Source organism: Myxococcales bacterium (assembly GCA_016706225.1).
Lineage (GTDB): Bacteria > Myxococcota_A > Polyangia > Polyangiales > Polyangiaceae > JADJKB01.
On the sequence record JADJKB010000008.1, the window covers coordinates 516,542 to 574,212 of the forward strand.

The 57,671-nt window shown below is 67.9% G+C and carries 47 protein-coding genes and 2 pseudogenes (2 of these 49 running past the window's edge); 29 read left to right on the forward strand and 20 right to left on the reverse strand.

Going from position 1 to position 57,671, the window contains the following annotated elements:
- From IPI67_16330 to IPI67_16340, 3 genes are all read right to left on the reverse strand, one after another.
- Positions 1 to 40, reverse strand: the 5' portion of a protein-coding gene (locus IPI67_16330; GenBank protein ID MBK7581762.1) for a hypothetical protein. It extends 1,403 nt beyond the left edge of the window; only the first 40 of its 1,443 coding nucleotides appear in the window; its start codon is at positions 38 to 40; the stop codon falls past the left edge of the window.
- Positions 41 to 72: 32 nt separating this feature from the next.
- The gene (locus tag IPI67_16335) at positions 73 to 1,500 is read right to left on the reverse strand and encodes a hypothetical protein (GenBank protein MBK7581763.1); all 1,428 of its coding nucleotides are present in this window, start codon (positions 1,498 to 1,500) and stop codon (positions 73 to 75) included.
- A gap of 139 nt (positions 1,501 to 1,639) precedes the next feature.
- Complete coding sequence (locus IPI67_16340) at positions 1,640 to 2,116, reverse strand: hypothetical protein (protein MBK7581764.1); 477 nt, start codon at positions 2,114 to 2,116, stop codon at positions 1,640 to 1,642.
- A gap of 91 nt (positions 2,117 to 2,207) precedes the next feature.
- Here IPI67_16340 and IPI67_16345 point away from each other — a divergent pair, with 91 nt between their 5' ends.
- The 4 genes and pseudogenes from IPI67_16345 to IPI67_16360 all read left to right on the forward strand — a co-directional run bounded on the left by IPI67_16345 (position 2,208) and on the right by IPI67_16360 (position 5,797).
- Complete coding sequence (locus tag IPI67_16345) at positions 2,208 to 3,137, forward strand: CAP domain-containing protein (protein ID MBK7581765.1); 930 nt, start codon at positions 2,208 to 2,210, stop codon at positions 3,135 to 3,137.
- A gap of 118 nt (positions 3,138 to 3,255) precedes the next feature.
- Positions 3,256 to 4,131 carry a serine/threonine protein kinase gene (locus tag IPI67_16350; GenBank protein MBK7581766.1) on the forward strand — a complete coding sequence of 292 codons (876 nt, stop codon included), beginning with the start codon at positions 3,256 to 3,258 and terminating at the stop codon, positions 4,129 to 4,131.
- A 226-nt stretch (positions 4,132 to 4,357) separates the two neighbouring features.
- Positions 4,358 to 4,790 (forward strand): annotated as a pseudogene (locus IPI67_16355) (peroxiredoxin).
- Positions 4,787 to 5,797, forward strand: coding sequence for a glycosyltransferase family 2 protein (locus IPI67_16360; protein MBK7581767.1), 1,011 nt, complete (start codon positions 4,787 to 4,789; stop codon positions 5,795 to 5,797). The pseudogene IPI67_16355 and the gene IPI67_16360 overlap by 4 nt, the downstream one beginning before the upstream one ends.
- Positions 5,798 to 5,801: 4 nt before the next feature.
- On the opposite strand, the gene IPI67_16365 is transcribed toward IPI67_16360, so the two are convergent.
- Positions 5,802 to 6,605, reverse strand: coding sequence for an EAL domain-containing protein (locus IPI67_16365; protein MBK7581768.1), 804 nt, complete (start codon positions 6,603 to 6,605; stop codon positions 5,802 to 5,804).
- Between the two features lie 112 nt (positions 6,606 to 6,717).
- Here IPI67_16365 and IPI67_16370 point away from each other — a divergent pair, with 112 nt between their 5' ends.
- The gene (locus tag IPI67_16370) at positions 6,718 to 7,560 is read left to right on the forward strand and encodes a hypothetical protein (GenBank protein ID MBK7581769.1); all 843 of its coding nucleotides are present in this window, start codon (positions 6,718 to 6,720) and stop codon (positions 7,558 to 7,560) included.
- 1 nt (position 7,561) lies between these two features.
- Here the strand turns inward: IPI67_16370 and IPI67_16375 are convergent, their stop codons facing one another.
- The 3 genes from IPI67_16375 to IPI67_16385 are packed head-to-tail and all read right to left on the reverse strand — an operon-like array spanning position 7,562 to position 11,211.
- Entirely contained in the window at positions 7,562 to 9,763 is a 2,202-nt protein-coding gene (locus IPI67_16375) for a hypothetical protein (GenBank protein ID MBK7581770.1), read from the reverse strand.
- Positions 9,760 to 10,524 carry a DUF4159 domain-containing protein gene (locus IPI67_16380; protein MBK7581771.1) on the reverse strand — a complete coding sequence of 255 codons (765 nt, stop codon included), beginning with the start codon at positions 10,522 to 10,524 and terminating at the stop codon, positions 9,760 to 9,762. The genes IPI67_16375 and IPI67_16380 overlap by 4 nt, the downstream gene beginning before the upstream one ends.
- A gap of 42 nt (positions 10,525 to 10,566) precedes the next feature.
- The gene (locus IPI67_16385; GenBank protein MBK7581772.1) at positions 10,567 to 11,211 is read right to left on the reverse strand and encodes a hypothetical protein; all 645 of its coding nucleotides are present in this window, start codon (positions 11,209 to 11,211) and stop codon (positions 10,567 to 10,569) included.
- Between the two features lie 51 nt (positions 11,212 to 11,262).
- Between IPI67_16385 and IPI67_16390 the strand changes: the two genes are divergently transcribed.
- The gene (locus tag IPI67_16390; GenBank protein MBK7581773.1) at positions 11,263 to 11,799 is read left to right on the forward strand and encodes a hypothetical protein; all 537 of its coding nucleotides are present in this window, start codon (positions 11,263 to 11,265) and stop codon (positions 11,797 to 11,799) included.
- Complete coding sequence (locus tag IPI67_16395; GenBank protein MBK7581774.1) at positions 11,799 to 11,978, forward strand: hypothetical protein; 180 nt, start codon at positions 11,799 to 11,801, stop codon at positions 11,976 to 11,978. Before IPI67_16390 ends, IPI67_16395 begins: the two co-directional genes overlap by 1 nt.
- Positions 11,979 to 11,987: 9 nt before the next feature.
- Here the strand turns inward: IPI67_16395 and IPI67_16400 are convergent, their stop codons facing one another.
- Entirely contained in the window at positions 11,988 to 13,301 is a 1,314-nt protein-coding gene (locus IPI67_16400) for an inositol-3-phosphate synthase (GenBank protein MBK7581775.1), read from the reverse strand.
- A gap of 50 nt (positions 13,302 to 13,351) precedes the next feature.
- On the opposite strand from IPI67_16400, the gene IPI67_16405 reads away from it, so the two are divergent.
- From IPI67_16405 to IPI67_16420, 4 genes are all read left to right on the forward strand, one after another.
- Positions 13,352 to 14,071, forward strand: a complete 720-nt coding sequence (locus tag IPI67_16405; GenBank protein ID MBK7581776.1) for a phosphocholine cytidylyltransferase family protein — start codon at positions 13,352 to 13,354, stop codon at positions 14,069 to 14,071.
- A 571-nt stretch (positions 14,072 to 14,642) separates the two neighbouring features.
- Positions 14,643 to 16,556 (forward strand): histidinol-phosphate transaminase, encoded by a 1,914-nt coding sequence (hisC, locus tag IPI67_16410; protein MBK7581777.1) that lies wholly within the window; start codon positions 14,643 to 14,645, stop codon positions 16,554 to 16,556.
- A gap of 5 nt (positions 16,557 to 16,561) precedes the next feature.
- The gene (locus IPI67_16415; GenBank protein ID MBK7581778.1) at positions 16,562 to 17,587 is read left to right on the forward strand and encodes a CDP-alcohol phosphatidyltransferase family protein; all 1,026 of its coding nucleotides are present in this window, start codon (positions 16,562 to 16,564) and stop codon (positions 17,585 to 17,587) included.
- A gap of 620 nt (positions 17,588 to 18,207) precedes the next feature.
- Positions 18,208 to 20,673 (forward strand): HEAT repeat domain-containing protein, encoded by a 2,466-nt coding sequence (locus IPI67_16420; protein ID MBK7581779.1) that lies wholly within the window; start codon positions 18,208 to 18,210, stop codon positions 20,671 to 20,673.
- Between the two features lie 60 nt (positions 20,674 to 20,733).
- Here IPI67_16420 and IPI67_16425 read toward each other — a convergent pair whose 3' ends face one another.
- From IPI67_16425 to IPI67_16450, 6 genes are all read right to left on the reverse strand, one after another.
- Positions 20,734 to 22,146, reverse strand: coding sequence for a zinc-ribbon domain-containing protein (locus IPI67_16425; protein MBK7581780.1), 1,413 nt, complete (start codon positions 22,144 to 22,146; stop codon positions 20,734 to 20,736).
- A gap of 343 nt (positions 22,147 to 22,489) precedes the next feature.
- A complete protein-coding gene (gene yfcF / locus IPI67_16430) occupies positions 22,490 to 23,122 on the reverse strand; it encodes a glutathione transferase (protein MBK7581781.1) in 633 nt (210 codons plus the stop codon).
- Between the two features lie 82 nt (positions 23,123 to 23,204).
- Entirely contained in the window at positions 23,205 to 23,756 is a 552-nt protein-coding gene (locus tag IPI67_16435) for a J domain-containing protein (GenBank protein MBK7581782.1), read from the reverse strand.
- Positions 23,753 to 26,596, reverse strand: coding sequence for an Hsp70 family protein (locus IPI67_16440; GenBank protein ID MBK7581783.1), 2,844 nt, complete (start codon positions 26,594 to 26,596; stop codon positions 23,753 to 23,755). Before IPI67_16440 ends, IPI67_16435 begins: the two co-directional genes overlap by 4 nt.
- Positions 26,593 to 27,195 (reverse strand): hypothetical protein, encoded by a 603-nt coding sequence (locus tag IPI67_16445; protein ID MBK7581784.1) that lies wholly within the window; start codon positions 27,193 to 27,195, stop codon positions 26,593 to 26,595. The genes IPI67_16440 and IPI67_16445 overlap by 4 nt, the downstream gene beginning before the upstream one ends.
- Positions 27,196 to 27,287: 92 nt before the next feature.
- Positions 27,288 to 28,214 (reverse strand): methionyl-tRNA formyltransferase, encoded by a 927-nt coding sequence (locus IPI67_16450; protein MBK7581785.1) that lies wholly within the window; start codon positions 28,212 to 28,214, stop codon positions 27,288 to 27,290.
- Between the two features lie 135 nt (positions 28,215 to 28,349).
- On the opposite strand from IPI67_16450, the gene lon reads away from it, so the two are divergent.
- The 3 genes from lon (at position 28,350) to IPI67_16465 (ending at position 33,797) form a co-directional block, all read left to right on the forward strand.
- Complete coding sequence (gene lon / locus IPI67_16455) at positions 28,350 to 30,785, forward strand: endopeptidase La (GenBank protein ID MBK7581786.1); 2,436 nt, start codon at positions 28,350 to 28,352, stop codon at positions 30,783 to 30,785.
- A 149-nt stretch (positions 30,786 to 30,934) separates the two neighbouring features.
- Positions 30,935 to 32,899, forward strand: coding sequence for a putative metal-binding motif-containing protein (locus tag IPI67_16460; GenBank protein MBK7581787.1), 1,965 nt, complete (start codon positions 30,935 to 30,937; stop codon positions 32,897 to 32,899).
- A 55-nt stretch (positions 32,900 to 32,954) separates the two neighbouring features.
- Positions 32,955 to 33,797, forward strand: a complete 843-nt coding sequence (locus IPI67_16465) for an EamA family transporter (protein MBK7581788.1) — start codon at positions 32,955 to 32,957, stop codon at positions 33,795 to 33,797.
- 7 nt (positions 33,798 to 33,804) lie between these two features.
- On the opposite strand, the gene IPI67_16470 is transcribed toward IPI67_16465, so the two are convergent.
- On the reverse strand, positions 33,805 to 34,956 hold the full coding sequence (locus IPI67_16470) for a hypothetical protein (protein ID MBK7581789.1): 1,152 nt from the start codon (positions 34,954 to 34,956) through the stop codon (positions 33,805 to 33,807).
- Positions 34,941 to 35,646: pseudogene (locus IPI67_16475) on the reverse strand (ROK family protein). Before IPI67_16475 ends, IPI67_16470 begins: the two are co-directional and overlap by 16 nt.
- Positions 35,647 to 35,789: 143 nt before the next feature.
- On the opposite strand from IPI67_16475, the gene IPI67_16480 reads away from it, so the two are divergent.
- The 6 genes from IPI67_16480 (at position 35,790) to IPI67_16505 (ending at position 46,610) form a co-directional block, all read left to right on the forward strand.
- Positions 35,790 to 37,433 (forward strand): hypothetical protein, encoded by a 1,644-nt coding sequence (locus IPI67_16480; GenBank protein MBK7581790.1) that lies wholly within the window; start codon positions 35,790 to 35,792, stop codon positions 37,431 to 37,433.
- Between the two features lie 3 nt (positions 37,434 to 37,436).
- Positions 37,437 to 40,154 (forward strand): M1 family metallopeptidase, encoded by a 2,718-nt coding sequence (locus tag IPI67_16485; protein MBK7581791.1) that lies wholly within the window; start codon positions 37,437 to 37,439, stop codon positions 40,152 to 40,154.
- The gene (locus IPI67_16490) at positions 40,091 to 41,464 is read left to right on the forward strand and encodes a homoserine dehydrogenase (GenBank protein MBK7581792.1); all 1,374 of its coding nucleotides are present in this window, start codon (positions 40,091 to 40,093) and stop codon (positions 41,462 to 41,464) included. Before IPI67_16485 ends, IPI67_16490 begins: the two co-directional genes overlap by 64 nt.
- Positions 41,391 to 42,308 (forward strand): glutamate racemase, encoded by a 918-nt coding sequence (locus IPI67_16495; protein ID MBK7581793.1) that lies wholly within the window; start codon positions 41,391 to 41,393, stop codon positions 42,306 to 42,308. Before IPI67_16490 ends, IPI67_16495 begins: the two co-directional genes overlap by 74 nt.
- Positions 42,309 to 42,464: 156 nt before the next feature.
- Positions 42,465 to 43,526, forward strand: coding sequence for an efflux RND transporter periplasmic adaptor subunit (locus IPI67_16500; GenBank protein ID MBK7581794.1), 1,062 nt, complete (start codon positions 42,465 to 42,467; stop codon positions 43,524 to 43,526).
- Positions 43,527 to 43,532: 6 nt separating this feature from the next.
- Positions 43,533 to 46,610 carry an efflux RND transporter permease subunit gene (locus IPI67_16505; GenBank protein ID MBK7581795.1) on the forward strand — a complete coding sequence of 1,026 codons (3,078 nt, stop codon included), beginning with the start codon at positions 43,533 to 43,535 and terminating at the stop codon, positions 46,608 to 46,610.
- A 12-nt stretch (positions 46,611 to 46,622) separates the two neighbouring features.
- Here the strand turns inward: IPI67_16505 and IPI67_16510 are convergent, their stop codons facing one another.
- Complete coding sequence (locus IPI67_16510) at positions 46,623 to 47,567, reverse strand: aspartate carbamoyltransferase catalytic subunit (GenBank protein ID MBK7581796.1); 945 nt, start codon at positions 47,565 to 47,567, stop codon at positions 46,623 to 46,625.
- Positions 47,564 to 48,112 carry a bifunctional pyr operon transcriptional regulator/uracil phosphoribosyltransferase PyrR gene (pyrR, locus tag IPI67_16515; protein ID MBK7581797.1) on the reverse strand — a complete coding sequence of 183 codons (549 nt, stop codon included), beginning with the start codon at positions 48,110 to 48,112 and terminating at the stop codon, positions 47,564 to 47,566. The genes IPI67_16510 and pyrR overlap by 4 nt, the downstream gene beginning before the upstream one ends.
- A 153-nt stretch (positions 48,113 to 48,265) precedes the next feature.
- Between pyrR and IPI67_16520 the strand changes: the two genes are divergently transcribed.
- From IPI67_16520 to IPI67_16535, 4 genes are all read left to right on the forward strand, one after another.
- Positions 48,266 to 49,894 (forward strand): OmpA family protein, encoded by a 1,629-nt coding sequence (locus IPI67_16520; GenBank protein MBK7581798.1) that lies wholly within the window; start codon positions 48,266 to 48,268, stop codon positions 49,892 to 49,894.
- Positions 49,891 to 51,123: a hypothetical protein gene (locus tag IPI67_16525; GenBank protein MBK7581799.1), complete on the forward strand. Its 1,233-nt coding sequence runs from the start codon at positions 49,891 to 49,893 to the stop codon at positions 51,121 to 51,123. The genes IPI67_16520 and IPI67_16525 overlap by 4 nt, the downstream gene beginning before the upstream one ends.
- A 122-nt stretch (positions 51,124 to 51,245) precedes the next feature.
- The gene (locus tag IPI67_16530; GenBank protein MBK7581800.1) at positions 51,246 to 51,620 is read left to right on the forward strand and encodes a hypothetical protein; all 375 of its coding nucleotides are present in this window, start codon (positions 51,246 to 51,248) and stop codon (positions 51,618 to 51,620) included.
- Positions 51,592 to 52,110 (forward strand): hypothetical protein, encoded by a 519-nt coding sequence (locus IPI67_16535; protein MBK7581801.1) that lies wholly within the window; start codon positions 51,592 to 51,594, stop codon positions 52,108 to 52,110. Before IPI67_16530 ends, IPI67_16535 begins: the two co-directional genes overlap by 29 nt.
- Positions 52,111 to 52,343: 233 nt before the next feature.
- On the opposite strand, the gene IPI67_16540 is transcribed toward IPI67_16535, so the two are convergent.
- Both IPI67_16540 and IPI67_16545 read right to left on the reverse strand, forming a co-directional pair.
- Positions 52,344 to 53,453, reverse strand: coding sequence for a VWA domain-containing protein (locus IPI67_16540; GenBank protein ID MBK7581802.1), 1,110 nt, complete (start codon positions 53,451 to 53,453; stop codon positions 52,344 to 52,346).
- Positions 53,454 to 53,586: 133 nt separating this feature from the next.
- A complete protein-coding gene (locus IPI67_16545) occupies positions 53,587 to 54,060 on the reverse strand; it encodes an efflux RND transporter permease subunit (protein MBK7581803.1) in 474 nt (157 codons plus the stop codon).
- On the opposite strand from IPI67_16545, the gene IPI67_16550 reads away from it, so the two are divergent.
- The 5 genes from IPI67_16550 to IPI67_16570 form a co-directional block, all read left to right on the forward strand.
- Complete coding sequence (locus IPI67_16550; protein MBK7581804.1) at positions 54,010 to 54,525, forward strand: hypothetical protein; 516 nt, start codon at positions 54,010 to 54,012, stop codon at positions 54,523 to 54,525. The genes IPI67_16545 and IPI67_16550 overlap by 51 nt on opposite strands.
- A 160-nt stretch (positions 54,526 to 54,685) precedes the next feature.
- Complete coding sequence (locus IPI67_16555) at positions 54,686 to 55,450, forward strand: hypothetical protein (GenBank protein MBK7581805.1); 765 nt, start codon at positions 54,686 to 54,688, stop codon at positions 55,448 to 55,450.
- 165 nt (positions 55,451 to 55,615) lie between these two features.
- Positions 55,616 to 56,503, forward strand: a complete 888-nt coding sequence (locus IPI67_16560; GenBank protein ID MBK7581806.1) for a hypothetical protein — start codon at positions 55,616 to 55,618, stop codon at positions 56,501 to 56,503.
- Between the two features lie 519 nt (positions 56,504 to 57,022).
- Positions 57,023 to 57,295, forward strand: coding sequence for a hypothetical protein (locus tag IPI67_16565; protein MBK7581807.1), 273 nt, complete (start codon positions 57,023 to 57,025; stop codon positions 57,293 to 57,295).
- Between the two features lie 154 nt (positions 57,296 to 57,449).
- Positions 57,450 to 57,671, forward strand: the 5' portion of a protein-coding gene (locus tag IPI67_16570; protein ID MBK7581808.1) for a hypothetical protein. 966 nt of this gene lie beyond the right edge of the window; the window shows 222 of its 1,188 coding nt (coding positions 1-222); the start codon lies at positions 57,450 to 57,452; its stop codon lies beyond the right edge, outside the window.

The following is a 57,671-nucleotide window of genomic DNA, read 5'->3' on the forward strand; positions in this document are numbered from 1 at the left end:
CCGCGGCGCCGTGGCCCATGTAACGAAGCGTTCGGTTCATGTGTAGTTTCTCCGTGTTCGCACTCAGCAAAATCAGTTCGGGCCGCCGCTCTTGCAGAGCGCGACGATCTCGATGTTGGCTTGGTTGTCGCCTTGGACCTTGGTGCAGGTATCCGCGCATAACACCAGCGAGCCGCCGCCAGCGTCTCCGCCTGCGTCTCCGCCGGGGATGATGTAGAACGCGCCCGGTTTGCAGGCGGTGGCGTCAGCGACCTGACTGAATTTCTCGGAAGAGCCGCCCGCCGACGGCGTGTACTCGATCTGAATTGTCTTCGGATCGAGCTCCTTGCCCGCTGGCGGATCCGGCATCGGGAAGTCACACTGGATCTTGGCGCCCTTGATCACGCCCTCGGCGATCTTCTTGAACAGCACGTCGAAGCCCAAGCCTTCACACACCGGGTAGCGCAGGCCGCCGGTCAGGATGCTGAGCGCCTGGTAGCCCGTGCCGGCCTGGACTGCGGTGCTGCACTCGGTCAGCGTGATGGGATCGGTGGGTTCGTAGAGCCCCGTGGTGTTGTTGGGGTTCTTGGCGATGCCAACGACGCTGTGCCAGACGTAGTTGCGCGCCTGGGCCGTGCCGAACTGCACCGGATCGAGCGCCAGCAGTTCCTTGTCGAACTGCTGCGCGGCGCTCTGCCCGGTGGACGCCGAGTTGCCGTCGCTGTAACAGAGCGGGGAGCCGGGGCTCGAGCACGAGGGGTAATACGTGCTCGAGCTGGTCGGCAGCGTGCAGTTGGCCTGGTCGTCCGTGACCTCGACGAAGGTTTTGAACGCTTCCTTGCGCAGCCACTCGGTCCAGCCGTTCGGCGCCAGGTTGTAGCGATCGGGCTTGTTGTACCAATCCATCATCTTGCACCACGAGTCCCAGCTCTCCACGTCGTCGTGATCGTACTGGTAGAAGACGGGCGGATTGTTGCCGGGCGCGGTGTTGGCGGTGACGCCGGTGCAGGGTTTGCCGCCAAGGGGCGGCCCGATGCAGAGGGACTGATCCCCGACCGCAGGTCCGTGCTCGCCGATCACGATGACTCGGAAGTCGATGCCACTCTGGGCGATGATCTGGGCGAAGTTGGTGTTGATGTTGTTCTGGACCCCGACCATCTCGTTGGACATCGAGCACGAGTTGTCGACGACGAAGATGATGTCCATCGGCTGTTTGGTGACCGTCGCCTGGTACTTCTGCAGATCACAGGCCGCGTCCGGATCGATCTTCCCGTCGTTGAGGCCGCCGTCGAGGTTGAGTCCACCGCCGGTGCCGCCGCCGTCCGTCGCGGCTCCGCCGCCGGTGCCCGCGGCGCCGCCAGCGCCAGTACCACCGGTCGCGCCAGTCCCATTGGTGCCACCTACGCCCGCGCCGCCTCCCGGCCCGCTGCCAGAATCACTCGCGCTGCAAGCGCTGGCGAGAGCGGCCCCAAGGATCAGCCCTGCGCTGGCGTATCCCGCGTAACGAAGCGGCGACTTCATCGAGTGAATCCTTCTGGTAAGCGAAGTGGTGGGCGAACCACTCCGCTCCCGCAGGGCGGATTGGGGTCGCTCAGCCGCGCAAGAATAGCACAGCCGCCCTGGGGCGACCCCGGCTCAGCTGCCCTGGGGCGACCCCGGCTCAGCTGCCGCTGGCTTCGGCGCGGATCGGAAGGATAGGCGCCCAGACCAGGCGTCCTAGCATCGAGTCGTCGACCACGATGCCGCGGTCGCTGAAATACAGCGCGTTTTCTGTGGCGTCTTCCCGCTGCTCGGCGACGAAGATGATGCCCTGTCCACTCTCGTTGTAGCCGAGCTGGACGATGGCGTTCTCGAGCCAGCGGCCGCCGCCGTCGAGCTCCACCGCTTCCGGCAGGGTGTAGTACCCCTCCGACGGCAGCGCCTTGAGGGTCTTGGCCCAGCTCGGCGAGCGCAGCGGAGTGGTGGGGTCACCCCAGAACCAGCGGTTGTTGCGGTTCTGGCCCGGGCGCACCACGAATTTCACGCCGCCGTTCTGCGGCTGTCCGAGGTAAACGAGGACACCCGCGGGGAACGCGTCTTCGTGGCCGGGGAAGGGCTGGGTCGTTCGGTAAAGTCCGGGATCGGGGAGGTCGAGCATGGGAGGGCCGCGAATCTAACCCATTGTCGCCGATGCACAAGATCCTCCGCGACCCTTCGCCACTCCGGCGTGGTGGTGGCAGACTGCCGGCGTGAGACTCGCATCGTTTTCCACGCTCCTCGTCGCAGTCTTGTTGGGTTGTACGCCGCGTGCCGCTGGCCCGAGCGCGGGCGGCGCCGGCGAGCCGCTCTCCCGTCCGGTCGGCCCGGTCGGGCTCGAAGAAGGGCGAAGCTACGTGCTCCAGCTGGTCAATCGGGACCGAGCCGAGGCTGGCCTCGAACCCGTGGGCCGCGACGAGACCGCGGAGCGCGCCGGGCAGCGCCACGTCGAGGACATGGTCAAAAACGGGTTCACCGCCCACTGGGGCAGTGACGGGTCCGTGCCCGAGCAGCGTTACACCGAGTCCGGCGGGGTTCATTTTGCGCAGGAGAACGCCGCTTGTTTCTTCGACGGACAGATCCGAGAGCTCGACCCGAGCCCGACGTTCACCGCCGATCAGCTCGAGCAGATAGAGAGTGCCTTCATCCACGAGCAGCCGCCGAACGACGGGCATCGCAAGAACATCCTGAAGAAGTGGCACAACAAGCTGGGTGTTGGCCTGGGCAAACCCGTGGGTGTCGACCAACCCTGCATGGCCCAGGAGTTCGTGGACGAGTACGGGGAGTACGATGGTCTGCCGGAGCGCGCGAAGCTCGGCCAGAAGATCACCATCGCCGGCGAGGTGAAGGCGCCCGCGGAGTTCGGGGGTGTGGGCCTGGGTCGCATCGACTCCGCGGCCCCGCTCAGCGCGGCGCACCTGAACGGCACGAGCTCGTACGCGGTCCCGAACCCGAAGGACCTGTATTTCCCGGCCGGCTTCCAGACTCCGAAACCGGTCAAGCTGGACGGCAAGCGCTTCAGCATCGATCTGGACTTGAAACAGGCCGGCGGTGCGGGTCGCTACGAGGTCAGCGTGTGGGGCCGGTATCCGGGCGACAAACCCTTCGTGATGATCAGCCTGCGCACGATCGACGTGCGCTGACGGGACGGGTCCGCCGCCCGCGCCCGCCCGCGCAGAGCAGGAAGCGGCGGTTTCAATCCCTGCTCCGAGGAGCTACCGTGTGCGGTCTCTTTGCATGCCGCGTCGCATTGGACAAGTCGTGTCGGACCGCTACGTGCTCGCCGAGCTGATCGGTAAGGGCGGGCACTCCGTGGTCTACCGCGCCCTCGATCGCCAGGGCGGGCCGAACGTGGCCGTGAAGGTCTTGCAGGACGAGTTTGCCGCCAGCGAGGAGTACTCCGTGCGCATCGTGCGCGAGCACCGGGTGATGACCCTGCTCGCGGGCACCGCGGCGGTGCCGGTGCGCGGGTTGGCTACGAGCCCCGATGGCGCGGTGTGCCTGGTGATGGAGCTGCTCGTGGGCAAGGACCTGGACGACCTCTTGAGCGAAATGGCGACCGAAGGTCGGCGCATGGGTGCGACCCAGCTGGCAGAGCTCCTCGGGCCCATCGTCGACACCCTGGAGCGCGCGCACGCGATCGGCGTCATTCATCGCGACATCAAGCCCGGCAACATCTACGTGCTCGACACCGCTCCAACGCAGAAGGTCCGCCTGATCGACTTCGGCTTGGCCAAGATCGCCCGCGCGCGCTCCATCACTCGGGATGGCATGGTCATGGGCTCACCCAGCTACATCGCGCCGGAGGTCTGGAAAGGGGATGCGAGCATCCTCGACGCACGCATGGACATCTACTCGTTCGGCGCCATCGTCTACCGGGCGCTCGCCGGGCGCGTGCCCTTCGATTCACCCCACATTCGTGACAAAGTGAAGCTCATCACGACCGCGCCGCGACCGAAGCTTCACCCGCTCCGAGAAGATCTCCCCGAAGGCATCGACGCCTGGGTCGAACAGGTGCTGGCCATCGATCCGGATCAGCGCTTCAGAAGGATCCGTGCCGCGTGGAACGCACTGCTCGCGACGCTGGATTTTGCGGTCCAGAGCGACGACGATGGAGGCTCGGCGTTGTCGGGCTGAACCCCCAAGAAAGAAAGGTGTGAGGGTGGCGAAGAAGAAGGTCTCGAAGAAGTTGCCGCGAACCAAGACTCAGCGCGCGCCCAAGGCCAGGGCGGTCGCGCGGGCCAAACGCCCGGCCCCGGCCACAAAAAAGCCCGGGCCCGCGCCCGGAAAGACAGCTACGAAGAAGGCTCCGCTCTCGGCGCTGGACCCGCTCGTCGGCAAGCGCGCACCGAAGCTCGCCCTGATGGACCACGGCGGCGCGTTGGTCTCGTCCGACTCGCTGCGGGGCAAGCCCTACGTGCTCTACTTCTATCCGAAGGACGACACCCGGTTGCACCCGTGAGGCGTGTGAGTTCCGCGACGCCGCGCCGGACTTTCGCCGCGCCGGCGTGCGAGTGCTGGGTGTGAGCCCAGATCTCGCCCCGAGCCACGTCCGCTTCCGGGAGAAGTACTCACTGCCGTTTCCGCTGCTCTCGGACGCGGACAAAACCCTCGCGCGGGCCTACTCGGTCTGGGTGAAAAAGAAGAACTACGGGCGGGAGTACCTCGGCATCTTGCGCAGTACCTTCCTGGTCGATGCGGAGGGAGTCGTGCGGCGTGCGTGGCGGGGGGTCAAGGTCGATGGGCACGCCGAGAAGGTGATGACCGCGGTGCGCGAGCTCCGCTCCGCCGGATGAGCTCCGCGCCGCGGGTGAGTGTGCTCGTGCCGGTGTACGACGCCGCCGCGACGCTCCGGCCCGCCCTCGAGAGCATTCGTCGCCAGACGTTCTCGGATTTCGAGTGTGTCGTGGTCGACGACGGTTCGAGGGACCAGAGCGCAGAGATCGTGGCCAGTTTTGCGCGGGACGATCGACGTTTTGTGCTCCTCCGTCAGGAACACACCGGTATCGTTGGAGCGCTGAGGCTCGGGCTCGCAGCCTGCAGCGGTCGTTACGTCGCCCGCATGGACGCCGACGACCTCTCCCATCGGAGCCGACTCGAGACTCAGGTGCGGTTTCTGGAGAGCCGCCCGGAGCTGGCTGCGGTCGGCGCACACGTCTGGCTCTTTCCGCGTTTCTCCCTCAGCGAAGGGCTGCTGGCCTACGAGCACTGGCTGTGTTCGCTGAGTGACGCAGAGAGTGTGGCTCGCGACGCCTTCATCGAGTCGCCGATCGTTCACCCGACTCTGTGCATTCGCCGGCCGGTGCTCGAGGCGCACGGCTATCGTGAGCAGGGCTGGCCGCAGGACTACGACCTGGTGCTTCGCCTCTTGGCGGCCGGCGAAGCGCTCGCGGTCGTGCCGGCGCGGCTGCTGGGCTGGCGTGACGGTCCCGCGCGCCTGACCCGCACCGCCGAGTACACACGACAGGCGCGCATCGTCGCCTGCAAGGCGCACTTTCTCGCGAGCGGATTCTTGGCGGGCTCCGAGCTCTATACACTCTGGGGATACGGCGACACCGGGCGCGCGCTGGCTCAGGCGCTCGAAGCGGAAGGCAAGCGCGTTCAGGCCATCGTCGAGCTGCACCCGCGGCGTGTGGGGCAGCAGATCCGCGGTGCGCCGGTGTTTTTCCCGAAGGACCTCCCGAGTGCGTTCTGCAACCGCGTCATCGCGTGCGTGGCGGGCGCAGCGCCCCGCGCCGAGGCTCGCGCGCGGGCCCAGGCCTTGGGTCTGGTGGAAGGTCGGGACTTCGTGGTCGCGGCGTGACGCCTCAGGGGCCGGCCGGCCACGTCACCGACGGCAGCGGAAAGCCCGGACGCGCGAACAGGTACCCCTGGGCCAACGTCACGCCAGAGTCCGCGAGGGCTCGCTGCTCTCCGGTCGTTTCAACGCCTTCGGCCACGATGTCGGCGCCGAGCTCGGCGCACAGTTTCACCAATCGAGTGACCAGCTGGCGTTGCCGCCGATGTGCGTCGAGATCCGCGATCAGCGCTCGGTCGAGCTTCACGATGGTGGGCTCGAGATCGACGATGCGCTTCAGGTTCGAGTAGGCGGCGCCGAGGTCGTCGATGGCGAGTCGAACTCCGCCGCGCGCGCGCACTTCGTCGAGCACACCCCGGCACAGATCGAAGTGGGTCATCGGCACCGACTCGCTGAGCTCGATGCAAATCTCGTCGTCGTGGCCGAAGATCGGATCGTCCGGTCGCACGAGCCAGCCCTCGTGCAGCTCGTGCGGATGTACGTTCACGAACAACGGCCTGCCCGAGCCGAGGGGCACGGCGATCTCGCGCACCAGTCGACCGAGGCGACCCGCGCAGCCGGTATCGACGGCGTGCTGGAAGAGCACGGTGGGGTCCGAATACTCGGCGACGCTGCAGCGGACGAGCGCCTCGTAGGCGTGGATCTCGTTGCGGTCCAGCCGCACGATGGGCTGGAAGACCACGCTGAGCTGGTCTGCTCGCACCATACGACGCAGGCAAGACAGCGAGTCTTGCGGCAGATCCCAGCTGTCGTCCGCGGGGGCGTTGGGCGAGTCGGAGAGGCGATTGGAAGGCGGAGGGCGGTTGCTCTGCACCGAAAACCCCAGTCGCTCGGGCGTATCACCCGGCCTGACGCTCGGCAAGGAAGGGGACCCGGGGTGGGGAACTCGTGCGGCGTTCGGCTGTCTGGGGTATGCGATGCCCGTGATGCGCCTGCTTCGAGCCTCAATCCCCGCGCTCCTCTGGGTATCGGTCACGGGCTGTGACGGGGCCAAACAAATCAGCAAGTCCAAGGCTGCCGAGCACGTCGCCGCGCTGGCCGAGACCACGGCCACGGACGTGCAAGAGATCCGTACCGGACTTCCGGAGGGGGCGAAACAACTGGGCAAGCTGTTCGAGGGCGCGACGCCGCCCAAAGACGATCTGCCCGCCGTGCGCGAGGCGCTCGATCGGGCGCGCAACAAGGTTCAGGACCTGCGGGTCGCGAAGAGCACGTTCTTCGCGGTGCTCGACGCTCAGGGCTTGGTGCTCCGCAACGATCAAGATCAGGACTTGATGGCGGGCAAGAACGCGTTCGAGAGCTTTCCAGTCCTGAAGGCGGCGCTCGATGGCAAATACGTGGAGGGCCGCGGTGCGATGGAAGCGGCCGCTCGGGTCAAGGACGTCGACGGCCAATGGGTTGCGGCAGCGCCCATCCGCGCAGGCGACGCGGTCAAGGGTGTGTACGCGACGGGCTGGTCTTGGTCCGCGTACGCGTATCGGCTCGAGAACTCGCTGCGCGGGAACGTGAAGAGTGGTTTGTCCGGCAATCAGAAGGAGCCGTTGCTGTACGTCTACGTCGTGGTCGAGGGCCGGGCGTACGGTGCGCCGGTCTCCCCGACGGTGAACGGCGAGGCGATCTTGGCGGCCAAACCGCTGACGAATGCCCAGGGTGACGCGGTCTACTCCACTCTCATCGAGATCACCGGCCGGGATTTCGGTCTCGGGGTCAAGCGCGCTCCGGCCCTCGGGAGCGAGGTTGCCTTGGCCGTGCTCCGCTCCGAGACCTGAGCTACGACAAACCGCCGCGTCGGCGCGCGAGCCAGTGGCTGCCGAGCAGGCCCGCGGCGAACAACGTCCAGACCCAGGGCGGCAAGAGCGGCGTCACGTGGCGCTCCGCCGCGATGCGCGTTGCTGCGGGGAGCGGCAGCTCTTCCACGCGATCGGCCCGCACCGAGCGGCCTCCGGTGACCGCGCTGATGCGCTCGAGACGTGGCGCGTCCGGTCGCGAATCGGCGAAGGCCTCGCCGCCCTTTTCACACGCAAAGTCGAGGCGCGCGGGCGGCGACTGCCCGACCTTCACTCGCGCCACGTAGCCGCCCGGCTCGAGTTTGCCGAGCGGCACGTCGACCGGCCCGGGGGGGGGATTCGGGAGCTTCTTTTTCAGTGCAGGCGCGCCGCCCTTGCCGAGGCGCTCCACACTGACCTCCACATCGCCCGTTGCACTCGGCAGCCGAGTGAGGCGCAGCGTGGTGTCCTCCCCACTGATGCACTGCCCGACGATCTCGGCGCGCGCCACCTCGAAGCGAGGGTCGCGCATCAACCAGCCCAGCAGCCCGTCCCATAGCGCACCAAAGGCACGCCCCGAGACCGTAGCGGCCAGCTCGCTCCATGCCAGTCGATGACTCCCGTCCACACCCAATGCGATGCTGCGGCCATCGCCGGCTTCGCCCAGCGCGAGCACCGGCATCGGCGCGCCCGCGGTCTTTCGGGTCGGGTGTTCCATCAACACCAGCGAGTTGCCGTGGGGTTTGCCCAGCGTATTCGAGCCGGTCATCGTGGGCAGATCCTCGCCCAAGAGCTGAAACAACCCGGACAAGACCGGCGCTGCGCGGCCCGCTTCGGTGTAACGCGGCGCGAACTCCGCGGCGTCCGCCGGCTCGGTCTTCTCGCTGATCTCCACCGGCAGGACCCGCTCGAGATCCGTGCCGGCGTAGTTGCCGCCGGCGAACGAAGACGGTCCGCCCACCATGATCAACCCGCCGCCACTCTCGACGTAGCGCGCGAGCGCGGGCAGGTGTCGGTCCAGTTTGTACACCACCGCATCGATGTCCTGCAGCACGATGGCGTCGAAGCTCGGCAGGTGCTCGGTGAAGAGCTCCTCGACGGGGAACGGGATCAGTGCCAGCTCCGAATCGTCGTCCGTCATGGTGTCGTCGGTCGTGCCCCGCAGAATGAAGAACGCCACGAGGTCGACGGACTCGTCGCTCTTCAGCCACTGCCGGAGAGTGCGCACGTCGTAGGTGGGACGACCTGCGACGTGCAACAGGCGCACGCGTTCGCGCGCCACACTGAACGTGATGAAGCGGCGATCGTTCTCCGGCACCTGGTCGCCGTCCGGCGCGTCGAGGCTGATCTCCACCACGCGGGCTCCCGCACGCTCGAGCGTGATGCGCAGCTCCAGCGTCGCGCTGCCCTCGTCCAGCTTGGCCGTGCCGCTGGCGAGCACGGCGGGCTCGACTCCCTGTCGCAGCTCCCGCACGGCCACCGGGATGTCCCCGCAGGTCAGCCCGCCCGAACACCCGACCTCGATGGTCAGGCTCAACGGCTGATGGGCGACCGCCGCACCCGCCACGCGGATCGCGCGGATGCTCGCGTCTTTGGGTCCGGTCTCCGCCAGCCGGACGCTGTGGACCGGCACGCCGATCGCGCCGACCGCGCGCTTCATTGCGTCGTCGTCGCTGCCGGGCGCGGGTCGGCTCAAGCGGCCGTCGCTGACCACGACCACGGCACGGGGGCGCTCGCCGGGTGACTCCGCGAGTGAGCCGAGGGCGCTCGCCAGATCACTCTCGGTGGTTCGCCGCGCCCCGGTGCCGTCGTCCAAGATGGGCTCCGGTGCTCCCTCGCCAAACCCCAGGAAGGTGAGTCGGGCGTCGCCGAAACGCTCCCGCACCTTGGCCAGGCTCGCCCTCGCGTGCTCGGAGCGCGGGCGGCCGTCTTCTGCGGGGAGCTCCAGGCGGCGGGATTGATCCACGAGCACGACGACTCGCGGACCCACCAGGCTACCGCGCTCGCTCACTCGCACCGGGCGGAGCACGGCGGCACCGAGCGCGAGGGTCGCGGCGATCCCCGTGGCCACGATCACCGAGCCCAGGCGCTCGCGACGAGAGAGCTCGAACAGGAGCAGCCCGACCGAGAACAGAATGATCAACAGCGTCAGCGCGCGCAGGGTCGGCGAGAGGTCGTCGCTGAACGCCCACGAGAGCGTGTTCATGGGCGACGGAGCGCGCGGCGGCGCATGAGCCAGGGGGCGTGCACCTGGTCGTCCTTGTAGTCCGAGCACAGCACGTACATGGCGATGTTCACCGCCAGTCGCACGGCCTGCTCGCGTTGTTGCACGCCGCCCGGTTCGACCTGCAGCGCCCAACCGCCGGCACGCGACCGCGAAAGGGCGCCGAGCAGATCGTGGTTGGAGAAGATGACCTGCGCGTAACGCCCCCGCACGATTGCTTCGAGCTCGGCGGGACCGCGCACACGCCCGAGGGGGCGATCGACGATGTAATAACTCTTGAAGACGACGTGAGAGGCGTCGAGCTTGATCGGCGCAGACTCCGGCAGCGCACGACGAAGCTCGCGGCGCGCGCTCTTACCGAACGCTCCGCTGGTCGGGTCGAGGTCGTCCACCACCAGCACCCCGCCCATCTTGACGAAGCGGGTCAGGCCGCGGAGCTCCGGACCCGAGAGGGCGGCGACCGCGGTCTGGCCCGCCCAGATCGCGAAGGGTTCGGCGAAGAAGGTCGGCTGATCGAAAGCAACGGTCGTGCTCGAGAGCCGTGCCGGAGCGCTGGTCCGACGCACGAGCTCGTAGCCCCAGCGGGCTGGCGCGGTCGCGCGTTCGGCGCCCAGCGACGCGCCGCCGCTCGTGACGACGCGCGGGTGGAACGAGCCAGCGTCGCCGAAGGCGCCCGCGGCCGTGGGCGCCGAGGCCGCGAGGGCCGCGAACGACTGCATTGCGTGGCGGCGCGTCAGTTTCACGCGGCGACTCCCTGAGGTGGCGAAGGCTGAAACATCGCCGGACTAATCGAAGTCTTCGACGCGCCAGAAGCCGGCTTCGCGCTTGAGCTTCACCACGTGCCCGCCAGGGAGCTGCACCTCGGCGCGGTCGCCGGAGATCTTCACATCGAGCGTCTCCGGTTGTTCGAGGCCCTCGACGAGCGACCTCATGTCATTCTCAATGGCGCTCTGCGACTCGCTCGAGAGCACTCGCATGACACCTGCATAACTGCGACGCGCCAGCGCCTGCCGGAGTCCCGCGAGCGCCTGGGCGGGTGTGCGTGCACCAAGGGGCAACGCCCCGGCGCTGCTCACTCGAAAGTTGCCGTCCTCTACCTCGAGCGCAGACTGTTCGCCGTCCGCAAAACGCACGGTCGCCTGCATCTCCACCTTTGACCCGGCCGACGCCACGGAGCGTGCGGTGCGCGAGAGCTCCGCCTGTGATTCCTTGACCAGGTTCTTCACGCCCGTGCGGCCGTGGGCGCGCTGGGCGTCGCGGGTCAACATGGCGTAGATGGCGTCCGCATCACCCTGCTCGACGTGGGCCGCGTACTCGGCGGCGGCCAGCTTCGGATCGGGGAGGCCCTGCCCGCCGCAGCCGGTGCCGACACCTAGGGCCGGCAGGGCGAGCGCCAAGATCGCGGGGATGCGGGCGGAATGGGGCGACATCCAGGGACGAGAGCTAGCGAATCACGCGCCGGTTGGCTACCTTTTGCTCCGATGCAAGACCCGAAGCGTTCCAATGGTTCGGCAAAGCCCTGGGCGGGCAAGCTGGCGGCCCCCCTGTTTGCCCTCGCGTTCGCGCTGGGTTGCGGTGGCGGCCCGGCCAAGTCCGCCAACCCCACGCGCGCCCTGGATGAGCGCCGAGCGGTACAGGTCATCGCGCAGGCGTTCCACGACGAGCACGACGCGCCGGTGCCCGGGCGCCCGGTCCAGATCGCGGAGGGCAAGCTGCTCGAGGTCGACGTGATGAGTGACGGCCGTAAATACGGGGTCGCGTACATTGCGCCGAACGAGCGGCAGGCTCTCGGCGCGGCGTTACCCAAGAAGGCGCCGGAGATGGGTGACGCGCTGCAGCTCGTTCACGGCATCGGATCGGACTCCGACACGCGCGTGTTGATCCTGCAGGACACCGACTATCGCTACGACGATCAAGTGGGCACCGCGCACGAGGAGACCACGATCACCGCCGAACGCCGCTTGGCCCGAGACGTCCGCGACTTCCTGGTGCGGGCGCACTCGGAGCGCTGGCCCTGATGGGCAATCCGCGCTCGCTGCTCGGCATCGGTGTCACCACCGTGCTCGTCGGCATCGCCATCGCGGCCACGGGTGACCCGCTCTCGGGCGGGGTCGTCACGGTGACGAGCCTCGTGCTCCTGATCTACGCGCTGCACCGCCTGGGCCGCAGCGGGCCGGACGCGCCGCTGGACGCATAGGGCGCGAGCTCAGTCGTAGTACTCGTGGCCGATGTGGGTGAGGGGGCCCTCGTTCATCATCCAGCGCAGGGTGTTCTTCAGCTTCATGGCTTGAATGAACAGATCGTGCTCGGGGTAGAGCGTCGGGGCCGTCATCGGGCTCTTCCAGTAGAAGCTCAGCCACTCCTGTACTCCGTGGAACCCGGCGCGCTTCGCCAGATCCATGAACAGCGCCAGGTCGAGCACGATCGGCGCCGCCAGGATCGAGTCGCGGCACAGGAAGTCCACCTTGATCTGCATCGGGTAGCCGAGCCACCCGAAGATGTCGAGGTTGTCCCAGCCCTCCTTCGAGTCGCCGCGCGGCGGGTAGTAGTTGATGCGCACGACGTGGTGCACCTCGCCGTACAGGTTGGGGTAGACCTCCGGTTGCAAGATCGAGTCGAGCACGCCGAGCTTGCTGACCTCCTTGGTCTTGAAGTTCTCCGGATCGTCCAGCACCTCGCCGTCGCGATTGCCCAGGATGTTGGTGGAAAACCAGCCGTTCAGCCCGAGCATGCGCGCCTTGAGCCCCGGCGCGAGGATGGTCTTCATCAGCGTCTGACCGGTCTTGAAGTCCTTGCCGGCCAGCGGGGTTCCGGTCTCCTTGGCCAGCTCGTGTGCGGCCGGGAAGTCGACCGTGAGGTTCGGCGCGCCGTTGGCGAACGGGATGCCCTCCTTCAGACAGGCCCAGGCATACATCTGCGAGTTCGAGATCGACTTGTCGCTCTCGGTGAGCCCTTTTTCAAACGCGGCGATGGACTGGTGCACGGCCGTCTGTTCGATGAAGATTTCGGTCGATCCGCACCACACCGTGACTGCACGACTACAGCCACTGTGCTGCATGAACTCGCGTATGTCGCTACGCAGCGCCTCGACCATCTCGGCCTTGTTGCGTCCCGTCTTCACGTGGGTACCCGACAGACGCTTGACGTATTCCGGGTAGAACACGCCGCTCATCGGCCGGATGTTCGACAGCTCGTCCTTGATCGGATCCAGGTGGCGTTGTTCGAGCACCGCCGCGTGAGTCGCCGACTCGTAGGCGTTGTCCGGAAAGATGTCCCAGCCGGCAAACACCAGCTGATCGAGCGTGGCCAGCGGGACGAACTCGCTGATCTTCGGCACCCGGTTGTCGGTGCGTTTGCCGAGGCGAATGGTCCCGAGCTGCGTGAGCGAGCCCACCGGCGCGCCGAGCCCCTTCCTCGCCAGCAGGCAGCCGGCGATGAAGGTCGTGGCAACGGCTCCCATCCCCGGTAGGAGCACGGCGAGCTTACCTTCGGGGCTTGCGATCTTCTGCGGCTGCTTCATGGCGAGCGTGACTAGCAAGGCGTGTGCCCGTATGCAATCTTGCCGGCTCGATGCAGAACACTCACACGGCGGTGGTGTTGGTCGCAGGCATTGGTACCCGTCTGCGACCGCTCACCGACGACCGCCCCAAGGCACTGGTCGACATCGGTAACGAGACGATCTTGGGCCGCGCCCTCAGATTGCTCGGAGATCACGGGGTGACGCACGTGGTGCTGGCTACGGGCTATCGTGAGGAGGCGGTCCGGAGCGCGCTCACCGGCTCACGACTCCAGGTCAGCTTCTGTCGGAACGAACGCTTCGATAGCACGCAGAACTCGCTCTCCCTCGCGCTGTGTGCCGACGCCGTCGCCGGGCGTGCGTTCTTCAAGCTCGACGGCGATGTGGTGTTTCGCCCGGAGGTTCTCCAGCGTTTGGACGCTTCGGATGCGGAGCTTGCCGTCGCCGTCGACCGCACCCGGCGCACCGACGCCGAGGCCATGAAGTTCTGCCTGGGTGCCGGCGCTGAAATTACTCAGTTCGGTAAGGCGCTCTCGCTCGATGCGGCCGCGGGGGAGAGCATTGGTATCGAGCGCGTCGGTGCCTCTGCTTCGGCGCGCCTGTTTGCGGAGCTCGCCAAGCCCGAATACGCCGATCTCTACTATGAGGACGTCTACTCTCGGCTGATCGCGGCGGGGCGCATGCGCGCTGACGCGGTCGACGTGGGCGACTTGCCCTGGACCGAGGTCGACGATCCACGCGACCTCGAGCGCGCGCGGCAGCTGTTCGCGTGAGCTGTAACGCGATGTGATCACCGCGAGACTGTCCGAGTCGAGCCGGTGCTTCCGTCCGTTCGCCCGTGCCGGGTGGCAGGGCCCCGAAGTCACGGGTGTCGTCTGAGCGCTGCACTGACGACCGAGAACGGCCGCACTGCTGCGCCCCCTTCGCGCCATCACATTGATTCGCAGTCACGCAGAGTTGGGGACGGAATTGAAGGCCGCGTGTGCGTCCAGCGCGTAAGCCTCGACGCACCGCGGCGCCTGGCACCCCGCTTGCTCAATGTCCAGCTGACCGAGCGGACCGCCCGGAAGACGAACCGAACCCAGACGTAAATCGGCGGAGTCAAAGCGGCTTGCCGGACGCGTGACTGCCAACGAGCCCCATGGGCCCGCGGGCCGAGAGCGTGGACGGAGTGTTGCGAAATCACCACAGTGTGCTCCTGGAACGACAACCGGCATCTCCGTAACTCATGAGAACAGAAAAGGATTTGCCCGATTTGCGCGGTGCGTGCTACTCCCCGCCCGCTGAATTACTTATCCGCGCTCTCGAGCGCGGGGTGACCGAGTCCGAAAGCGAGACGAGCGAATGACCGAACGACGAGTTACCCGAGCCGTGGTTCTTGCAGCGGGCACGGGCTCACGCCTGGGTGAGGGGGGTGATTCGACGCCGAAGCCGCTGCGCCCCGCCGCATCGGTCCCGCTCTTGGTTCGGGTGCTGCGTAGCCTGGAGGTTGCCGGGATCCGGGAGGCCGTCGTGGTCGTCGGGCATCAAGCCGATGCGATCCGCCGCGCCCTCGTCGCGGAGCCGAGCCTCGGCCTCGAGCTGACCTTCGTGAACAACGAGCGCTACCTGGCGAAGAACGGCGTGTCGCTGCTCGCCGCGGCGGATCTGGTCGACCGGGAGTGTTTGCTCACGATGTCCGATCATCTGTACTCGCCCGAGCTCGTGCGGCGCCTGCTCGCTGCCGAGCTCCCGGCCGGAGCCTGCGCCCTCGGCGTGGACTACGACATCGAGCGCTGTTTCGACCTGGACGATGCCACCAAGGTCGGCGTAAAGGCCGGCAAGATCGCCGACATCAGCAAGGAGCTCGAGCGCTACGACGCCATCGATACTGGCGTGTTTCGCATTGGCCCTGCGCTGATCGAGGAGCTCGCGCGGCTCGACGACCAGCACGGTGACTGCTCGCTCTCCGACGGCGTCCGGGCGCTGGCGGCCCGCGGGGCCTTCCACGCGGTGGACGTGGGCGACGTGCGTTGGATCGACGTGGACACACCCGCGGCCCTCGAGCGCGCCGAGGCCATGCTGCGAGTATTCGGCGATCACCTGGGCGACGAGCCCGGCGCCGGCGCGCCGCAGGTGATCGACGCGGACGGAATGGAGCTGTTTTCACCCACCTGGGTGCGCGCGGCGAAACCGTACAACGAGGACCACTTCGCCGTAGCCGAGAAGACCGGCGTGGCGCGCATGATGAGCAACGAGAGCGCGGTGGCGCCGAGCCCGAGGGTCATCGAAGCCATCGTGCAGGCCGCGACCCGAGGGCACCTCTACCCGAGCGGCGGCGCCGAGCTCCGGGCGAAGCTCGGCTCCCGCGAGAAGCTGGGGGGCGACAACGTCCTGCTCGGCGCGGGCTCGACCGAGATCATCGACGTCATCATCCGCACCTTCGTGGCGGCGGGCGAAGAAGTGCTGTTGAGCGTGCCCACGTTCAGCATGTACGAAGCGCGCACGCGTGTGTGCGGCGGCATCCCGGTGCTCGTGACCATGACCGAGGACCACCAGCACGACATGCTGGGGCTGCTGCGGGCGGTCACCGAGCGCACCAAGGTCATCTTCCTCTGCACGCCGAACAACCCGACCGGCAACCGCATCCCCGAGGTGGACATGCGGCGACTGCTGCGGCTCGGCCTGCCGACCGTGATCGACGAGGCGTACTACGAGCTCGGCGACGGGCCGAGCCTGTCGCACCTGATCTCGGAGTACCCCAACGCCATCGTCATTCGCACGTTCTCCAAGGCCTTTGGTCTGGCGGGGCTGCGTGTCGGTTACGCCCTCGGGCACGCCAGTGTGATCAAGCTCCTGGCGCGGGTGAAGGTGCCCTGGAACCTGCCGGCGGTCTCGATTGCCGCGGCCAGCGCGGCCCTGGACGACGTCGCGGAGTTCGAATCGCGGGTAGCGGAGCTGAAGACCGCTCGCGAGGAGCTCGGCCGATCACTGTCGCGCATTCCCGGCGTCGTCGCGATCCCGAGCGAAGGCAACTTCATCTTGGTCGACATCTCGCACACGCGAGTGGGCGCGGACGGCATGGTCGCGGCGCTGCTCGGCGAAGGGGTGTTGATTCGCTCACTGGGCTCACACCACGCCGAGCGCAGCTACGTGCGGGTCACCGTGGGCACGCGCGAGCAGAACGCGCGTTGTGTTGCAGCTTTCGAGCGCGTGGTTGGTCGGCGTGTACCCCGGGATGCGGGAGTGCCGGCCTTCATTGGTGGTGATGCGGAGTAGACGCCATGACGATGGGATCGATAGAAGTCGGCGCGGATGAACAGCCATTGAGTGGCGCGGGCGTAGGCGTTGCGTCGCCCGTGGAGCCGGGGTTCTGGGCCGGGTACTGGAAGACACTCAAGCCGCTCGCGGTGGAGGAGCCGGTGGACGTATGGATCCACCGCCCGCTCGCCTACGTGCTGTCGAAGCTGCTCTATCCGACGCCGATCTCGCCGAACCTGGTCACGATGATCTCCATCGCGTTCGGGCTCACCGGCGCCTACTGCTTCTTCGCCAGCTTCGCCCATCACATGCTGCTCGGCGGTCTCGCCATCTTCATCTCGGCGATCTTCGACTGCGCCGACGGCCAGCTCGCGCGCATGCGTGGCACATCCAGCCTCTTCGGACGCATGTTGGATGGGGTCGCCGATCTGGTGGTCAGCATCGCGGCGGTCGGCGGCGGTATCTTCGTGATCTGGTCGAAGTTCAACTCACCGTTGCCGCTCACGCTGGTCGTGCTCGCGCTGTGTGTGGTCACGGCGGTCACGGGTTCGTTTCACACCGGCATGTACGACCAGTACAAAAACGTCTACCTACGCTTCACCAGCCCGACCTTCAAAGAGGGCGAGGACTACGAGACGGCGCTCGAGCGCTTTCAAACCAAGCCGGCGGATTCGTTCTTGGTCGACAAGGTCGCGTGGCCCATCTACCTGTTCTACGTGCGGAGCCAGACCAACTACGTGCACCGCTTCGATCCGTTCACGAGCGCACGGCTTGGCCTGTTCGGACCCTTCTCGCGCGTGAACGCCGAGATCTACGAGCGGCACGCGGGCGGGTTGATGCGCATGTGGCGGACCTGGTTCGGGTTCGGCTCCCTCGTTTTTGGCATCGCGCTGTTCTCGGCCCTCGACCTGCTCGAGTACTACATGGTGTTCCGCCTGGTAGTGTTGAACATCCTGTTCTACGGCTACATGCAGCCGCGCCAGCGCAGGGCGTCCCGGGCCGCGTTCGCGGAGATGGGGCTCAGCCTGCCGGATCAAGCTCGCGTCTGAGCCCCTAGAACACCGATCAGCTTGCGCTGCTCGTGTTCTGCGGTAGGCGGGTGTGGCGACGGTGAACGGGGGGGGGGCGGGGCGTCCGGGCAGAGGGGCGGCGGCAGGAGCTGCAAAACCTCCCGGCGGGCCGCGGTCCCGGGACGGGACGCCGCCCCACGGACACCACGGGGCCCGTTTCGGCCCCGCTGGGCTCGCGGGCAAAGCGGTAAGACCCAGGAACCCCGATGTTGGTTGTCTTGCAACCCGTCATCGTCGATGGTTCCCAACTTTTCAATCCATCCCACGACGTTTTCCCCCTGGGCGTTGGCGAGCAGGGGGCAACTTCAACTCCTAACAGCCGTCCGCGATCGACAATCGCGACCGGTCATTTAGGACACTTACGATGGGGCTGCTGCCCCAAACCCCCGGCCTTCGGCCGTGCGCGCTCCGCGCGCGAGCGCCGAACCCGTTGCAAGTTGCTGAAAAAAACGACGTTCAACCGGTTCGGCGCTCTACGGCTGCCCGACACGGCCGAACGAGCGCTCGCGGGGCAGGCGATTCGTAGGACTTTCGCCCGCGCCCTCGGCGCTCGTCGGAGCTACACCCCCGACCGAAGTGGCAGTGCTAGCATGCCGCTAGTGCGACGCCTTGCTCGGCCCTTGTGCGCAGTAGCCTTGCTCTTCGCCGCTCTGCCGGCGGCGGCCTTCACCTGGCCGAACGCCGCCGAGACGATCGAAAAGCAGCTGGACAAGACCGACGTCAGCGCGCGGCGCCGCGCTGCTCGGCGCCTGAGTGAGCTCAGTCCGACGGCGCAGAAGCGCTTGGTGCAGAAAGCCCTGGTGGACGCCGACGCCGACGTTCGCCTGGCCGCGGCGGATCTCGTGCTGGAGCGCAGGCTGCGCGGCACCGGTGAGCTGGTCGTGGGCTGGCTGAACGATCCGGAGCGCCGCATTCGCCTGTCGGGCGCCGAGATCTTGCGCATGGACCCGGTGACTCGCGCCGTGGCACCGCTCGGCCGAGTGCTCGGGGATCCGGACCCAGCCGTGCGCTCGGCGGCGGCGGGCGCGCTGGGTGCGTCCGGCACCAAGGACGCGGTGCTGCCGCTGCTCGGGCACCTGGACGACTCCGTGCCGGCGGTGCGGAGCGCCGTCGCGCGCGCGCTGGCCAAACTCGGCGATCCCCGGGCGGTGGTTCCGCTGATCGGCAAGGTGCAAGACTCGCGACCCGCGGTGCGGCGCAGCGTGGCGCGTGCCCTGGGTGAGCTGGGCGACGTGCGCGCCTCGAGCGCACTGATTCTCTCGCTGAGGGATGGCGACGAGGCCGTGCGAGTTGCCGCAGTCGAGGCCCTCGGTGCGCTCGGTGATCCGCAGGCGACGCTGGCCATTGGCTCGCTCGCCAGCGCGGATGCGTCGCCCGCGGTGCGGGCTGCGGTGGTGAACGCACTCTCGCACATCGGCACGGGGGAGGCGCTCGACACCTTGCTGTCCCTGATGGCGAGTGAGCAGTCGCCGGACACGCTCTTGCTCTTGCGCAAGGCGCTGGCGCGCGCGGGTGCCAAGGCGAGTGAGCGGCTCGACCGATGTTTGGCCGGGCAACCCGAGGCCAGGGTGGCCGACAACTGCGCCTTGGCGCTGGCGGAGATGGGCAAGAAGGACAGCGCGAAGCTGATCGTGAGCGCACTCCGGCGCGGTGCGCTGGGCGCACCGGCAGCGTTGTCCGCCCTCGAGACCCTGGGCGACAAGGCTGCGCTACCGACGGTGCTCGAGCACCTCGGAGATCCCGACCCCGGCGTGCGGCGTGCGGCCATCGATGCGGCGGTGGCGCTGCTCGATCCAAAACACCCCGACGGGCGTGCGGTCGATCCCATCGCGCAGGCGCTGGAAAAGGCGCGCTCCAGCAAGGCCGAGCGCGCAGCTCTGGCGCGACTGCTAGGGCGGACCGGCTCGCCGCGCGCCGTCAAAGCGCTGGCGCCGCTCGCGGGTGCCGCTGACAACGTCGAGCTCCGCGTGGCCGCCATCGACGCCCTCGGAATGCTGCCGCCATCGGGTCAAGATCGGGTGTTGCTCGAGGCGTTGGACGCGGACGAGGCGAGCGTGCGACTGGCCGCTGCGGTGGCGCTGCGGCGCGCTGCTTCGGGCGCTGCGGCGCGGACGTTGCTCGATCGGCTGGAGCGCTCTGCGGAGCAGGACCGCGCGGCGCTGGCCGTGGCGCTCGGGGGTGCGCTCGGCCGGGGCAAGGCACCGGGTCTCGTCGAACGCACCCACAGACTCATGCTGGAGAGCCGGGGAGGGCAGCGCGACGCGCTGCTGGAAGCGATGGGACGCCTGCCCTCGAAGGAGGCGCTGCGCACCCTCGCGGAGCACGCTCGGGAAACCGGCGATCTGGCCGATCGCGCCAAGATCGCCGAAGCGCTTGCTGCCCGCAGCGATGGCGTCGCGCTGCTCGGGCGCTTGGCGGCGGACGTCGATGGGTCGGTGCGGGCGAATGCCGTGTGGAGCCTGGGCAGTGTGGGTCGGAGCGGAGAGCGCGCTACGATCGTTCGGGCGCTGGACGATGAAGACGTCGCAGTAGCAGGCAATGCGGCCGCCGCCCTCGGGCGGGTCGGCGCCCGGACGCGGTCGCGGGTCGACAAAGAGTTGTGTGCCCGATTGGCGGACAGTCGAGCCTACGTGCGGGCTAACGCCCTCGCGGGTTTGCGCGTCGCGGGCGCACGCTGCAGCAGCCACGAAGAGATCGCGCTGCTCACCGACGACCGCGCGGAGGTCGTGCGGCGCGCGGCGGCGTTGCTCGTCGCCAACGTCAAGTCAGCCGACGCCGCGCGCGATCAGCGCCTGCTCGAGACCTGCGCCTTGGAAGACCCGGACAGCTCGGTTGCGGCGGCCTGTGCGCAAGCTCCCGTCAAGCTGCCCGCGACGACGGATCCCGTGCTGGTGTACATCGTGCCGATGGGGGAGAGCGCCCCGGTGCCGCGCACTCCGTTCGCGCTGGTTCGCGCCGACGGGTTGATGCGGCTCGGGCTCGCAGATCGACGCGGGCAGGTGTTCGAGCACGACGCACCGACCGGCGAGGTTTCGCTGGCCGTTCCGGCGCCCCTCGCACGCTGAGCGAGTCCGGCTATCATGCGCGGCGCGCCGATGCGCGCCGCGACAAGCAGTGAAGCCGCGTCAGCCGCCGCCGGCCGCGCACTTCATGGCGCACTGCAGATCGCCTGATGCGCAGCCACAACCGCCACTGGGCTTGGGTTTGGGTTTCGGATCACCGCCAGCCGCGGGTTTCGGATCACCGCCGGCGGCCGGCTTGGGTTTGGCCGCGGTGCCACCGCCCGTGTACTTTTTGGCTGCCGCAACCGGCTTTTTGTCTTCGTCTGCCGTGCCAGTTGCCGGAGGTTTTGCTGTCGAGTCTTCGGTTGGCGTCGGTGTTGGTGTCGGCGTGGGGGCTGTCGCGGGCTGGGTTGCGACAACGGTGGGCGCCGGGGGCGGGGGCTGGCCCTTGCCCACGACGACGATGGCGGCCGCGATGGCGATTGCGGCGACTGCGATGCCAGCGCCGATGAAGATCCCGGCCTTGCTCTTCTGCGGCTGGTGCATGGGCGCGGAGATCTGCGCCTCGACACCGCCGCCGAGGGGCGGAGCAAGACCGAGAGGCGGTGCCATGCCGAGCGGTGATGGATTGAAGTGCGCGATCTGCTGAGCGGGCGCGTCGGACGCTGCGGTCAGCGCCTTCAGATCGATGAGCCCCGAGTCCTCCTTGGTCTGCGCTGCCGTCTGCGCTGCCCTCGGCGCTGCGCTCGGACTCACAGAGCCACCGCCTCCGCCGACGGGCGCCGTCGCGGTCAACGCACTCAGCGAGAATAGCACGCTCGACTCGTTGCGGGCGCCGGTGCCACCTGACGACGCGCTCGACGACGCCGAGCCGAGGGCAGGACCTGGCTCACGCGCGCTCGTGGTGACGTCCTGTTCACTGCCGGCCTCGAAGGGTGCGCCGAACAGATCTGCGGTGGAGCCGCGTCCGCCTCCGGACCGGACCGCCGCGCGCGCCGCGCTGGCGGCGTCCGCCTGCTTCTGCTCCCAAGGGGGTGCAGCTGCCGGGCTCGCGATGTCGCTCGAGTTGATCATGTTGCTTGGCGGCGGCTCCGCGGTGGGTGCGCTCGCGGTGTGCAGCGCATCGACCAGCGCGGAGACCTGCCCCAGGGGCTGCCAGTCGGCCATGCCGTCGGCCCACACGAAGGTGTCGGCGGTCATCTGACCGGCGTTGTACGCGGCGACGATCTCGGCCACCGACATGGTGCGCTGATCGTTGTCGCCAAAATCGACGGAGTACTCCCCAGCGCCGACCGAGGCGGAGGGATCCGAAACCTGTGGTGATTCGACGTGCGAAGCGTTGGCGTCGCCTGCGGAGACACTTGGCGGGTCGACCTTGCCGTCAATGACGATGGTCGTGCCGCACTTTCTGCAGCGAATCTTGGCGAGCTTGTCTTGGACCTTTTCGTCGGCGATCGAGTATTTGGCCGCACAAGCGGGACACGAGATCTTCACGGTGCACCTGTCTCGGTTGCCCACCACGTCTCGGTGGAACAATCGCTTTTCCCATATATTATCAGGAGATACGTCTGCGTTCACATTTCGGTCTAAAAACCCGAGCGGAGTCCCCGTTCTAACACGGCCTGGCCCCCCGGTCCCATCGCTGAAAACGCCTTTTTCGGCTGCCATCTTGGCCTCGTCCTTCGGGGGGCCGCCGGTCCGCTGCCGCGGGGGCGTGCCCCAAGCTTCTCCGACGTTGGGACGCCTTGCTGGCTTGGGAGGGATTCTGGACCCACAGCGAACGGCAAGGGGGGCAGCTCGACGGAGCGTGGTGCCCGAGGGTTGCTTCGCCTCCGGCTCCGGATGGGTGTTTGGCGCCTCGGGGCCTGGCGTCGAGCCCTCAGTGCATCTTCGGGCGTTCCTGGGCCAGGAACGCCCGCACGCTCGGCCGGGTCCAGATTTCCCGGGCGTAGCGCTGCAAGCGCTCGGGTGTCTGATCGCCGTTGGCGAGCAGACGCTCGAGCGCCAGCGTGAGGTCGAAATCAGGCAAGGTCACGCTGCCGAAGATCGGGCCGCTGTCCCCGGGAACCAAGCGTTCGGCCACAGCAATGAGCTTTTCCGCTGCGACCTGGGCTCGCTCGGATAGCGGAGCCTCGAGCGGGGCGAAGAAGATCGAGCTGGTGGGGCGTGCTTCGCGTAGCGGGAGCAGATCACTGCGCAGCCAACCCATGATCTGACGGGCGCGCGCGCGCTCCTGGATCCCTTGGGGAAGCAGTCGCGCAAACTCGGGAGCGGGAAAGGCCTCTTCCAGGTACTCGATGATGGCCGCCGACTCCGACAGCATGAAGCCGTCGTGATCGATGCACGGGACTCGCGCGGTGAGCGAGGCCTGTGGAAATGGCGGAGTGTGCTGAGCTCCCGCGGAGAGGTCGAGCGCGCGCAGCTCGAACTCGAGGCCTTTTTCTCTGAGCCCTACGAATGCCGAGAACACCCAAGGACTGTCCCAGAGGGACTCACCGTACAGCGTGAGCATGCAGGGAGCCTAGAGAAGCCAGGCTCGCGTTCCAAGGGGCGCGTCGAGGTCCCGCAACCCGGATCGCTCGCCCGAGCTCCGCTCAGCTGCCGCCACCGGCGTAGAGCACGAGCGTGATGGCTTCGATGCGCGCGCCGAGAGCAGGGTTCGCGTTGCCGTCGAAGGCGAGCGCCTTCTCGAGCTCGCGTTTGGCGCCCTCGAGATCCCCCTTGGCCATCAGCTTCTTCGCCTTCTGGGCGCTGAGCTTGGCGCCGCCGGAACGGCACAGCTCGTCCCACGGCGGTCCGCCCTCGAGACTGACCGGCGGGGGCGCCTCGCTCTTCGGGCCGAACGAGTCCTCCATCCGGCGTTTGCCCCGACTGATGCCCGTGTCGTAGCGGATGCGGAGCTCGCGATCGGAGAGCACTCGGTAGGCCTCGGTGCCGCGCTGAAAGATGCGCCGGACCGCCGCCTGCACCTGCTCCGGTGTGTCGCGAAACATGTCGGGGTGGAACGACAGCGCAAACTCTCGGAACGCGTCCCGGAGGGCGGTGTCGTCGCAGATCTCGAGCACACCCAAGATCTCGTAGTAGGTCGAGTCGTCGAGGACCTGTGCCCACTCCTCGACACGATCGAGCATGCCGGGATCGTTCATGACATCATCGGCATCGCGGCGTTACGCGCGGCCATCTCCGCGACGTTACCCATGTCCGGGACTGCGACGAGACGCACGGTGACGCGCGCTTCGTGCCCCGTCGCGACGTCGACGGCTCGCACGTTGAGGATGCCGTCCGTGTCGAGGCCGAAGACCACGTCGATCTTCACCTGCCCGCGTGCAGCTCCGCGAAGCCCGGAGAGCTCCACCTCGCCGAGCAGCGTGTTCTCTCGGAATAGCTTGGACTCGCCCTGGGCAACTCGCACACGCACGGTTGTCTGGTTGTCGGCGGCGGTCACGAACGTGCGGCTTCGTTCGCATGGGACGGGTGAGTTTCGACCGATCACCGGATCGCAGTAGCCGTGCACGGTCTCCACCGTGAGCGTGAGCGGCGTGACGTCGACCAGGAGCGGTGTCCCGGCGCCGCCTGGCATCTGTTGAATGACGGGGTTCGCGGCGGCGCCAATACCCGCGATCCCGGCTGCCACGCCCAGCGGCGGAGCCCACTGTTCGGCCGGCGGTGCCTGTGGTTCGGGAGAACCGAACGGCGAGGTGTGGGCGTGCGGAGGCGGTGGAAACGCATGCTGGAAGGCGGGAGGCGCGCTGCCGCCGAAGGGTGACGGAGCACCCGGGGCCGGCATGCCGCCGGGCCCGCTCGTGGCAGGGGACACCAGCGTGTTGGGCTGGCCGAAGGGGCCGGGCGTTGGCCCGGGCATTCCAGCCAGTGCGGGGTTCGGTGACGTGGGCGTTGCGAGCGAGCCGGGCAAGCCGCGCGCGGGCGGGGGAGGGGGCTGCTGGGGCATGCGCATCGTGCCCCCGAACGGAGCCTGCGCCTGGGGCGAGGTCGCCGTATCCATCGTCATGTCTTCGTCGTCCGGGATGCTCGGCAGCGGCAACGCTTGTTCGTCGATGGAGACACGGGAGCCGGTGCGGCGTTTGTGAACCTCGGTGACCTCGTCCGTGGACTGAGGCCCCGCCATGCGCCGCAGCTGTGCCGTGTTGGGTGCCTGGAGCGCGCTCGGATCTTCGTACTGGATGTCGTCCTCACTCAACCGATACGAGACACTCTCCTCTTTGGGCGTGACGATCGGGCCCTGGGGTTGGGTCGTGCGCGGCTTCTGGGGCGTGCTGGCGTACCGCGCGAGGAAGCTCGCGATGTGGCCGGCTTCCGCGGTTGGATCGTCGAGTCCGGGGAGATTGATCGGTCCCTTCGTCGGCGGAACAATCTGACTCGGGCCGTCCGAGCCAATGCCCGGATCCGTCATGCGGCGCGCCTTTTCGGCCGCGCTTTCGGCGCTCGACAACGTGTTGGTCTGCACGCGTGCCCGCGCGGCCGCGGCCTCGGGCCCCAGGCCTGGGCCGGTCGGGGTGCGCCCGCGTGCGCCGAGCCCAGCCACTGTGCCCGGCGGCTCGGTGCCCGGCGGCGGTGCGACTCCCGCGCCGGTCGGGACCCGCGGGCGACCTTCGCCCGGCACGACGACCCGTTGCGCTGCGCCCGCCGGCAGCTGTCGCGCGCCGGAGTCGGCCTGAACGCCGGGGCTCGTCGGGCTGCGGCTCCTGCCGCCGTAGGGCTCGGTGCCCGGCTCCGCGGACATCGGCGGTGACTGCGCGTTATTCGGCGGCCATGTGTTGCCGCGGCGCGCGATGGGGCCGCGAGCGGCGGGGGCTGGCGCCGGCGGTAGGTCACGACGACGCTCGGTCGCGCCGGTCAGCGCTGCCGCTTGAATCGCAGCGCCGATCGCCACGACCTCGTCGGGGCTGATGTGGCCGAGCACCGGTCGTTTGAAGAACGCCTCGACGCTCTGGCGAACCAGCGGGATGCGCGTCGAGCCTCCCACCAGGAGCACCTGATCGAAGTCGCCGGATGAGAGGCGCGCGATGTTCATCGCCTCGCGGCAGACCTCGAACGTGCGCTCGACGATGGGGCCGACCATGCCCTCGAAGTCGCCGCGGGTCATGCGAAACTCGAGATCGAGGGACTTGCCGCCTGGCCCGTGAGCGATCTCCGCGAGGTGCAGCGTGACCTCGTTCTCGCGCGACAGCCGGATCTTGAGCTCCTCCGCTGCGGCGCGCAGGCGCTCGAACGCCTGGGGATCTCCCCGGGGGTCAATCCGGTGTTTCTGCAGAAACGCCGTTGCCATGCGCTCGGCCAGCTCGAGATCGATGTCGTCGCCGCCCAGGAAGGTATTGCCGGCGGTCGCGAGCACCTCGAACACGTTCTCGCTGAGATCGAGCAGCGTCACGTCGAAGGTGCCACCGCCGAAGTCGTAGACGGCGATGCGTTCGTTGGTCGATTTGCCGTAGCCGTAGGCGAGGGCCGCTGCCGTCGGCTCGTTGAGAATGCGCAGCACCTCCAGACCCGCGACCCGTCCGGCGACCTTGGTCGCGGCCCGCTGCAGATCGTTGAAGTTCGCGGGTACCGTGATCACGGCCTTCTCGACGTGGCCGCCGAGCGCGGTCTCGGCGATGGCCTTGGCCCGGCGCAGCACGAACGCGCTGATCTCCGGCAGGGTGTAGGACTGGCCGCGAGCGACGACGAGCGCCGCCTGACCCGGCCCTTCGCGCATCTCGAACGGGAACCGCTCGCGGGCTTTGCGCACCTCTTCGCTGTCCCAGCTCCGACCGATCAGTCGCTTGATCGAGTAGACGGTGTTCGTGGCGTCGACGAGGCGTCGCTCCTTGGCTGGCTTGCCAACGAGCACGTTGCCGCTGGGATGAAACGAGACCACGGACGGGATCAGCCGGTCGCCCGCCTCGTCGGCGAGCGCGGCGGCATGGCCGTCCTTGACCACTCCGACCACCGTGTTTGTCGTGCCCAGATCGATTCCAACAACCGTCATGCTGCGCGTTCTCCGTGCTTCAACGCCGTCTGCGAGCTGGGCTCGAGTTTTCGCGGTGGCTCCTGGCTGCTCTCGAGAGCACCCAGAGCCGCATCGTACCAGCCTTGGACCTGGCGCTCGAATGGCCACATCCAGGCGTAATCTGGGCCGGTGAATCGGCGCACGATCCGCGCTCGCAGCTCGGGTGAACGCGCTGCCGCGCTGCCGGCGAGCTCCGCCGTCGCCCGCAGGGTCTCGGTGTACGCCTCCCACTCGAGTCGCGCCCGGCCGTAAGCCAACCCGAGCGGAAAAAACGGGACGAAGTACAGGAACGCCATCACCGGGAGCCCCAGCCGCCGGCGCTGCCGCAGGTGGACCCGCTCGTGCCGGAGCACGATGGCCTGGTCCACGTCGGAGGTCGTGTCCCAGGCGCTCGGGACGTACAGGGTGTCGCCGATGACGGTGTGATAGCTCGTCAAGTAGCCGCTCTGGCGGCCAAAAGTCACGAATCTGAGTGCGCGGTCGATGGCCCGGCTGAGTCGGTCCTCCCCTTTCGGTACGATGCGAAAGCCGGGAAACTCCTCCCGAATCTCTTCGATCAGGCGAGCGGCGAGCTGCACCCGTTCATCCTAGCACTACCGCCCGCAGTGGGCGGCATGCCCGATCGGGCGGCGCGGAGGCGGCTTTGCCGGAGCAAACGAGATTTTCCGGCTCACGTTCCCAGGTGATCGCCCGCCACCAGGGTCCGCCCATTCAGCAAGTCCGACGCCGCGAGCTCCCGTTTCCCCTCGAGCTGCGCGCGCACGATTTCGACGCCCCCGACGCCGGTGGCAACCAGGAGCTCCCGCCCGATCCCGAGCAGCACGCTCCCGGGAGGCGCCTCGACCGGCTCCCGCGCCGGACGCGAGGCGGTGATCCGCAGGTGTTTCTGCTTGATCTGGGTGTGCGCTCCGGGCCGGGGTGCCATGCCCCGAATCAGGTTCACCACTTCGGCGGCGCTCGCGTTCCAGTCGATGCGCGTATTTTCCTTGGTGATGAGGGGCGCGTGAGTGGCTTGGGCTTCGTCCTGGCGCTCTGCCGACAGCTCACCGGACACGGCTCGCGGCAGATCGACCCGGACCATCACGGCGCACAGCTCGGCGATGCGGGCGGCCAGCTCACCGGCGTTTTCGTCCGCTGCGATGGGCAGACTCCGGCGACTGAAGACCGGGCCCGTGTCCAGCCCCACGTCCATCTGCATGAGGCTGACACCGGTCTCGGTCTCGCCGCGCACGATGGCCCAGTTGATCGGCGCGGCACCGCGGAGCTTGGGCAGGAGGGATGCGTGCAGGTTCATGGCGCCCCGGCGTGGCGCCTGGAGCACGGACTCGGGGAGGATGCGCCCGTAGGCTAGGACGACGGCGACATCGACCTCTCGCTCCCGCAACCACTGGTCGAGCTCGGTCTTCACACGCAGGGGTTGGTGGACCTCGACGCCCAGCTCCCGGGCGGCAATTTTCACGGCGGGCTCGCTCTGGGCTAGGCCCCGACCGCTCGGGCGATCGGGCTGACAGACCACCGCGACCAGCTCCGAGGTCTGGTGGAGCGCTCGAAGGGCCGGGATCGCGATGGCCGGAGTGCCGAAGAAAACGCTGCGGATGGGCTTCACGGGTCTGCTCGGTCCAAGAACTGCGGACAGCATAGACCGGTTATTGGATGGTGCTTAGCTTGACCTCACGTCCCTGATCGTCACAAAAGCCGAAGGGACCCCCCGGCTCGGGTCGAAAGGTAATCCATGAGTGATAAGAAGAAGCCAACGTCCGTCGCTCCGGCTGCCGATGAAGAGGTCCGGTTCGGTGACGAGTTGGCGGTGCTGCCCATCCGCAATGCAGTGCTGTTCCCCGGCGCGGTTGCCCCGTTCGATGTGGGTCGCGAGAAGAGCGTGGCGTTGGTGGAGGACGTCCACAACCTCACCTCCCCGGTCATTGCCATCTTCGCTCAGCGAGACCCTTCGACCGACGACCCCGGTGCCGACGATCTCTACCCCGTCGGTTGCGCCGCGCGCGTGCTCAAGGCGCTCAAACACTCGAGCGGAAACTACTCGCTGATCTTGCAAGGCTTGACCCGGATCCGCCTGGACAGCCTGACGCAGACCACGCCGTACCTGAAGGCCCGCATCGCCAAGGTCGAGGCTCCGCCGATCGAGGACGTCGAGGCCGAAGCCCTCGCAATGAGCCTGCGCGACGTGGCAAAACAAGTGATCCAGCTGATGCCGGAGCTGCCGCGGGAGGCCGGCTCGCTGATCGATTCGATCCAGGCGCCGGGGGCGCTCGCGGATCTGGTCGCTGCGAACCTCGACGCGCCGGTCGAAGAGAAGGCGCAGCTGATCGAGACCGTCGACATCAAGGAGCGCATCCGTAAGGTGCTCCGGCTGCTGACGCGTCAGCTGGAGATCCTGAAGATGCGCGAGCGCATCAACTCCCAGATCAAGGAGGAGATGGGCAAGAACCAGCGCGAGTACGTGCTCCGCCAGCAGCTCAAGGCGATCAAGGAGGAGCTCGGCGAGGACGACGGCGATCAGGGCGATCTCGACGGACTCGAGGAGCGCATCGCCAAGGCGAACCTGCCGAGCGAGGCGGACAGCGTCGCCAAGAAGCAGCTGAAGCGGCTGCGCTCGATGCAGGTCGGAAGCGCCGAGTACACCGTCGTGCGGACCTATCTGGATTGGATCCTGGATCTGCCGTGGACCAACTCGACCGAGGACAACATGGAGATCATCGAGGTCCGGAAGGTCCTCGACGAGGACCACTACGGTCTCGAGAAGGTCAAAAAACGCATCGTCGAGTACCTGGCCGTGCGCAAGCTGAAGAAGGACAAGAAGGGACCGATCTTGTGCCTGCTCGGCCCGCCCGGCGTGGGCAAGACGAGCCTCGGCCGCAGCATTGCGCGCTCGCTCGGACGCAAATTCGTGCGTGTCTCGCTGGGTGGTGTGCACGACGAGGCGGCGATCCGCGGGCACCGGCGCACCTACGTGGGCGCGCTCCCGGGCCAGATCATCCAGGGCATGAAGAAGGCGTCGACCATCAACCCCGTCTTCATGATGGATGAGGTCGACAAGATCGGACACGACTTCCGCGGTGACCCGAGCGCCGCGCTGCTCGAGGTGCTCGACCCCGAGCAGAACAACAGTTTTGCCGACCACTACCTGGAGATCCAATACGATCTGTCGAACGTGATGTTCGTGGCGACGGCCAACGTGGCCGATCCGATCCCGCCGCCGCTCCGCGACCGCATGGAGATCCTGGAAATTCCCGGCTACACCCGGCGCGAGAAGCTCGCCATCGCGCGCCAGCACCTGATCCCGAAACAGCTCGAGGAGCACGGGCTCAAGTCGGAGCAGTTGCAGATCCTCGACGAAGCCGTGGAAGAGATCATCGAGCATTACACACGAGAGGCGGGCGTACGCTCCCTCGAGCGTCAGGTGGCGAGTGTGATCCGTGGAGTCGCCGTCAAGGTCGCCGAGGGTGACCTCACTCCTCGGGTGATCAAGTCCGAGGACGATCTGCGCGAGTATCTCGGCGCCATCAAGTACACGAGCGAGGTGGCCGAGCGCACGGAGGAGACCGGTGTTGCCACGGGCCTGGCCTGGACCAGCGTGGGCGGCGAGATCCTGTTCATCGAGGCGACGCGGATGTTCGGCTCCGGCAAGCTGCAGCTCACCGGTCAGCTGGGCGACGTGATGAAGGAGAGTGCCCACGCGGCGTTGTCCTACGTGCGCACCAACGCCGAGAAATACGGAATTCCTCGGGACTTCCTGGAGAAGAGCGACATCCACATCCACATTCCGGCGGGCGCCATGCCCAAGGATGGGCCCTCGGCGGGCATCACCATGTTCACCGCCCTCGTCAGCCTGTTGACGGGGATCCGCGTGCGACACGACGTCGCGATGACCGGCGAGATTTCCCTTCGCGGGCGGGTGCTGCCCATCGGCGGACTGAAGGAAAAGATCCTCGCGGCCCACCGCGCTGGCATCAAACGGGTGCTCATGCCCGAACGGAACAAGGCGGATCTCGACGAGATCCCGAAAGAGGTCCGGGACGAGCTCGAGTTCGTGATCGTGGTCAAGCTCGACGAGGTCCTGGCGGCCGCGCTCGAGAGCATGCCGCAGCCGAGTCAGGCGTATCTCGACGCTGTCGCGGCCGGCAAAGAAGCCCAGCCGACCTCCAACTGAGCGGCGAGCGAAGCGGACAGCGCCGCGGCGGGCCCCATCCGGCCTGACCGCGGCGTTTTCCGCTGTCATCGACACGCTGGACCGGAGATCGCGCTATCCTCCCGAGCGGCGGCGGTCGTGGGACCCCAGGGCTACAAGGGACGCGGGCAATGAAGATGCACAAGACTTGGTCACTCGGGCTCGGGCTCGCGCTGTTTTCGCTGAGCCTCGGCGCTCGGGCGGCGACCGGAACCTGCGACAGCAATCCGCCGACGACTTCCCAGGCTTGCATCACTGCCATCCAGAACGCCGGCGGTGTCGTCAACGACATCTTCAAGGACAAGAACGGCCTGACCGGTCCTCAGCTGCCGCTGTTCGCCAAGTTCTTCAACAACTGGCCCGGCTGCGACACCACGAGCTGGGCCGGATGCGCCGGCGAGTCGACGTCGCCCTACGATTGCCCCGAGAAGTACACCTGCAACGCCGCGGTGACGAACACCGTTGCGAACGCCACGAAGTACCTGGAGAAGCTCGACCACCTGTGGTGGCACCCGTGTCGCCTGGTCGACCACACCCTGGTCAACGGCTGTCCGAACCGCGCGACCACGAACTGCGTCGCTGATGGAATCACCAGCGGCTACTTCCCCTGGGAAGGTCTGGTCTTCGATCTCGGCGGCCCCTCGAACAAGGTGGCCATCTTCGCCCAGAACGATCACGGGCCCCAGCCTTGCGAGTCCGTCGAGTACACGATCTACCTGACCGACAACCCGCTCGCCAAAGACGCGATCGAGGATCCGGCGACCACCGGCACCGATCCCCAGAAGTGGAATCGGGCCGTCTTGCAGCAGATCTTCACCCACGGCTGGTTCACGACTCGGCCTCCGTCACCCGGCAACGCCACCTGGGCCGCCTGCGGCGACACGGCGAACTACGCCGTCGAGGACGACTCGTTCGTGCAGGTCCACGGGCTGCCGTGTGGCATCACTTTCCGTTACGCCTCCATCGTTGCGGGCTATGACGGCAAAGAGTTTCCGGCCTGTTCTTACCACTCGAGTGAGGGCGAGGTGGACGCGGTCGCCGGCTTGACCGAGCAAGGCTCCGGAGTGTGTCCCGACGCGGACAAGGACGGCTTCGTCGACTGCAAATGTCCTGGGGCGACCCAGCCCTGCGACTGTGATGACAGCGATGGCAAGGTGTATCCGGGTGCGCCCGAGGCATGTGACTCGGCCACCGATCTGAACTGTGACGGCAAGCCCGGGGCCTGCCCCGCGGGCCTGGTCTGCAACGCCAGCATCTGTGTGCCGCTGTGCAAGGCCGGCGAGATCGGCAGTTGCCCCATCGGCTCGACCTGCAAACCGTCCAGCGAGGGCTCGATCTGTGTGCCGGATGACTGCACCACGGGCGGTTGTCCGCCGGGCGCGGTGTGTGATCCGACCAGCAAGACCTGCAAGCCGGCCTGCGACGGCGTGGTCTGCCCGTATGGACAGTCGTGCAAGGACGGTAAATGCGTCGATCTTTGCGCGGGAGTTCAATGTCCACCGCCGAAGCAGTGCTCGCTTGGTGAGTGCAAGGCTCCGTGCAACTGCTACGCGGCCGACATCGGCTGCAACACCGGTGAGGTGTGTGACAAGGCCGGCAGCAACGCCTGTGTGCCGCCTGCTTGTCAGGGGAAGACCTGCCAGGCCGGCGAGCACTGTGATGCCAGCGGCAACTGCGTTGGCCTGTGCGCCGGCGTCACCTGTCCGCAGGCGCAGAAGTGCGACGCGACCAAGGGTTGTGTCGAGCTGTGTGACGGGGTCAGCTGTGGGGCCGGCGAGGAGTGTGATCCGAAGACCGGCAGCTGCGGTCCCGCCGAGTGCAATCCGATCTGCATCCCGCCCAAGACCTGCGTGGCCGGTCAGTGTGTGGTGCCCGAGGCCGGAACCGGTGGTGGCTCCGGCACCGGCGGGGCAGCGAACGATGCGGGGAGTGACGCCGCCGCGGGCACCGGGGGAACATCCAAAGGTGGCACCACGGAGTCCGGCGACGATGGCGGCTGCGGCTGTCGCGCGCCGGCGTCCGCGCCCGGGTGGCCCGCGCTGATCTTGGCCGCGCTCGGCGCACTCGGTCTCTGGTTCCGGCGCAGGGCCGAGTGACGCGCGTGTCTCTGGCGGCGCGCCGCTGCTGCGCGTCGCGCGGGTGAGCTCGAACATGAGCGGAGCGGCCGTGCTCGGCTTGGTGATCTTCGCCGGCCTGCTGCACGCCAGCTGGAACGCCCTGCTCAAGGCCAGTGGCGACCGCTTGCTGACCTTCGCGGTCGTGCTCGCGACGGGCGCGGTTTGTTATGCCCCCGTCGCCTGGGTGACCGGAGCGCCGGGCCACGCGGCCTGGCCGTACCTGGCCGGCTCGGGGGTGGTTCACGTCTTCTACTTCGCGTTCTTGTTGTTCGCCTACGAATACGGCGACCTGTCACTGGTCTACCCGATCGCACGCGGCGTGGGGCCGCTGATCGTCGCGGGTGTCTCCGCGCTGGTGATCGGTGAGCCGGTCCGCGGCGTCGCCGCTGCTGGTGTGGTCTTGGTCTCCCTCGGGGTCATTGGCATCGGCGGCGCCGGTGCGCGAGCGGCGCCGAAGCGGGCGCTCGGGTTCGCCGCGCTGACCGGGGTCTTCATCGCGGCCTACACGCTGTGTGATGGGCTCGGCGTGCGCGCAGGCGGCAGCAAGCTCGCGTACGTTGCGTGGCTGCACCTGATCATCGGCGCTCCGTTTAGCAGCGTCGTGTTCTGGCGACGCCGCGCCGTGCTCGGCGCATTCCTGTCCAGACATGGTGCGCGAGCCATCGGTGGGGGTCTGTGCTCGGCGCTGGCGTATTCCCTGGTCATCTACGCGATGAGTGTGGGGCGGATCGCGTCCGTTGCGTCGGCTCGCGAGGTGAGTGTGGTGTTCGCTGCGCTGATCGGCGCCCGGCTGCTCGGTGAAGGCTTGGGCGGTCGCCGCCTGATCTTCGCGTCCGCAGTGGCGCTCGGCATCGTCTGCCTGGCCCTCGGTCGCTGAGCCGCCGTCAACCGCTGCGAGCGAGCTCGGCTCCGCGGCACTCGTAGCGCCGGAGTACGATCGCCGCCCGCACCCAGCTCGCGACGAGCAGCGACGACCCGGTCCAGACGGCGCGGGAATTGGCTGCGGCGACCGACTCCGGCAAGAGCGGGCCGAGGCCGCTCGTGCTCGCGGCGAGATCGAGCGTCAGAGGCGGCTCCCCAGGTAAGGTCAACCGTGGCCGCCCGAGCCGGCAGTCGAGGGTCGTGTTGGTGATCACCAGGCTCTGCTCAGGGCTGTCCATGCCGCCGATGCGCAGAGCCCTGCGGATGTCACCGCACTGGACCGCGAACAACGCCTCGCTGCCGATCCGAGTGACACCGAGCGGCGCACAGCCGGGTGGCGAATGGGTTACACCGACGTAGAACGGCGAGAGCTGGCGCATGAACGCCGTGGTCCGCGGCTGGCCGGAGGCCTGAGAGCAGAAGCCGTAATGCCAGCGCTCGCCCACGATGGTAAAACCCGCGATGGTCGCCGGGCAGGGTGTCGGCACACTCATGGGGAGCCCGCGCAGCTCGGGCCCGGTGGAGAGCAACTCGCGGAATCGATACGCGGCGCACGACCGCTCTTTGTCATCGCCGCAGGGCTCATCGAGCCCCCGCACGACCGCCGCCATTTCGTTCTTGTCGCTCGCAGCAAAGGCCACGTGCCCCCGCCGGGTGAGGTCGCCGAGCGTCGTGGGGGTGAGGGCGCTCGGCGCCGCGAACGAGCGTGTGCTGGCGTCGCCCAGCACGCCGTAGCTCGCAGCCGCGGCGTCGTGCCGGGTCACATACGCGAGGCCCACGCGGTTACCGAGCGCAGCGCCGGCGATCTCGACCACGCGCTCGACCTCGCTGCCGAGGGTGAGCGCGGCGCCGACCTCCTGGCCCGTGGCGTCGAGAAAGAGCAGCGACAAACCGCCCGTTTTTGCCCCGACCGCGAGCAGCGCACCGTCGTCGGTCGCCACGAGCTCGAAGGCGACCTCGCCGGCGACCGCGTGCTCCGGCAGCGGGATGGGAGTAGGGCTCGGGGCCGTGGACGGCACGGGCGCAGGCGGCGCCGGTTGGTGTTTGTCCTTGCAGCCTACCGCGCCGAGCACGAGCGCGAGCAGGATTGGGACCGAGCTCAGCGGTCGGCCCACAGTCGGATCCCTCCGCCAAGCCCCTGCACGTTGTCGAACAACACGACGTTCGACGGCAGCTCGACCTCGCGCTTGCGCGTTGCCTCCGCCCAGGAAGAGCACGTCGTGGTTGAAGATCACCGCGAGCTGGTCGAGCATCTCCCGCACCCGACGGCTCCAGCGCTTGCTTCCGATGCGCTCGAGCTTGGTCTCCCGCACCCGCTCCTCGCAAGTGTCTCCCTTCTTGAACGGGTGGTGGCCGAGCTCCAGGTTGGGTACCAGCTGTCCCTCGACGAACAACGCCGAGCCGACGCCGGTGCCCAGTGTCAGCACCATCTCGACTCCGCTGCCCCGCACCACGCCGTAGCCTTGCAGATCGGCGTCGTTGATCACACGCGTCGGACAGCCGAGCACGGCGGCGACGTCGGCCTCGACTGCGCGGCCTGCCCAGAGGGAGGTGTCCAGATTCGGTGCGGTCACGACGACGCCGTGGCGTACGACACCCGGGAAGCCCACACTCGCTCGGTCGAAGGGGCGCTGGGCCCGCGATAGCTCCGCGAGCACCCGCAGCACGGCCTCGGGTGTTGCCGGGTTTGGTGTGAGGGCACGGGTCCGTTCGGTCGCTGCGCACCCGTCTGCATCGAGCACGAGCAGCTTGATGCCGGTCCCACCGATGTCCACCGAGCGGGTCTTGAGGGCGACGGGGTTCATGGCAAAGGGGGCGGGAATCGATCCGAGGCCGCCAAGCGTAGACGACCGTGGAGGTCCTGCCCAATCGGACCCCGTGCTGGCGACAGGCTCGATCCCCGGCGCGGGTTGCGGCTCTCACCCGAGGCCGGTAGCGTTTGCCGCCCGTGGATCGCGCGTTGTTTTGGCTCGCCGGCTTCGCCTTCGGGGCGTGCGCTCAGGCGCCTGCGCCGTCCGAGCAGGCGCCGCCCGCGGGGTCCGCGCAGCTCGCGGCCGCGCCGGCGCCCGCAGCCGGCCCGGGGCCGCGCGACGTGGACTGCAGAGAGCGCATCCGCGCCGCCGAGGCCGAGCCCGCCGAGCCGGGTGCGCTGGAGTTCGAGGCGCGTCGCGCGGAGATCCTCGGACGTGCCAAGGCCGAGCCCGTGCTGTTTCGCCGTGCGCCGCGTCCAAGCGAAGCGGTGTCGAGCGAGGTCAAAGCTCTCAGAGCGCAGCTGGCGCTGAGCCCGTCACCGGGTTGGGCTCTGCGTGGGGTGTTCAAGACCGTGCAGCGCAGGCCCGACGTCGCCCGCGCGCTGCTGCTCTCGGAGGGGTACCTGTACTCGGACGTTCCAGATCTGGCTGCTGGCTTCGTCGATGTGCTGGAGTTGCACCATCTGTTCTCCGATCGCGAGCTGACGATCCAGCGTGGGAGTCAGCTGCTGCATGCCAAGAAGGCGGCAGGATTCTGGTACGAGTATCTGGATGGTCCCGAGGCGGGGCAACGGGCACGCCTGCTGTTGCTCGATCGGGTCTGGGCGAGTGGCACCGATCCCGGGCCGCCGTTGCACCTCGATCTGCGAAGTGTCGTCGCGGCGATCGGTGCGGAGCGGCTGCGCGTGCGGCGCATCACGAAGAAACATCTGGTGGTCGACGTTCGCCACGGGGCGTACCTGGTTCCGACCCTGCTTTCGCTGGGCGATGGCGCAAAGCCCGAGCTCGAGTGCCAGCTGATCTCCGCCGCCGAGCGACCTGCGGTGGAACAAGCCCGGTCGCTGAGTTTGCGCCGCGAGCGGGTCGTGTCGGCGCTCCGCAGCACCGTGGTCACGATGGTGGCCGAGGCGCTGCCGTTCGACGAGCCGAAGACCGAGGAGGGGCAGCAGGACGGCAATCTGCGGCCCGCCTGGCGCTGGGCGTACAATCACGGCTGGGACTCGTACAGCTTCAACGATGACAGCTACATGGTGTTCGACCAGAAGGGTCGGCCCAAGGTCCCGCAGGTCTGCATCGACTTCGTCACCGACACCATCGAGCGAGCGAGCGGGACGTGGTGGACGGCTCGAGACACCGAGCGCAAGCGCATCATCGGCAAGGTCGACTTCGACGAGATCGGCATCGAGAATCGGCGCAGTGTCGACGTGTTCATCCGTTTCGCCGAACAGCACCCGGAGTGGTTCGACGTCTATTCTTTGCCGGACGTGGAACGGCTGCGATTCCTGGAGCGTGCCGCGTTCTTCGCGCACCTGGTCGAGCACGCGGATCGTTACCAACCCGGGGACGTGGTGGCCATCCACGGGCCGCGGAGCGACGGGGAGAACCACTGGCACTCGTTCTTCGTGTACGAGACCGATCCGGTCACCGGTCTGCCCACGCTGCTGGCCAGCAACGCGGGCAAGCCGCGCATCCGCACCTGGGAGGGAGAGATGCGCGCGGCACCGCGCCGCAGCATTCGAACCCGCGTGCGGCCGCGAATCGAGTGGCTCGAGTCGGTGATCGCCACGGATCCGGCGCTGACCACCCGCGAGCCGGCTCCGCTGATCTCAGCGCCGATTTGAGCCATGGCCCGCGTCGTTCTCCCTGCCGCGTTGGCGCTCTCGTCGGCTCTGCTCGCGCTCGGGAGCTGCGCGCGGACGCCGCCTCGGGCTCTGGCCCATCCAGCCGCGACGTCGAGCGCCGAGACTGCGCCGGCCGTAGCGCCGGCGCGAGACGATGGGCGGCTGCCCTCGGGCATTCGCCCGACGCGGCAGAGTGTGGAGCTCACCATCGACCCGCGGGACAAGAGCTTCTTCGGGCGGGTGCGCATCGGCGTGGAAATCGACGCCCCAACGCGCGTCATCGTGCTGCACGCCAAGGGACCGAAGATCCTCACCGCCGCCGTCAGCACGCGGCAGGCCAAACTCTGGGCGAAGGTGAGCACGCGACTCGCGGCGCACAGCAAGGCCGAAGCGGAGGAGCTCGTGCTCCAGCTGGCTTCCGAGGTTGGCCCGGGTCCGGCCGAGATCGATCTGCAATACGAGGCAGCTTTCGGCTCGAGTCTCGGGGGGCTGTACCGCGCCGAGGCGGGGGGGCGAGCCTTTGCGTTCACGCAGTTCGAGCCGAACGACGCGCGGCGCGCGTTCCCTTGCTTCGACGAGCCGGGCTTCAAGCTGCCGTTTCGTCTGGCGCTGACCGTGCCCGAGGGCAACCTCGCGGTCGCCAACACGGTCGAGTTGCGCCGGCGTGACAACCCAACCACGCAGCTGACGACGTACGAGTTCGCGGAGACCGAACCGCTGCCCTCTTACCTGGTCGCCTTTGCGGTGGGGCCCTTCGAGGTGCGCGAGGGAGCCCGGAGCCCGGTGCCCATTCGTTTGATCACGCTGCCCGGCAAGAGCAAGCTCGGTGGTCTGGCGCTCGCGACTGCGGAGGAGAGCTTGGGCCTGCTCACCGACTACTTCGGTGTGAAGTACCCGTACTCGAAGCTCGACCTGGTTGCGGTGCCGGAGTTCGCGGCCGGTGCGATGGAGAACGCGGGGCTCGTGACCTTCCGCGAAGAGCTCATCTTGCTCGACGAGGAGCGGGCATCCCTCGACGCCCGCCGCGGGCTCTCCGGCATCATCGCGCACGAGCTCGCCCACCAGTGGTTCGGCAACCTGGTGACCATGAAGTGGTGGGACGACCTGTGGTTGAACGAGGCGTTCGCCAGCTGGATGGGCGCCAAGATCGTCGAGCGAGCTCGGCCGAGCTACGGCGCGGAGCTGGAGCGCGTGAGCGACAAACAGTGGGTGATGGGCGTCGACATGCTGACCAGCGCGCGCCGCATCCGGCAGCCGGTCCGCGGCTCGAGCGAGGCCCTCGAGGCCTTCGACGGCATCACCTACGTCAAGGGTGCGAGTGTGCTGAGCATGCTCGAGAGTTACCTTGGTGAGCGCGAATTTCAGCGCGGCGTTCAGGACTACCTGGCCAAACATCGGTTTGGCAACGCCAGCGCCGACGACCTGTTCGCCGCGCTCGGGCGCGCGAGCTCGAAGGACGTCGCGGCGCTGACGTCGACCTTCGTCGAACAGACCGGGGTCCCGCTGGTCGAAGCGTCGTTCAGCTGCGAAAGGCAGCGGCTGAGCGTGACGCTCGGTCAGCGCGAGTATCGCCCGCTTGGTGCGAGCCCCGGTCCCAAGAAGCAGTGGCGGATCCCGGTGTGTGTGCGCTTCGGAGTGCGCGGCACGATCGAGCGCGCCTGTACTCTGCTCGATCAGCCGACCGGCAAGCTCGAGGTGCCCGTCGCTAGCTGCCCGAAGACGGTCCACCCGAACGCGGACGAGCGCGGTTATTATCGGTATTTGCTGCCGAGCGCGGCGCTCCTGGAGCTGGCAAAAGACCCAGCGCTCGGGCTGCGGGAGAAGGTCGGGCTTCTGGGCAACGTCTGGGCCCTGGTCCGGAGCGGCGATCTGTCCCTCGAGAGTTATTTCTCCATCATACCCTTCGCGGTCGCCGGGCAGAGTCACGTGCTCTGGGAGCAGCTCGGTGATTCGCTCCGCGAGCTCGACCGCGCCCTCGTCACCGACGCGCTGCGCCCGGCCTTCGAGGCCCGCGTCCTCGGGCTCGCTGGCGCCAAAGGAAAGAAGCTCGGCTTTCGCAGCTCCAAGACCGAGTCGGAGGCGATCCGGCTCCAGCGTAAGCTCGTGCTCACGCTGCTCGGCGATCTGGCGAGGGAGCCTTGGGTGCTCGCCGAGGCCCGCAAGCTGACTCTGGCCTGGCTCGCGGAGCCGAGCTCGGTCGACGCCGATCTTGCTCGGATCGCCCTGCCGCTCGGCTGTCGCAGCGGGGACGCGCCGTTGTTCGATCGCCTGCTCGCGCGGCTGAAGAGCGCCGAGACCCCCGAACAGCGCTTGCTCGCGCTTGCCGGACTCTCGGGCTTCGACCACCCGGTGCTGGTCGAGCGTTTGCTCGGGCTCACGCTGGACGGCAGCATCAAGGTGGGTGATCTGCGCTACGTGTATCCGCCGTTGTTCGAGCGGCGGGCCACGGCCAGGCCGACGTACCAGTGGTTGACGAAACACTTCGACGCTCTGAAGCAGAGACTGCCCGGGTTTGCCGTGGGCAGGTTCCCCTGGGTGGTCGCGGCGCTGTGTGACGAAAAAGCCGTGGCGGAGGCGCACGACTTCTTCGCCCCGCGGCTCTTGCGCATCGAGGGGGCTGACAAGCACCTTTCCCAGGCCACGGAGGCGGGTAAGCTCTGCGCCGCGCTCAGGACCGGTCAGGCGGAGTCGGCGCAGAAGCTGTTCGGAGGAAAACCGTGACCAAGGAGCGTATCAAGTTTCCCGTTCGCATCGGCCTCCTCGGCTGCGGGACCGTCGGCGGCGGAGTGATCCGGCTGATCCAGGACAACCAGGAGTATCTCGCGTCGCGGGTGGGAGCGCCCTTGGAGATCCGCCACGTGCTGGTGCGGGACGCGGTGAAAGATCGCGTGCCGGAGTGTCGCCGCGAGTGGATCACGACCGATCCCGAGCAGGTGCTCGGCGAGGACATCGACGTCTTGGTCGAGGTCATGGGCGGAGCCGAGCCGGCGCGCACGCTGCTCGAGCGTGCGATTCGCGAGGGCAAGGGGGTGGTCACCGCCAACAAACTGCTGCTGGCAAAACACGGCCCGGCGCTGGTGGAGCAGGCGATCGCGAGCGGTGTGGATCTGGCCTTCGAGGCTTCGGTGGGCGGCGGGATCCCCATCATCCGCACCCTACGCGAGGCGCTGACCAGTGACTGGGTCGAGAGTGTGCACGGCATTCTCAACGGCACTTGCAACTACATCCTGACCCGGATGCGGGACGGAAAGGTCAGCTTCGAGGTGGCGCTGGCCGAGGCACAGGAGAAGGGTTACGCCGAGGCGGATCCCACGCTGGACGTCGACGGGCATGACGCCGCGCAGAAGCTGTGTGTGATGAGCATGCTCGCCTTCGGTGCCAAGGTGCGCGAAGAGGACGTGCCCGTCGAGGGGATCCGCCAGGTCGATCAGCTGGATTTTCGCTTCGCAGAGCGCTTCGGCTACACGATCAAACACCTGGTCATCGGCAACGACCTGGGCGACCGCATTGCACTCAGGGTCCACCCGGCCTTGATCCAGAAGACCAGCGTGCTCGCAAACATCGACGGCGTGCTGAACGGCGTGCTGATCGTGGGCCGCGGCCTCGGTCCGTGTCTCTTGGTCGGCCGCGGCGCGGGCGACATGCCGACGGCAGTGAGTGTGGTGGCGGACATCGTGGACGTCGCGCGCTCGAAGATCGAAGGCGAGCCCGGCCTGTCGACCCGCGGGATCCAGATGAAGGCGCGACCCCTGGCGCCGCTGTCGGAGGTCAACTCGCGCTTTTATCTGCGCTTTGACGTCGAGGACTGCCCGGGAGTGCTCGGGAAGATCGCCACCGGCCTGGGGGAGTGCGAGGTCAGCATCGAGCAGATGGTGCAAGAGGGCCGCGCGCTCGAGGTGAACGGCGCCGTGCCGGTGCTGATCATCACCCACAGCTGTCGCGAAGGCGCGGTGCGGGATGCGCTCGAGCGCATCGGGCGCGAGGCGTTCATGCGCGGCAAGCCGCGGCTCTTGCGCATCGAGGACGTCTGAGGTGACGGACGCACCGCTCGGGGTCTTCGACTCGGGCCTGGGCGGCCTGACGGTGGTGCACGCCCTGTCGCTGGCGCTGCCCAACGAACACATCGTGTATCTGGGTGACACCGCGCGGGTCCCGTACGGCACACGCTCCGCCGAGACGGTGGTCCGCTACGCCCGCGGTTGCGCCAAGGTGCTGCTCGGGCGCGGCGTGAAGGCCATCGTCATTGCCTGCAACACCGTCAGCGCCGTCGCGCTGGATATTCTGCGAGCCGAGCTCGATCTGCCGGTGATCGGCGTGGTGGAGCCCGGCGCACGCGCCGCGGTGGAGGCGGCGGAGCGCGAAGCCGCCGCCCGCGGTGTACCGGTGAAGATCGGGGTGCTTGGCACTCAGGGAACCATCGCGAGTGGTGCTTACCCGCGCGCCGTGAGTCAGCTCTCGACGCGCATCGAGGTCATCGGACAAGCCGCGCCACTGCTGGTGCCGCTGGTCGAAGAGGGCTGGATCGAAGGCCAGGTGCCGGAGCTCGCCGTGCGTCGCTACCTGGAACCGTTGATCGAGCGCGGCGCCGGCGTGATCGTGCTTGGCTGCACCCACTATCCGCTGCTTTCGCCGGTCATTGCCAGGGTGGCCCGGGAGATCGCCGGCCGGGAGATCCCGATCGTCGACAGCGCTCGTGCAACCGCAGGCGACGTCGAACGCTTCGTGCTGGAGGGTCGGATCCTGCACGCCGCCGCGCCCGACACCGCGCCGCGGCTGGAGGTGCTGGTCACCGATCGACCGGGGTCTTTTGCCGACGTCGCAGCACGCTTCCTGGGGGAGCGCGCGCCGGAGGTCGAGCAGATCGACCTGGGGTGAGGGGGAGAGCGGGGAGTGGGAGAGGAAGAGGAAGAGCGGGGACGGGCGGGGGCACGGGCACCGGCACGGGCGGGGGGTGCCACTCGGGGGAGGCGGATGTTATGAGAGCTTGCTCCGCCGCACTTCGCCCGCACGTTCAAAGCCGCACTCACCGTGATGACCCCGCTCCGGATCGCCTGCGTCTGTCTTGCTCTCGCGCTGCCGGCGTGTGAGCGCGGGGCTGCGACCAAACCCGAGCCGAGCGCCGCCGGATCCGGCAGCGCCAAACCCGGTGGCGGCGGCCCGCCGCTCCTCGCGCGCGGGTACGTGGCGGTCGAGAGTCAGCTCGGCTCGAGTGTTCCGACCATCGGGACGCTCAGCGCGAACGAATCGATCGACGTGGTGAGTGAGCTCTCGCGCCGTCTGATCAAGGTGAACGTGGCCGAGGGTGCCGAAGTGAAGAAAGGCGCGCTCCTGTTCTCACTGGATGCCTCGGACGTCGGCGCACAGCTCACGCGTCTGGCGGTGCGAAAAAAGCTGCTGGCATCCAACGAGGCGCGGCAACGGCAATTGCTAGAGCAGAACCTGATCAGTCAGGCGGAGTACGACCGGACCAAGAGTGAGCTCGACGAAATCGTGGCCGAGATGGCGACGCACGGCGTCACTCTGACGAAGACGCGCATCCGCGCGCCCTTTGCCGGCCGGGTCGGGCTCCGCCGCGTGAGCGCCGGGGCTTGGGTCACGCCGGCGACGGTGCTCACGACGCTGCAGGACACCCGCCAACTCAAGCTCGATTTTTCCCTGCCCGAGCGCTACGCCTCATCGGTTCACGTCGGAGACGAATTCTCGTTCCGCATCACCGGCAGCACCGAAGTGTTCAAGGGCAAGGTGACCGCCATCGAACCGCAGATCGACCGCGCCACCCGCAGTCTCAGCCTGCGCGGCCTGACGGAGAACTCGAGTGGCAAGCTGCGCGCCGGGGGTTTCGCCAACGTCGAGCTGTCGCTGGGTGCCGACAAACGCACGCTGATGCTGCCCGCGTCCGCGCTGGTGCCGAACGCAAACGGGCAGGGCGTCTGGTTGCTGCGCGAAGGCAAGGCCGCCTTCGTTCCAGTCGAAATTGGGCGGCGGACGCCGGATGAGGTGGAGGTTGTCCAGGGTGTGAGCGCGGGCGACACCGTGCTGGTCAGCAACCTGGCCCGGCTGCGGCCCGGCGCGCCGATCACGCTGGAGAAGTGAGGGAGCGTGAACCTCGCCGAGCTCAGCCTGCGCCGCCCGGTGCTCTGCCTGGTGGCGTCCCTCGTGTTGTTCCTGCTCGGTGTCGTCGGGTTCCGTTTCCTGGGCGTCCGTGAGTACCCGGCGGTGGATCCGCCAGTCGTGACCATCACGACCAACTACCCCGGCGCGAGCCCCGACGTCATCGACTCGCAGATCACCGAGCCGCTGGAGCAAGCCGTGAACGGCGTCAGCGGGGTGCGCAACATCTCCAGCACCTCCCGCGACAGCCAGAGTGTGATTCGCGTCGAGTTTGCCATCGGCGCCGCGGTGGACGCAGCGGCCAATGACATTCGCGACAAGGTCGCCGGCGCCGTGCGCCGGCTGCCCGCCGACGTCGATCCACCCATCGTCGAGAAGGCCGATGCGGACGCATCGCCGATCGTGTTCTTGACCGTGCAGAGCGACACCAAGAGCATCCTGGAGGTCAATCAGCTCGCCGACACGCTGATCAAGGAGCGCATGCAGACCATCCCGGGGGTCAGCACCGTCCGCATCTTCGGCGAGAAGCGCTGGGCGATGCGCCTGTCGATGGACGCGGAGCGCATGGCGGCTCACCAGGTGACGCCGGACGACGTGCGAGCGGCGCTCGCGCGGGAGAACGTCGAGCTACCGGCCGGGCGTGTGGAGGGCAGCAGCGTCGAAATCGGCCTCCGCGCCGTCGGGCGGCTCTCCACCCCGGACGAGCTCAACCGCATGGTCATCCGGCAAGAGGGGGGCCGGCAGGTCGAGTTTCGCGACGTCGGGCACGCCGAGCTCAGCGCGGAGAATCTGCGCACCGGCGTCAAGCGCGACGGCGTGCCGATGATCGGTGTGGCGGTAGTGCCCCAGCCCAACACCAACGCCATCGAGATCGCGGACGAGTTCTACCGGCGCTACGAACAGATCAAGGCGGGCGTCCCGCCGGAGTACCGGGTCGAGATCGGTTACGACTTCACGACCTATGTGCGGCGCTCGATCCGGGAGGTCGAAGAGGCACTTGCCACGGCGTTCCTGCTCGTGGGAGCCGTGATCTTCTTATTCTTGCGCAGCTTCCGCTCGACGCTGGTGCCGGTCATCGCGATCCCCGTCAGCATCGTCTCGACCTTCTTCGTGATGTACCTCGCGGGCTTCACCATCAACATCCTGACGCTGGTGGCGCTGGTCTTGGCCATCGGCCTGGTGGTGGACGACGCCATCGTGGTGCTCGAGAACATCTATTCCAAGGTCGAGGCCGGCATGGAGCCGCTCGAGGCGGCGCTGGCCGGCTCGAAGGAGATCTACTTCGCGGTGATCTCCACCACCATCACGCTCGCCGCCGTCTTCCTGCCCATCGTGTTCATCGAGGGACTGACGGGGCGCCTGTTCCGCGAATTTGCGGTCGTGGTCTCGGGGTCGGTGCTGATCTCGGCCTTCGTCGCCCTGACCCTCTCGCCGGTGATGTGCCGCTACCTGCTGCGGCGGGTCGATCGGCCGAGCTTGCTGTATCGGGTCACGGAGCCGTTTTTCGTGGGCCTGGGCCGGCTCTACCGCCGGACGCTGCAGCTGTTTCTGCGGGTGCGCTGGCTGGCCGTCCCGATCGCGGCGGGGGTGATCGCGGCCGCTCTGTTCATTGGCAAGGGGCTCAAGTCGGAGCTCGCGCCGCTCGAAGATCGCTCCAACGTCCGCATCGGTGTGCGGGCGCCGGAGGGGACGACCTACGAGGCGACTGCGGCGGCGGTCGATCGACTGGCGGTGATGCTCGACGAGAGCGTGCCGGAAATCTCGCGCAGTTACTCGATCACCGCGCTGTTCGGCGGTCCGGTCAACACCGGCATCCAGAACCTGTACCTGCTCGAGCCGAACGAGCGCCGTCGAACCCAGGAACAGATCTTCCAGTCCGTGTCCGCCAAGCTGAACGGCTTCACCGATCTGCGTACGTTCCCCGCCCAGCCGCCGACGATCGGCAACCGTTTCTCGGGGCTGCCGCTCCAGTACGTGGTCCAAGCGCCGAACTTGGACGCACTGGCCGAGGTGTTGCCGAAGATCCTCGAGGAGGCCGGCAAGAGCCCGGCGCTGCGCTTCGTCGACGCCGACCTCAAGTTCAATCGCCCCGAGGGGGTCATCCACATCGACCGCGCGAAGGCGACCGAGCTCGGCATCAGCGTGGCCGACATCGCGAGGACCTTGGACCTGTCGTACGGCGGTCGGCGTTATGGATACTTCGTGAGGAACGGCCGCCAGTACCAGGTCATCGGGGAGCTCGAGCGCGCCGATCGCAGCGCCCCGGACGCGGTACGCAGGCTCTCGGTGCGCAGCAAGAGTGGGCAGATGGTCGCGCTCGACAATCTCGTCCGCATCCAAGAGGGGACGGCGCCCGCGGCCATTTATCGCTTCGATCGCTACGTCTCGGCGACACTGTCCGGGGGCCTGGCCCCGGGTTACGCCCTCGACGACGGCATTAGGGCCATGGACGCGGTGGCCAAGGCCATCCTCGATCCGAGCTTTCACACCGCGCTTGCAGGGGAGGCGCGGGATTTCTCGGAGAGCGCGACGAGCCTGTACTTTGCTTTCGGCATGGCAATTTTGCTGATCTACCTGGTGCTCGCGGCACAGTTCGAGAGTTTCATCGACCCACTCATCATCTTGTTCACGGTGCCGATGTCGCTCTTCGGGGCCCTGCTCGGCCTGTGGCTGACCGGCAACACGCTCAACATCTTCAGCGAGATTGGCATCATCATGCTGATCGGGATCGTCACCAAAAACGGCATTTTGATCGTCGAGTTCGCCAATCAACACCAGGCTCGAGGACTCGCGCCATTGGCCGCAGTATTGGAGGCCGCTGTGTCGCGCTACCGGCCGATCTTGATGACGACACTGACGACGGTGCTCGGCGTGCTGCCAATTGCGCTCTCGCTCGGCAGTGCCTCCGGTAGCCGGCAGAGCTTGGGCATTGCGGTCGTCGCGGGGCTCGCGGTCTCGACGCTGCTCACGCTCTACGTCGTGCCCGCCGTGTACGCAGTCTTCTCCCGCAAGCGCGCGCCGCAGCCCGAGCCCGCGCTCACGGTGGCCCTGACTCCGGGCGAGTGAGCGCGGGCCGGGTCACTCCGAGCCGATGGGCTGGCCGGGCTCCGTGGCGCAGAAATACAGCACTGCCATCCGCACTGCGACGCCCGCTTCGACCTGGTTCAAGATCACACTGTGCTTGCCGTCGGCGATGTCGTCGTTGATCTCGACGCCGCGGTTCATGGGGCCCGGGTGCATCACGATGGCGTCGGGTTTGGCCAGGGCGAGGCGGGCGCGATTGAGTCCAAAATACCGGGCATACTCCCGCAACGTGGGCAAGAGCGGCGCGCCCAGGCGCTCTTGCTGGATGCGCAGCATCATGACGACGTCGGCGCCCTCGAGCGCTGGCTCGAGGCGCGAGAAGGTCTCGCCACCGAGGGCCTCCGCGTCGTGGGGCAGGAGCGTGTGGGGCCCGGCGAGGCGAACCTTCGCGCCGAGCAGCGGCAACAGCAGCAGATTCGAGCGAGCGACACGGCTGTGCTGGATGTCTCCGCAGATGGTGACGGTCAGGCCATCGAGCTTGCCCTTCGCGCGCCGTATGGTGAAGGCGTCGAGCAGGGCCTGCGTCGGGTGTTCGTGCATGCCGTCGCCACCGTTGACGATTGCCGCGCGGGTGCGACTCTTGATGTACTCGGCGGCACCGGATGCCTCGTGGCGCACGACGATCACGTCCGCGTGCATGGCGTCGAGGGTGGCCACGGTGTCGCGTAGCGTCTCGCCCTTGCTGGTGCTCGACGAGCTGCCACCGATGTTGACGACATCGGCGCCAAGGCGTTTTCCCGCCAGCTCGAACGACGTCCGTGTGCGGGTGGAGGCCTCGAAGAAGGCGTTGATGATGGTCTTGCCCCGGAGCGTCGGGACCTTGCGTATCGGACGCCGGGTCACCTCCAGGAAGGCTTCGGCGGTGTCGAGCAGTCGGAGCGCCGTCTCGCGATCGAGATCGTGGACGCTGGTCAGGTGGCGCAGGTGGTTCGCGGTCATGGCTCTGGGGGCATGGAGGGGACGTCGCGGGGGCGCACGACGGCGCGGATCTGGCCGCCCTCGTGCAGCACGTCGATGCGGTCGTCGCCTCCAACCGTCGTCGTGAGCACCACGTAGTCCGGCTGCACGGGGAGCTCTCGTCCACCGCGGTCGACCAGGGCCGCGAGCTCGATGCGGCGCGGGCGTCCGTAGTCCATCAACGCGTCAATCGCGGCCCTCACTGTGCGGCCGGTGAACACGACGTCGTCGACCAAGACGACGCGTTTGCCTTCGAGGCTGCAGGGGACCTGGCTCGGGCCGATGCGCGGATTCGGCAAGGCTGTGGCCGCGTCGTCGCGATAGAGTGTGATGTCGACGCTGCCGACCGGGACTGACTTCTTTTCAAGGTCCAGGATCCAGCGAGCGAGCTCCTGGGCCAGGGGCTCGCCGCCGCGCCGCACGCCAATGAGGACGAGTCCCTCGGCACCGCGCTGGCGCTCGACGATCTCTCCGGCCACACGGCGCATGCCGCGCGAGACGGCGTCGGGGTCGAGCAAAACGCGCATCAGAGGCCCGCATCTACCACGGCTCGGCGAGGGAGGGAACGTGGACGCGGCTGCGGTGGAGGTTCACCCGCCGCGGGCGCCGAGCGTCGACGCGAAGATTGCGGCAAGCCCGAGTAGCGACGAGAGGTGGCCCTCGCTAGTATCTCGGCGCGGGTGCGCCGTCATCTCCTCCTTGTTGCGCTGGCCGCGTCGGGATCGATCAGCGCCCGCGCTCGTGCTGACGAGACGCCGTCGCTCGCCCTGGCGCCAGCACCGGCGGGGGAGCCAACGCTCCTGACCGAGCCGGCCCAGGTCCGGGGAGACGCGCAGCTGCGCGCGCGGTTGCTCGGTGTCTTTGCCAGTCAGCCGCTCGTGCTGAAGAACCAGGATCAGGAGATCGACCGCGTGGTCGAGAGTCAGCTGTGGCTGCACACACTGCTCTCGTTCGCGTTCCGCCATCGCTACCAGCTCTCGCTCGACGTGCCCGTGTTGCTCTCGCAGACCGCGGGGCAGACCCCGCCCCACGGCACTACCGCGGCGCGGCCTCGCGAAGAGACGCTGCTCGGCGACGTTCGCCTGGGCGCTCGCACGAAGCTGTGGGGGCCGGCGGGTGCAGGCGAGCACCTGGCGCTCGCCGCCGGCGCGAGCCTGCCAACCGGTAGGGACTACGCCGGCGACGGCGGCTTCGGCGGGCGCATGGCGCTGTTGGCGGACGGGCAATACGCTCGCTGGTTCTGGGCCGCCGACGCCGGCGTCCGGCTGCGGCCCGAGATGCGCTTGCCCGGCATCGTTCCGACGCGGGTCGGCAACGAGCTCACGGCCAGCGTGGCGCACGCGACCTTCGTGGACGGCGCCGAGAGAGTCAGCGTTGGCAGCGAGCTCAGCGCCGCGTTCACGCTGGGCGGGGGAGCAAGACTCCTCGATCCGCACGCCACCCGCGCGCATTTCCTGATCGTCGGCCGTTTTCGCCCGTTCACCGAGCTCGACCTCGGCGTGGCGTTTGGGCCGGATCTCGGGCAGGCGCCAGGCGCTGCGGACTTCCGCGCGCTCGCCTTCCTCGGCTTCACGCCGGAACAAACGCCGCCGCCGCCGGATCGCGACGACGATGGTGTCCCCGATCGACTGGACGCCTGCATCGATTTGCCCGGCGCGCCCGCCCAGGATCCGTTGATGAACGGCTGCCCGGAGGTGCCGCCGGATTTCGACGCCGACGAGATCCCCGATCAGTTCGACGCCTGTCCGAGGGAGGCGGGGCCAGCCACCGGCGACCGCCGGTCAAACGGCTGCCCAAGGCCCGTGGACACCGATGGCGACGGCATCGTCGATCAAAAGGACGCCTGCCCCAAAGAGAAGGGCGTGCCGAACACAAACCGAGAGCAGCACGGCTGTCCGCCGGCGCCACCGCCGCCACCGCCGGTCGCCCAAGTCGAAGCCGAACAAGTCGCGATCTCGGAGCAAGTGCAGTTCGAGCATGGCACGGCGGTGCTCCGCGCCGAGAGCGATGGCATCTTGAGCGAAGTGGCCAAGGTCCTGGCGGAGCACCCGGAGCTCGAGCAGATCGAGGTCGCTGGGTACACCGACGACACCGGCACACCGGCCGTCAACCAGAAGCTGAGCGCGGAGCGCGCAGCAAGCGTGATGAAGTGGCTGGTGGGTCACGGCACGGCGACAGCTCGCCTCAGCGCCAAGGGCTACGGGCAGACGTCGCCCCTCGCCGACAACAGCACCGAAGCGGGCCGCGCGAAGAACCGTCGCGTCGAGTTCCACATCCTCCGGCGCAGCGAAAAGGAGCCGACACCATGAAACGGGCGCTGGCTGGCCTGGCGCTCGCGCTGTTTGCGGCGGAGGTGCGCGCCGATCCGGGTACGAGCGAGCTCGGGCCCGAGGTGCTGAAGCTGCCGGTGCTCGAGCGCAAGGCGGAGCAGGGGATCTTGACGCCACTTCCCATCACCGTCGCGCTGCCGCCGGAGCTCGGTGCGCGGGCAGCGCGCGTGCTGGTCCACTACCGCGTCTGGGGTGACCCCGACTGGACGACGCTCGCGCTCTCGCGCCGCGGCAAGCAGTGGACCGGCGCGATTCCGTGCCTAGAGGTCAGCACCATCACGGGCGACGTCCGTTACTACATCCGCGCCCACGACGCGGACGGGCGTGTGCTCGCCAGCGCCGGCTCGCGCGTCAAGCCGTTCAAGGTCACCGTGCTCCACGACACGATGCTGACCGGCGGCGCCCCGAAGCGGGCTCGCTGTCCCGACCCCTCCGACTGTCCGCGCGGCCTCCCCGGCTGCCCGAGCGAAAGGGTGAGACAGATCCCGTGTCGGGCGGATCGCGACTGCGAGGGCGGCTCGAGCTGCAGCTGGCGCGGCTTCTGCGAGACCATCCAGCGCAAACAGAGCTGGCTGTCGCTCGGGGTGGAGCAAGATCTCGGGTTGCTCTCCACCACCGGTGCTTGTTCGATCCAGACCCAGGAGAGCGAGGGCACGGCGTGCTTCCGGAAGTCCGACGGGGCGAACTACGCGAGCTACCCGGTCTACACCAATGAGCGGCTCGGCGCGGCGCGGGGACCGACCCGGGTGCTCATGGGCTACGACCGCCTCGTCTACTACGACGTGAGCTTCGGCATCCGTGCCGGCATGGCCTTCGCCGGTGAGGGCCCGACGCTGCGCGGAGCCGCAGAGTTCGTGCCCTGGTCGCTCTCGCTCAGGGCGACACGCTGGTTCGGCAACGATCCCTTCGCGCACTCCCACTGGCGCCCCTACGCCTTCCTCACCGCCGGCTATGCGCAGTTCGACCTGGTGACCAGCGTGCGCGTGCGCGAAGACCCAACGCACTTCTCCTACCAAGGTGACAACGATCTCGAGCAAGAGCTCGAGCTGTGGAAGCGCGCGGGCGACGGATTCGCCGGCATCGGGGCGGGGCTAGCCTTCGCGCCGAGCGAGGACAGCATGCTGGGCGCCGAGCTCGCGCTGGTGCAGGTGTTTCCCTTCAGCGCCACGGTGATCACACCGACCTTCAGTGGCGCCGTCGGGTTTTGAGCCGTCGTGGCGCCCGAAGGCCCGCTCGCACCCGGCCCCGAGCTGCCCACCGAGCCGCGGGCGCTGAGCTGAACCCGTCGCCCGTCGCCCCTCGCAGTATACGGCCGTGGTAGAGTCTCCGCGTGGACTGGTCACGACTGGCGACCGTCGCGCTCGTCTCGGCGCTCGGCGGCTGTGCTTCCGACGCCGTCGACGCGCCAGAGCCGACGCTGGAGACACCCGGGGCTTTCGTCGCCCAAGAGGTCCACCCCCAGGAGCTGCACTTGCTCCGTGTGCTCGGGGCGCTGCATCTCGAGAACGGCCAGACCATTCTGCTCATGCGGCGCTTCGCTGCGCGCCCTTCGACCTTCGAAGCCGCGCGTGAGCTGGCGAAGCAGCCGGACCTGGCCATTGACCTCGGCCTGACCAGCGCCGTCGAATCGGAGTTCGTCACTCTGCCTTACCGCGTGGTGTGGTTCCGGACGCTGAATGAGCAGGAACGCGATGCGCTGCACTGAGCGGCCGTTCGTCGCGCTCTGTTTACTGGTGGCGTCGGCAACGCTTGGGCAGGCCTGCCAGCGGCAAGCCGATCTGGTGGACGAGCCGGACGCCACGGTGATCCCGGATCCGACGCCGAAGTACGACGGTGATGTGCCGCTGCTCGACGCGGGCATCCGCTCCGATGCCTTTCCGGCGTGTGAAGAGCGCCCAATCGGCTCCTGTCAGGGCCCAAACGACTTCGTGTGCGGCTTCGCCGAGTGGGTCCGGGCGGCGGCCCGCGAATGTCAAAAACAGACGGGCTGCAAGACCAATGGCTGGCTGACGGTGAAGATGCTCGACGACGGGTGCGTCAGCGACATCGGCATGGACCGCCCAAACCCCGAGATCGTGGCCTGCTTGCTGGAGAAGTTCGACGCTGAGCGCTGTCCTTGCCCCGCCATCGAAACCACGTACTACTTCGGCGAAGGCAACAGCGGAAAGTGTCCGGACGCGGGGCCCAAGGGCTGACGCGGTGGGCGTGGCTTCGCGGGGCGGGTTCCGCTCGCCAATGGACGCCCCGAACGCGTCCCGGAACCGAGCCGCCGCGGCCGCCCACGGCTCGACTGCCGGGGGCCCCCGCCCCCGCGCTGGCTGTGGTGCTGGTGCGCCGCGTGCGGCCCCCGCCGCAACCACCGACCCCGTCACCTATCAATGGGCGCCGGCGGCCGCGCTCGGCGCAGAGACTTCCGATCAAGGGTGGGTCAGGAGGGGGGTGGCTGGAGTTGCGTGGCACAACCCAGCAGGATCTCCATCTTCGCGCCCTTGTCTGCCTGCACCGTGGCGCAGGTGCTCGGGCAGAGCGTGATCTTGCTTGGGCTCGTCGGCGAGTCGTAGAACCAACCGCCGTTCGCACAGTCCGCCGCGCTCCCCACCTGGCCGAGGGTCTGCACGCTGCCGCCTCCCGGCGTGTAGTTCACGTTGACCTTCTTGGGATCCAAGGTCGAGCCGTTCTTCGGCGCGGGCATCTGGAACTCACAGGAGACCTGGCTGCCCTGGATGGCCTTCAGCGCGGCAAGCAGCTCCGCCTGGGCGTTGGCCGAGCTGCCGATGAAGATACCTTTGGTAGTGCCGCCGGCGACCGCGATGGTGTCCATCTGATTTTCCGCCGAGCCTTCCAGACCGACGGCATAGGTGAGCACTCCGTTCGACGTTCGCGCGGCGGAAGCGAGCGCTGCGATGTGATTGATGTCCTCGTCACAGCCGTTTGGTAGGCCGTCGGTCACGAGCACCACCACGACCTTCTCGTTGGGATGCGCGGAGGCGTACGCCGTCGCCCATTGCTCCGCACCGCCCAGCGCCGCGAACATCGGGGTGCCGCCGCCGTTGCCGGGGCCGCTGCCCTGCACGGCACTCACCAGCGCGGCCTCCTGCGTGTCGGCCGGCGCCGGGTCCACCGTCACTGCTCCGATGGGAACCAGGAGCTGCGAACAGGCGTTGGTGTCGCAGCCCGTGTTGGTGCAGCCGCCCGCCGGTTGGTCGTGGGGGAAAAAACGCAGCGCGATGCGCAGTCCCGCCGTAGCGGAATCCTGGAAGAACGCGATCAACGCGGCGGAAGCTTGTGGCCACTTGTTGTTCTGGTTCATCGAACCGGACCGATCGAACATCACGAGCATGTTGACGGGGACGAGCGTCGCCTCCTCGCTCGAGGTGCCACAAGCAGCGTCCGGGCTGATGGTGCCGCCGTTGCCCCCGTTCGCGGCGCTCCCGTCGAGATCGAGCCCACCCACTCCGCCATTGCCGCCCAGGTTGATCCCGCCGCCCTTGCCGCCGGTGCCGTCGTCGCTACTGTCGCCGCCTCCGCAGTGAAACATTGCGAGCGAGGCGACGCCCAGACAGAGGAGCGAGGCAGTTCGTAGTGAGCGTGGCGACATGGGCACCCCCAGTTGAAGATTCAAGAAGCCTACCATCCATGAGCGTTGGGGGGGCGCGGAGTGAGCTCGAGTATTATCCCTCCAAGCCGTCCGCGTACTCCGGCTTGCCGCCAACACCTACGTACAGGGCCGGCAGCGCCAGGAGTGTGACCAGCGAAGCGGTCACCAGGCCGCCGATGACCACGGTGGCGAGCGGACGCTGCACCTCGGCGCCGGTGCCGGTGGTGATGGCCATTGGCGCGCAGCCCAGCGCCGCGACCAGCGCCTTGACGAGAACCGGGCGCACTCCATCGTCAGCAGCACCCAGCACCGCGGCCCGGGTCTCCTCTCCCTGAAGCTGGCGACTGCGCACGGAGGCCAGCAGCACCCCGGCACGGTGCTTGCTCCCCACGGCGCAACCCGGTTTGACTCGATGGGGCAGCGATGGGAAGGACGCGCGGTGCACTCCGACGGCGAGCAGGGAAGAATGATCCTGGTCCCCTGGCACATTGGTGACGTGGGTGACGTCACCGAGAACGCCATCCGCACGCTGAGGCGCGTGCGGCATCTACTCTGCGAGGACGCCGACGAGCTTCGCCGTCAGCTCGCCGTGTTCGACATCGATGCCAGCACCAAGACGCTGGTCACTATCCCGGAGCAACCCGAGCTGGCGGTCACGGAGCACTGTCTTGCCACACTCGAGCGCGAGGACGTCGCCCTGATCGCGTCCTCGGGGGCGCCGTGTTTCTCTGATCCCGGGGGCTGGCTGGTCGCGGCGGCGCGAGCGCGAGGTTTCGCCGTCGTTGTACTGGCGGGAGCGTCGGCGTTGACGAGTGTGCTCTCGGCGAGCGGGCTGGACTGGCTGGTCGACCATCGGACCCTCACTTTCCACAAGTTTCGCTCGAACTCGGCCGACGACCTCGGGCGGCTCCTGGACACGGACGCCGCGCGGTTTCATCCGCTGTCCCGGCGGGTACGGACGCCGCATTCTTGGTCGGGCGAGACGCGCTCGGACGTCATTGCCCCGCGATGAGAAATGCCCATCTCGGCCCGGCTGGTCGGTGCGTGCGGGCCAAATTCGTCAGTTGTCATCAGATGTCATGAGACTTCGTTCGACTTTATGCGTAGATCTCGTTGGCGCCGTGGTTCGCAGGGCGATAGGGCGATAGCAGCACGACCGCTGGGCACGATCCATGACCACTCACCCCCTGCGCTTCCCCGACAACGAACCGGAGCTCGATGAGGCAACTCAGGTGGAGGCGATCAGAGCCGGGCCTTCGGCTCAGCAGGTTGCCAACGCGCTCCGCAGTGGGCTGTGTCCCGATGATCGCGCGTTCGATCGTTTCCTCCCGAACGGGTTGAGGTTGGTCTCTGGCCAACACTGGACGCCTCTCGCGGTTTCCGTACAGGTTGCGCGGTGGCTCGATCGCTTTGGGATCACGACGGTCGTGGACATCGGATCCGGAGCAGGGAAGTTCTGCGTCGCCACCGCCCTGGGCGTTTCTCGCTGTTCCTTCACCGGGATCGAACAACGCCCCAGATTCGTGACCGCCGCGCGTTCCCTCGCTCAGCTATTCGAGGTCGAAGATCGGGTTCGGTTCATACCAGGAGCCTTGGGCGAGTGTTCGGTCCCCGAGGCAGACGGCTACTACCTCTTCAACCCGTTCGGCGAGAATCTCTTCGGACCCGGCGAACATCTCGGCGACGACGTCGAGCTGAGCGGCGAGCGCTACGAGCGTGACATCGCGATCGTGAGGGAGCTCTTCGAGAGCGCGCGAGAAGGAACCTACGTGGTCAAGTACAATGGATTCGGCGGACAGATGCCGCCCAGCTACGAGGAGATCTTGGTCGATCGGGACATGCCCAATGTGCTCCGCCTGTGGCGAAAGACTCGGTCTCGGTCATCGAAGCCGCCGTCGAAGCGACGCCGCCCGCGCGGGGAGGATCACTCCGACTGACCCGCCTGGCGATCCAGGCTCTTTTTCGACGGATTGGGAGCCCCTGGGTGTCCAGGCCCGGAAACAGCCCCGAGCGCGGCGCGGCACCGCAGGATCCGTGGCTGCCGCGCCGAACCTTTGCCAATCGCTGCGGCACGGCCCGAGGACGAGTATCGTGTCGGCGCCTTGCCACAAACGCGCCGCCGCGCCCGGGTCTCCGCGCGACGCCCGCTGATCCATCCCTCGGGCGCTCATGTGCGCGCTGGTTCGGGGCTCTGCTGGTGGGGCGACCGGCTGGCCATCGTTCAGGACGACACCCGGAGCCTCGGGCGGGTCGACCCCGCGACGGGTGAGGTCGAGCTCATCAGCTTCGGTGGGACCATCTCTGACGCCAAGCGAGAGAAGCTAGACCTGGAGGCCGTGGTCTCGTACCAGGGCACACTCCTCGCGTTCGGCTCTGGGTCGACAGCGCGACGGGAGGTGATCGTGCGCTTCGGTAGGGACGGGGCCGCGACCGTTTGCCGGGCACCTCGGCTCTACTGTTTTCTCCGTGAAACCACCGCGTTCTCGGGTAGCGAGCTCAATATCGAGGGAGCGACCCTCTCGGGTGATCAACTGATCCTGTTCCAGCGCGGCAACGGCAAGCCGGCGCGCGGGCTCGAGCCCGTGAACGCGACCGTGCGGCTCGACGCGGCCGCGCTGCTTGTGCACCTCGATGACCCTGAGCGGGTTCCGCCGCCGCTCCTCGTGGACGTGTGCGTGTTCGATCTCGGCAGCATCGACGGGGTGCGCCTGTCCTTCACCGATGCCGCGGCGCATGACGGACGCTTCTTCTACTTGGCCAGCGCCGAGGCTTCCCCGGACACCTTTCGCGATGGGGTCGTCGTCGGCAGCGTCATCGGCGTGCTTGGCGAAGGGCCACCCACGATCATCGAGGACCACGCCGGCCGGCCGTTCATCGGCAAGGCCGAGGGGCTGGTGCTGGCCGAGAAGAACCGCGCCTACGCGGTGCTCGACGCCGACGATGCGGATGTTCCGGCCGAGCTCTGCAGCATCGATCTTTCTGGCTTCTAGCCGGTTTCCGCCGTGCCCGCGCAACGGCGCACGTGGTCTTCACCTTCACCTGCGGTCCGACCGGAAGCTCGACACTGGGCTACACCGCGTCCGGCAACACGCTGCAGCTTCTCGACGCAGCCAACACCAACGTAAAGACGTTCACCAAGCAGTAGCGCAGCGGGGCGAGTTGCTCCAAGACCAGACCAGCCCCGCCGCGATCACGAACAGCGTCGCCGGGGCGTTCTCGCGGAAGTGCAGCAGCAGGACTCGACGCCGCGAGCGGGAATGTCACGGGGCATTGATTGCCCTGCGGCGGCTCCGCAATGAGCCCGTCGAGACGAGCCACGGAGCCAAAGCCGGACTCCCCCCGCGCCCTGACGCGCTCGCCCGTTCTGGACGGGTCCAGTCGTCCGTCCGGACCGCGGCAGGGTCACACACGCTTGTCACCTCGCGGTCGGTGAGTCCAGGGGCGCCCGAGCGTGGCCCACAACTTGCTCAGCTGCGGACCATGGCTCCAGTCCGGGGATCGCCGTCACCATGACCCGACCAGCGAGTGCAAAGGCGCTGGCGTGGGCGGGGCTCCTGCTGTTGACGACCGGTTGTACACCGGCAGACGCCGAAGCCCGTCTGTTGTGTTACCGCCTCGAAAGCTGCGACATCCATGCGCCGGGCTGCGAGGCGGTCGTCGCCAAGTACCTGCCGGAACAGAATGTCGCCTGCCAGATGTGCCTGATGGCTCGAACGTGCAGAGGGTACCGCGTGGGGCTCGACCACAACGACCGCGGTATCTGTGAGGACGTCTGCGAGTGAGGTACTCGTGGTCGCTGAAGGCCATGCCGGCGGTGAAGGCAGCGGGTCGAGACGAGCGCCGCATGGTATTGCATCGATTCGACCGGCGCCTGTCGCTTCAACACCGGGTCGGCGTGCTCGCCCTGCACTCGCTCGGAGCGTACCCTCTGACTCCATGACGCGGGTGGCACGACTCGGGGTCGCTCTGCTCCTTGGTTCGAGCCTAGCGCTGGCGGCGCCGGTGGTCGGTCCGCCCACCCAAGACTCGAACGGTGTCCTCCACTATCCAATCACCTCCACCTTTCAGTCGAGTCAACCCAACGACCTCCGGGTGCTCCTGCCCGCGAGCCCCGGTGCCGGGCAGAGGCGTTTCCTGTACGCGCTGCCGGTCGAGGTC

Bases quoted from the DNA above. Each gene is read 5' to 3' on its own strand.
- IPI67_16415 (MBK7581778.1), top strand. From the start codon at position 16,562: ATGACGATGGGATCGATAGAAGTCGGCGCGGATGAACAGCCATTGAGT.
- IPI67_16495 (MBK7581793.1), top strand. From the start codon at position 41,391: ATGCGCTCGAGCGCATCGGGCGCGAGGCGTTCATGCGCGGCAAGCCGC.
- IPI67_16545 (MBK7581803.1), bottom strand. From the start codon at position 54,060: ATGCCGCACGCGCCTCAGCGTGCGGATGGCGTTCTCGGTGACGTCACC.
- hisC (MBK7581777.1), top strand. From the start codon at position 14,643: ATGACCGAACGACGAGTTACCCGAGCCGTGGTTCTTGCAGCGGGCACG.
- yfcF (MBK7581781.1), bottom strand. From the start codon at position 23,122: ATGCTCACGCTGTACGGTGAGTCCCTCTGGGACAGTCCTTGGGTGTTC.
- IPI67_16565 (MBK7581807.1), top strand. From the start codon at position 57,023: ATGACCCGACCAGCGAGTGCAAAGGCGCTGGCGTGGGCGGGGCTCCTG.
- pyrR (MBK7581797.1), bottom strand. From the start codon at position 48,112: ATGCGCGTTTTGCTCGACCCCGACGCCGTCTCGCGCGGCATGCGCCGT.
- IPI67_16465 (MBK7581788.1), top strand. From the start codon at position 32,955: ATGAGCGGAGCGGCCGTGCTCGGCTTGGTGATCTTCGCCGGCCTGCTG.
- IPI67_16390 (MBK7581773.1), top strand. From the start codon at position 11,263: ATGCAAGACCCGAAGCGTTCCAATGGTTCGGCAAAGCCCTGGGCGGGC.
- IPI67_16335 (MBK7581763.1), bottom strand. From the start codon at position 1,500: ATGAAGTCGCCGCTTCGTTACGCGGGATACGCCAGCGCAGGGCTGATC.
- IPI67_16340 (MBK7581764.1), bottom strand. From the start codon at position 2,116: ATGCTCGACCTCCCCGATCCCGGACTTTACCGAACGACCCAGCCCTTC.
- IPI67_16360 (MBK7581767.1), top strand. From the start codon at position 4,787: ATGAGCTCCGCGCCGCGGGTGAGTGTGCTCGTGCCGGTGTACGACGCC.
- IPI67_16535 (MBK7581801.1), top strand. From the start codon at position 51,592: ATGAGCAGGAACGCGATGCGCTGCACTGAGCGGCCGTTCGTCGCGCTC.
- IPI67_16510 (MBK7581796.1), bottom strand. From the start codon at position 47,567: ATGACCGCGAACCACCTGCGCCACCTGACCAGCGTCCACGATCTCGAT.
- lon (MBK7581786.1), top strand. From the start codon at position 28,350: ATGAGTGATAAGAAGAAGCCAACGTCCGTCGCTCCGGCTGCCGATGAA.
- IPI67_16540 (MBK7581802.1), bottom strand. From the start codon at position 53,453: ATGTTTCACTGCGGAGGCGGCGACAGTAGCGACGACGGCACCGGCGGC.
- IPI67_16385 (MBK7581772.1), bottom strand. From the start codon at position 11,211: ATGTCGCCCCATTCCGCCCGCATCCCCGCGATCTTGGCGCTCGCCCTG.
- IPI67_16400 (MBK7581775.1), bottom strand. From the start codon at position 13,301: ATGAAGCAGCCGCAGAAGATCGCAAGCCCCGAAGGTAAGCTCGCCGTG.
- IPI67_16485 (MBK7581791.1), top strand. From the start codon at position 37,437: ATGGCCCGCGTCGTTCTCCCTGCCGCGTTGGCGCTCTCGTCGGCTCTG.
- IPI67_16555 (MBK7581805.1), top strand. From the start codon at position 54,686: ATGACCACTCACCCCCTGCGCTTCCCCGACAACGAACCGGAGCTCGAT.
- IPI67_16460 (MBK7581787.1), top strand. From the start codon at position 30,935: ATGAAGATGCACAAGACTTGGTCACTCGGGCTCGGGCTCGCGCTGTTT.
- IPI67_16525 (MBK7581799.1), top strand. From the start codon at position 49,891: ATGAAACGGGCGCTGGCTGGCCTGGCGCTCGCGCTGTTTGCGGCGGAG.
- IPI67_16395 (MBK7581774.1), top strand. From the start codon at position 11,799: ATGGGCAATCCGCGCTCGCTGCTCGGCATCGGTGTCACCACCGTGCTC.
- IPI67_16405 (MBK7581776.1), top strand. From the start codon at position 13,352: ATGCAGAACACTCACACGGCGGTGGTGTTGGTCGCAGGCATTGGTACC.
- IPI67_16440 (MBK7581783.1), bottom strand. From the start codon at position 26,596: ATGACGGTTGTTGGAATCGATCTGGGCACGACAAACACGGTGGTCGGA.
- IPI67_16435 (MBK7581782.1), bottom strand. From the start codon at position 23,756: ATGAACGATCCCGGCATGCTCGATCGTGTCGAGGAGTGGGCACAGGTC.
- IPI67_16500 (MBK7581794.1), top strand. From the start codon at position 42,465: ATGACCCCGCTCCGGATCGCCTGCGTCTGTCTTGCTCTCGCGCTGCCG.
- IPI67_16375 (MBK7581770.1), bottom strand. From the start codon at position 9,763: ATGAACACGCTCTCGTGGGCGTTCAGCGACGACCTCTCGCCGACCCTG.
- IPI67_16370 (MBK7581769.1), top strand. From the start codon at position 6,718: ATGCGCCTGCTTCGAGCCTCAATCCCCGCGCTCCTCTGGGTATCGGTC.